Below are 52475 nucleotides of genomic sequence, written 5' to 3' on the forward strand. Positions count from 1 at the left end.
TTGCACCTGCAGCACATGGCCGCTGCTGGCTTCGGCGTGATACTCGCGCCCGAGCACATGCCGCGCCTTCCGACGCTCAAGACCATTCCGCTCGAAGGCGACCCACTTTCGCGCGAGGTGCGGCTCCTGGCTGTCCAGGGGCGTCGCTACTCGCCGGCGCTGGACGCTTTCGTCAAGGTCACGCGGCTTCGCGACTGGTCGGTCGTCGCTCGGACGGCGTGAAATCGTGGAATGCGTCCAGCGTCCGGGCAGAGCATGCGGCGCACGCGTTCACTGCGGCCGGTTCCGCCCAAATGCGCTACGCATGAAGCGAACAATGCTGTCTTACCAAGCCTTCCCTGACCTCGACAGCCGGACACTGAAGCACCACCCTCGGACACTCGCAGTCGACGCGCCAAACTAACCCGCTTCCATGGCGTCGGGCGAGTGGAATGGAAACGATAACGACCGGGCATTTCTAATGGTTGGCGTGCCGGCGTACCCTTAGTGCTCGTCTAACCGGGTTGGCCTGTGACGGAGTGCCTGCCATCACAGGACGCGAAATCGCCCTCTTGGGTGCGTGCACTTTCCACGTCGCAAGGACCCGCTCGAGTAACCAAGCAGAGGAGTCTCCGATGTCGTTTCGCTTCATCACCAAGTCTATCCACGCCTACCTGATCGACTATCCTGTCGCGATCGTCTTGATCGCAGCTCCGTTCGTGCTGAAGCTCGGCCAAAGCGGACCACTTGCAGTGGAGCTTTCGGTTGTCGTCGGTGTGGCGGCGTTGCTCTTGGCCGCCCTGACCGACCATCCCACCGGGCTTGTCCGCATCATTCCCTACTGGCTGCACCTTTGGGTCGATCGCGCCGTCGGGGTGGTCTTTGTCATCGCACCGTTTGCCTTCAAATTCGCTGGGCTCGACGCCTGGTACTACTGGGTCCTCGCTGCGGCAGTCCTGCTCACGACGTCAGTCCTGAACGCGCCTGAGGAGCCGGTTGCGATGCGTCCGGAATTGAGCAGGCGCGCAGCTGGCTGAAAGCTGCGAAGGCGTCGTCGTGACGTCGCCAACGTTCGTCTGCAGCGGTCGGTCACTAACCGGCGCGCTTGGGCTGGGGCCGGGATCATTCTTGATAGCGCCGATGGTGGAGGGCTAATACGGCGCGAGCACTCGCCGGATCGGGCGGCTGATATTTAAGGGTTTAAGATGAACGCGTTTGCGCGGCCGCGGGACCGAAGCGCCGTGATTGGGCCACGCTTCGACTATTCGGCGCTGGCTCCGGCGGCGGCGGCCATCTGCTACCCTTTTCTACTCCGCGCCTTCCATACCGTTGTTGGCACGCAGGACGCACTGCCTTCGCCTCTCGCAATTGTCGCCGCGACCTTCATCCTGGCCGTGGCGTTCGTCGTGCCGTTTCTCGCGCTCGCGCTCGCTTGCCGGTCCGACGCCGATCCAGGGGCGCGACGGCTCGCCTATGCCGGCGTAACGACCCCAACGCTCTTCGTTTTTCTTGGCGTCGTTCAGGTCCTGATTCATAGCCCCATCCCCGACGAACTCGTGTGGTGCGTGCTTTGGCTCGCAATCGCAATCTGGTCACGGACCGCCGGCAATCCAATCGCTGCGACGCGGCCGACCGTGGGGCGCTGGCGCATTGTCCACGGAATGACAGCAGCGGTCTTGTTTCTATACGTGGCGTTCCATCTAGCCAATCATTTGTTTGGGTTGATCGGCCCCGATGCACATGCGGCCGTCATGAAGGTCGGCCGCCTTATCTACCGCTCTGATGTGGGTGAACCGCTATTGGTCGCGGCCATGGTTTTCCAGATCGGCACCGGCCTGTTTCTGGCATGGCGTTGGAGTGCCGGCCCGCAGGGCTTTCATCGGACATTTCAGGTCGGCTCGGGGGCCTACCTCTCGCTTTACATCCTCGGGCATATGAACTCCGTTTTCATCTACGCTCGTAGCTTTCTCGGTATACCGACGGACTGGAATTTCGCGATCGGAGCCCCGACCGGGCTCACTCATGACGCATGGAATATCCGGCTGTTGCCTCATTACGCGCTCGGCGTCTTCTTTGTCCTAAGCCATCTTACGTCGGGATTGCGAATGGTGCTGATAGCGCATGGCGTCAATCGACGCACCGCAAATCGTATTTGGGGCGGCGGCGTCGCAATAAGCGCGGCTATCTCGGCCGCGATCATTGCGGGTATGTGCGGGGTTCGGATCGGATAGGCGACGTCGGCAGTGTCGGTCCCGATTCATCCGACGTGGCAGGAGCCGGTGTGACACGCGCACCGTTTATTCGCTTCGTTGAGCGCGAGAGCACGTCTCGCGAAACGCTGCGACGCTGCTCTGCTAAGTCACCGATGCCGGCGAGGCGAAGATCGCCAGGGTGACCTCGGGCAACGACAATAACGATCGTCTATCGACTCTATGGCGAGAGGTCATTTCCCTCGCCGGCGTCGCAACGTCACTCTCCAAAAGAGTGGTCCGATCAATCTCAGGGTCAGGAGCCGCGATGGCGCTGCGTCAGCGACGGGGCGTTGATTGAAGGATAACTATGAAAGAAAAACGACACTGATGTCCCGGGAAGCCTATGATATCGTCATTGTTGGTGCGGGCGCGGCCGGTTGCGTTGTCGCGAGTTATCTCGCCGAACACACCGATGCGTCGATCGCGCTGATCGAAGCGGGCGACATGGACCGCGATCCGTTTATCCACATTCCGGCCGGCTTCGCCAAACTGCTGGCCCACGACCGGCATGTCTGGAAATACGAGACGGTTCCCCAGCACGGTAGAAAGCGCGCATATCGCTCAGGCAAGGTACTCGGCGGCGGATCCTCGATCAATGCGATGTGCTACGTCCGTGGTCAGATACGCGACTTCTCTGCGTGGCAGGACGCGGTCGGCGACACCGGCAAATGGTCGTATCAAGATCTGCTTCCCGTCTTCATGGCGCAGGAAGACAACGACACCTTCCACGACGAGTATCACGGCATAAATGGTGGTCTGGCGGTCCAGTTGCCCAAGGGCATCAACAAGCTGAACCAATATTGCCTCAAGGCATTCCAGGAATATGGGGTTCCCTATAATCCCGACTATAACGGTAAGAGCCAGATCGGAGTCTCGCCGGTGCAGTCGACGGTCGGAGATCAGCGCCGATGCAGCGCGGTCGACGCTTATCTGCGTCCGCACCTCACCTCGGGCCGCGTAACACTTCTCACCGGCAAGACCGTTCTTCGCATCCTGATCGAGAACAATCGGGCTGTCGGCGTTGAGTTCATGGACACGAGCCTGAAGAGGATCACGGCCGGCGAAGTTGTGCTGTCGGCCGGCGCCGTCCATAGCCCGACGATCCTCATGCACTCTGGCATCGGGCCAGCCGAGCAGCTGCGACAGCATGGTATCGCGGTGGTCGTCGATTCTCCGGAGGTGGGCGAAAATCTCCAGGACCACCCGATGGTACCGGTCCGTGTCTATGTAAAGGGCGATCTCGGCTATCAGGCTGCCGCGCAGGGCCTCGGCAGCGTGAAGGCGGGCTTGCGTTATCTCGTCACCAAGGATGGCCCGGCGTCGGGCAATGGCATCGAGACGGTGACACACTGGAATCCGTCCGATTTCACCGCCGAGCCTACGATCCAATGTTATCACGCTCCTATCGTCTTGTCCGAGCAACTCGGCCCGGCGGGCGACCGCTCGGGCATCACCTTCGAACTCGTGGTGCTTCAGCCCAAGAGCCGCGGCTGGGTGCGGTTGGCCGACAGCGACCCAACATCGATGCCCCTCATCAACCCGAACTTCATCGGCGAAGAGGAAGACTTAAGGGCTGCGGTGGAGGCAGTGCACGCGATCCGCAAGGTCATGGCCCAGGAGTCGTTGGCGCCGGTGATCGAGGAAGAGATGGATCCCGGCCCACACATCCAGTCGGATGCGGAGATCGGCGAATGGGTGAAGCGTGTCGTGACGACGATGTGGCACCCGGTCGGCACCTGCCGGATGGGCCAGGACGCGCGAGCGGTGGTCGACGCAAGGCTCAGGGTTCACGGGGTCGACGGCCTCCGGGTAGTCGATGCCTCGATCATGCCCAACATCACCAGCGGCAACACCAATGCCCCGACCCAGGCGCTTGCGCGCCATGCCGTGGCGATGCTGGTCGCGGACCTGAAGCGGAGCTCAGGAGCCCCGGCGCGGGCCAACGTGGCCCAGGTAGAGCCCTGAAGGAGGGATCAAAATGGATATAGAAGACGCGAGGAAGCGCCGCGAGGCGCCACTCGGCACGCCGAGCCATCTCGGCTCGAATGCCACCAGGGATATTTCGGCGGCGCTCACTGTGCTTCTGGCAGACGTGTTCGCGCTCTACGTCAAGACCAGGAACTTCCATTGGCACATATCAGGCCTGCATTTCCGGGATTATCACCTACTCCTTGATGTGCAGGCCGCGCAGATTTTTGCGATGACGGACGACATCGCGGAAAGAATTCGCAAGATTGGCGGCACAACGATTCGTTCGATCGGCCACATCGCCAGAGTGAAGCATATCGAGGACAATGATGCTGGCTTCCTCACGCCCGAAGACATGCTGGCCGAGCTGAAGGAAGATAATCTGGCGCTAAGCCAGCGCATGCGGCAGACCCACAACGTCTGCGACGAGCATGGCGATGTCTCCACGGCCAGCCTGATCGAAAACTGGATCGACGAGGCGGAAAGTCGCTCATGGTTCCTGTTCGAGGCGACCAGGAGAGCTTAGCCCCGAGCGCATGGCCACCCGTGAAGCTCGGGTGACTGCCTACGCTCCCGCAAAATCCCGTCGTGGGCTTTGACGTTAGGCTCGTTCGCGTGGTTTGGCCATTTTGGCGATCGCTGACTCTCAATGCGGCCCCACTCTGAACCCCGACGACGATCGAAGGGAGTGCAAATGATGGTGGATAGGTCAGAGCCAGCCTTGGAAGCGGGTCTTTTCCAGATCAAGGTTGACCGAGAGGCCGAAGACGAGCGCTTCTATCAGGCGCTTGTGCCCTTCGGCTCTTTCGATGACGTCGTGCGGCGAGATCGGTATCGCCCTCTACCTGATGACTGGATCGTCGCTGTTACGGACGTCAGCCATTCGACCGAAGCTATTGAACAAGGACGGTACCGTGAGGTGAATACGGCCGGTGCGGCGGTTCTTGCTGCCGTCAGCAATGCACTACCCGACCTACAGTTTCCGTCCACGTTCGGAGGAGATGGCGCGAGCTTCGCCGCGCCCGGCGCCTATTCGTCCATCATCAGGGATACGTTGGCAAAAACCGCCGCCTGGGCTGAAGACGCATTGGGTCTCACGTTGCGCATTGCGGTCATTCCTGTCGCGGACATTCGCGCTCAGCACTTGGACGTCCTGGTAGCTCGCTTCGCGCCATCCTCGAACGTCACCTACGCGATGTTCGACGGTGGCGGACTTGCCTGGGCAGAGCGTAAACTCAAGCAAGGCGGCTACACCTTTCCGCGCGCGCCCATGGGAGTAACAGCTGACCTCACAGGTCTTTCGTGCCGATTTGCGCCGATCAGCGCCAAGAACGGCGTCATCTTTTCTCTTATCGTCGTTCCGCGCGATGATCCTACTTCGTTTGTAGAGTTCATACAGGAGCTCCTGCGGACGCTCCGTTCGAATGACTCCGGCCTACATCCATTGCCTGCCGAAGGCCCGATTCCCGCATGGGCCGGCGACGATCTTGATCATGCCATCCAGAAAGGCAGTCGAAAGAGTCCCTTTGCGGCTGGGGCTGCGAAGCGCTTGCACGCCATTCTTGCGTGGGTGGGCACCCCACTAGGAGTTCCTGTTGGTAACTTTGATGAAACCGGGTTCCGACGAGAGCTTGTGGAGAACACAGATTACCGAAAATTCGATGACGGCCTGCGTATGACAGTGGACTGCTCATCTGAACTCGCTGACGTCGTAGACGCGCGCTTGGAAGAGGCTCAGCGACGAGGTGCATGCTTTTTTGGAACGCATCGCCAGTTGGCCGCAAATCTTACGTGCTTTGTGCCATCACCCATGCGAGCTAATCACGTGCACTTCGTTGACGGCGCGTCCGGGGGGTACGCCTTCGCCGCAGCCAACTTGAAGCGAAATGTTGCGAGCGGAGAAGCACCTGATTCTGAGCGCCGCTCTGCGTGAGGCAAAGCAGAGGGCGACGTCGCGGGCGGCAGCCCCTTCTTGCTTTGGGATCGCCGTTCTCAGTTATCCTTCTGGGCTTTACCCTCCTTGGCTATCCGCCGATAGTCGCTCGGATCCCGATTGTACGCCTTTCGAAAAGCTCGCACAAAACTTGAACGGCTCTCGTACCCCGCATTAAGAGCAACGACGTCGATCGACATCGTAGTCGTCGTCAAATCGATCGCAGCCTGGCGCATTCTCAAGTCTCGCAAGATGGCCATCGGGGATTGTCCAAAGATGTCCGAGAAACGCGCCATGAACGCCGAACGACTCAATCCTGCACTGTGTGCCAAGCTTTGAACTGAATGGGCGGCTCCCGGCCGCGCCACCATATCCGCAAAAGCACGGGTGACCTGTCTGTCGGCAAGTATCGAGAATCGTTCAGTCCACCGCTGGGATGACTTGAGGGACCGTCGCACCAACGAGACAACGATCTGCTTGAGCAGAGACGCTGTCATGGCCCCAACGCCGACCTCTTGCTGTAGCAACTCGTCCATAGCCTCGCGAAGCTTCAGATCGATCCTGTCCGCCGGCTCGAATTGCTCGATGACCGGTTCGCGGAGTTCTCCGAACAGCCTCACAGACCGACCAAAGGATGCGTTAAAAAAGCCGCATATCTGGACTATTTCGGGCTTCTCGTTCGGCACTGCGACGCGGAGGATGCCGTCTTGACGAGTCCAGCAGTCTCTCGAAATGAGCTTCGGTGGGCCACTTCCACCGTCAACCTCGATCATGAACGGAGTGTTTGGCGGCACGATGATGAGCAAATGAGGCCTCAAGGGTATCATCGGTCCGCGGTTGATCGATATGCGGCCCACGCCACTTAAGTTGTAGTGGATCCCGGGTACGTCAATCGTCCCAAATTCAACTCGATGGCCGCGCGGCACCAAAATCTCAGTCAGCGCGATGACATCAATGTCGAGCGCCTGCATCAAGTTGTTGAGGTCTGTTTTAGACAATTTGACAGTGGCGGCCGCGGGCGGCGAAACGTTCTGCCCGACGAGAGCCTGCTTTGGAACCGCTTTCGAAGTGTGCATGACTGGTGGCCCTTTACTGCCGGCTACCGCTACCGATAGTGCTCCGAAACCTGTTCTCCAAGGATTAGCGGGGCGTTGCCATGTTCGTACCACTGAACCTCGTTTCGTGCCATTAGACGAAATTTGGACCTGCGGAGAACGCGAATGTTCCAATAGTCGTTATGCTTCGGGGCTTTAGTTCCCGACTCTCATGCCGTACGCTACAACGCGCGCGGGATGACGGGCATGGACTAAGGCGACGACTTCAGGGAATTTGTATCGATCGGCAGGCTACGCACACGCTTGCCGGTCGCGGCGAAGATCGCGTTGGTTACTGCAGCACTGACAATGGCTGTCGGAGCTTCACCAACGCCACCCGGAGCCTCAGCGTTCTTGATCAAGTGTGTCTCCACCACCGGTACCTGGTCGATACGCATTGGCAGATAGCTGTCGAAATTGCTCTGCTCGACCCGTCCATCCTTGAAGGTGATTGACCCATGGAGCGCGGCGGTCAGGCCGAAAAGCGTTCCACCTTGAACCTGTGCTTCGATCGTATCTGGATTGACGTACATGCCGCAGTCAATCGCACAGACGATCCGCTTGACTTTGACAGAGCCATCGGCCGCCACTTCGACCTCGGCGACCTGCGACGTGTAACTTCCATATGCGAACTGTACCGAAATTCCGCGGCCATGCCGCGCGGGAAGGGGGGATCCCCACCCTGCTTTTTCTGCCGCGAGCGACAGAACAGCGAGCGCTCGCGGATTGTGGCCAAGCAATCCCTTGCGGTAAGCGAGGGGATCCTGTTTCGCGGCATGAGCGAGCTCATCCATGAAGCTTTCGACCACAAAAACGTTGTGAGTCGGTCCAACGCCGCGCCACCAAGACGTCCGGACACCAGGGGGCTCGATTCGGACAAAGTCGACGTGGATATTGGGCAGCGCATAGGGCGGCTCGGCCGCCGCTTCGACGGCGTCGGGGTCCAATCCGTCCTTGACGTAAGGGGGATAGTAGCGAGCCATGACTGAGGAGCCGGCGATCCGATGCGTCCAGGCAACCGGCTTGCCGGCCGCATCAAGTCCGGCCGACAGCCGATCGAGATAGTACGGCCGATACATGTCGTGCTGGATGTCTTCCTCGCGGCTCCAGATCACCTTCACCGGGCCATCGACGTGCTTGGCGATCTTGACGGCCAGCACCGTGCCGTCGGCCTCCAGCCTTCGTCCGAAGCCGCCGCCAATCAGATGATTATGAATTTTGATCGCATCCTTGGGCAGGCCGGTGAGTTCGACCACCAGAGACTGGGTGATCGTAGGCGCCTGTGTTCCGACCCAAATGTCGCAACGATCGTTCTGCAGATGAACGGTACAGTTCATCGGCTCCATCGCCGCATGGGCCAGGAAAGGCACCTGATAGACGGCGTCAACGCGTTGCGCTGCCTCCGCAAGGGCCTTCCCCGCATCGCCTTCGTTGCGGGCAACAACGCCCGGCTTTTTGGATTCCTCCTCCAATTGCTTGACGATATCGGCGTTGTTGACCTTGCCGTTCGGCCCGTCATCCCACGTGATGGCGGCAGCCTCGAGCCCCTTCTTCGCCGCACCCATGTGATCCGCGATCACGGCAACAGCTTCATCGACATTGACCACCTGCCGCACGCCCTTCACTGCCAACGCGGCGTTCTCGTTCACGGTTTTCGCTTTGCCACCGAGCACGGGCGAAATAGCAACCGTCGCAACCTTCATACCCGGTAATCGCGTATCGATACCGTAGAGCGCGCGCCCATCGACTTTTATCGATGAATCCACGCGCTTGGCGCGCGTTCCGATCAGGGTGAAATCCTTCGGATCCTTCAATCTGACGTTTGCCGCGGGCGGCACAGGCAATTTCGCCGCGGCGGTCGCAAGTTCGCCGTAGCTCAGACGCTTCGAACCTGATGCATCGAACACGACGCCATCGCTGGCGCGGCAAGTCGCCGGATCGACATTCCAGCGCTTTGCGGCTGCCGCAATCAGCAGATTACGACCCACTGCCCCTGCCTGACGGAGCGGCGTCCAGAAGGCGCGGACAGAGGCGGAACCACCTGTATTTTGAATACCTATGATCGAGTTGACGTAGAGTGCATGATTTGGCGGCGCATGCTGAACCTGAATCTGGTCAAGCTTCACTTCAAGTTCTTCAGCGAGAAGCATCGAGAGTGACGTGTAAACGCCCTGTCCCATCTCGATCATCGGAATGACCAGGGTTACGGCGCCAATCGGATTGATCCGTATAAACCCATTCGGGGCGAAAGTACCCGTGACCTCGTTTTCGGTTACTTGCGAAGCAGGCGCCGCGAACACGGGCGCCGTACGTGCACCGGCCAGAGCAAAACCGAGCAGCAAACCTGCGCCCTGAAAGAAGGTGCGCCGCGACATCGCCGTTTCACGTTCGATCCGGTTCGTTAGAATCAGCCTATCCATGGCTCAAACTCCCGCTGCTCGCTTGATCGCGGCCCGGATACGCTGGTAGGTACCGCAACGGCAGACATTTCCCGACATTGCTGAGTCGATATCCGCATCACTCGGCTTCGGAGTGTCTTTCAGCAATGCCACCGCCGACATGATCTGGCCAGATTGGCAGTAGCCGCACTGCACGACCTCCAGATCCGACCACGCCTTCTGCAAGGCCGCGCCTTGCGGCGTGCGCCCGATCGCCTCGATCGTGGTGACCGCGCCGTCGCCGATGCTATCGACCGACGTCTGGCAGGAGCGGACCGGTTGGCCGTCGATATGCACGGTGCAGGCGCCGCACAGTGCCTGGCCGCAACCAAACTTGGTCCCGGTCATGCCGAGCACATCGCGCAGCACCCACAGCAACGGGATGTCGCCGTCGACATCGATCTCATGGGGTGAGCCGTTGACCTCTAATGTGAAAGCCATGAATGCCTCTTGAGCGCGTAGGGAGTGAGCCATGAGCCAAGCAACGTCACTCATGAAATCCGCGAAAGCTCTACGCATTGTTCGCAACACGCGGCGACGGTTTCCAATAGCCGGCATGTATAGTTTCCATAGCAACGGGGAATGCTCGCAAACCGGATAGCTAAGAAGGAAATTGACGACACTCCTGCCAGAGCATATTGATCGGTAGTTGGTGGGAAGCGAACTCTTCAAACGATAACGCATCGTGCAACGACGTTGCGAGATTTGACGGCAGGATGGCCGCTCGGCACCATCCGACAGAGTTTTTGCTGAATAACCAGCGTCGCGACTTGCCGCGAAACTTTCCGGCGACATTCAAGCGCGCGACGGTGGAGGGCGCTTCATGGTCAAAAGCTCCGTCACATCATGCCGATCATCTGCGGATGAGATCGCAACGGTCAGGAATTTCCCGTCCGGGTATATTTGGGCTTCATCGTAAAGCTTGACCAACTGCGAGCGCCAGACATAACGGCGCGCCTCAAACTTGTCTCGTTCTGCTCTCCCCAAGACCACCACGGCCGAAAACCTCCTGTATTCCGGCACGAAGGTGCAAAACGCTTTTGTTCTCTTGTAGCGTAGGGACCAGCCGCGCTTCTTGCCGCCATAGAGCCATTCCGGCGCGAAGACACCGGGGTAGAAGTCCTCGATCCAGTTCTGCAGAGAGGCCCAATGCTTGAACGCGCCCGGTCCGATCCAGTCGCGGACAGTGCTATCATCGGGCGATGCTGACTTGTCAGTGATCCTGTCACCGATCTGGGGGGACTGTTCCATGCCGCTTTCCTTCAATCACAATTTTTCACGACCGGTTCGGAAGACTTGGCGGCCGACCTTGATCTTGGGCGAAAGGTGTGTCGCCACGTGCCCAAGGTTCGACTCTGTGTTGCGCAAGTGCTGTCACGGACCTCTCTCCACCATTGGGGCATAGGCGAGTTGCCCGTCAAAGCTGAAATCCGGCACGTGGATTTGCGGACACCGAATCTGGACGTCCGGTCCGTTCTTCGAGGACAGGACTGTGCTCGTTGGCTGACGTTTGAGGCTAGCAACGCCCCGGCGTTTGAGTTAACGCTCAGCGCTTGCGAAGGCGTCGGCATTTCCAGCGTAGTTCGCTTCCGGCTGGGTCTTAGTTGGCGAGCCCTGCGCTAGCTTGCTCCTACCGTGCTTCGAAGCATACCGGCGGTCCCCGGGCGCCCGAAACGCCCTCGCGCACTTCTCGAACGGCCGATACCTACTTCACGGAAATTGCGAGCGGAGGAAGTTTGTGGGAGCGCCTGCCTCCAGGATTTGAACCTATGCAGCGACCTCGAACCGGCGACATAGCGTATGAACGGCGGCTTTTGACCAGCTACAAAGGCTCCACCTTGCGAGTTAAGCTGCTCTCCAGTAGGAAAACGGCGAAATAGTGGGTCTAGCGCTGTAGCGGACCCCCGCTACCAACGATCCCCCGGACATAGCACGAGTGGGAAATAAAGCCGGATTGCCGCAGAGCGCGGCGGGGCTTCCCTTGATGTCGATCCGCACACTGCGGTCATCCTCGGCGTTGGCCTTCGACGAGGTTACTTTCAAGGCCGCGCAGCGATCAAGCTCGATCGCCGCCGCGACGCCACGCCAGTGACCGCGCAAAAGGCGCGCCCCCAAGCGAGCTTTCTCGGGGCTCTCAAATGCGGATGCTGCGGCGGCGGCATGGCCTCCATCGGCAGCGATCGGAAAGGAGTTAGGCTGCAATGTTCGGCCCACCGGGAAAGTGGCTCTTGGTGCGCTCGATTATCGTCCTGGTTGACGCCACCTCATCATAGTGTTTGCCGGCGTCGCCTCGACATCGACAATGATCGCGTGCTCGACATCAATAAGGATTGCTGAGCCCGTATCCGAACTGCACGCGCTTGTTGGCTTTTGCCGTCCACGCCGACGACGGATCGGACGGCGAGATCATCTTTGGCAGCTTGCGATCGGGCGCTGCGGTCGGCTTCCCGTTAGAACCGCCATCGCGCCTGCCCACGACTTCCTGGACCCGCGTCTCGGCCTCAAGTCCGGCAAGATACTCGGCCCACGGTACGCTTCTGACGTTGTGCGTCGGTCCAGTCCAGCTCGGTTTGCGCTTTGCTGTGATAGCTGCTGGCATTGGCTTCCATCACGCTCGCACCCCACCGCGAACCCCGCCTTGCTTCGTGACGTGAGCGCGACCCATGAAAATGAATTCACTCGCCGGCCACGAACCCAAATATCCCGAAGGCGAGCCCCCTGGGGCATTCGCCTGATATTGGCAAGCGCTGCATGAACAACAATCACTGAGGCAGACCTCGGCCGCCTGCATCGATAACGATGGCGCGCCCGACAGTCTCGCCTCCAAGCAGGCCTCCCGACACCCTACTCCTCTCAAGGTGAGGACCGGACGTAAAACTGCTTGTCCTCTGAAGGGTCAGGTTCTGCAACTCGACCGCGAAGCGGAGGGGGAGCTGCGCCATTTAGAGTTCTATAAGCAGCCACGCTAGAGTCAGCCGGCGGTTAAGCGTTGCGACATCCGCTCTTGAAGGGAACGTCGATACCGAGCGCGTGATTCGCGACTTCCGTGTTTGGACCCTGAGCTGACCTCGTCACAATTCGGAAAGCCGCGGCGCGTTTGGGTGAACGATTTCGGGTTCACGGAAGAGACGGCTCTGCCCCTGGGGCTAGGGAACGATGCGCCGGCAGGCCCCCGCGATGTTTGCAAACGACCTCGGGCCATCGGGCTGGCCGGCCTCGTAGGCATCGCGCACGGCGGCGTCGGTGCGCGCTCGCTCCGCAGCGTCGAGCGCTGCCACATACTTCCCGAGCGGCCCTTCGCCAGCGGCAATCGGCGCCCAATAGTCGGCAAAGCTTTTGTAGTCCATGCGGATCATCAGCTCCATTTCCGCAATGTCCACGAGACCCTGTTCGGCAAACGTCCGTCTCAGTTCGCCGGGCTGCATCATCGCTTGAAAGCAATAGCGACTGCGCAGCTGGCGCCCGCTTTCACCGAGTGCCGCCACCGTATCGACCATCATGCGCATGCCGGGCATGCCGCCGAGATGATCCCACACCGCTGCCGCGACCACGCCGCCCGACCGAACGGCGCGGCGCATCTCGGCTACTGCCTTGCCGGCTTCGGGAACGAAGTGGAGCACGAAAAGCGCCAAAGCGCGGTCGAACGTGCCGCCCTCGAAGGGCAGGGCGCAGGCATCCGCCTGTCGGACTTTTATTCGCGGGTTTGTGTCGCGCCGGATCACCTCCTCGACAAAGACTGGTGAATAGTCGACCGCGGCAATCTCTGCGAGATCGGCTGCTTTGGCTAGCGCGAATGTCAAGCTCCCGGTGCCGCAGCCGACGTCGAGAACCCTTTCGCCGTCGGCAACTCCTGTGAAGTCGATGAATGGCCGCGCCGGTCTCCGGCTCCAGCGGCCCATGAGCTACTCATAGCCCGCGGCGTTGTGAACGCTGAATTCCGAGGTCATTGAAGTCTCCGTGCGCTTCCCAGATTTTTAGACCTCCTCTGCATGGCTACCAAGCCGCTAAAGCAATCGCATTGCAATCGCGGCGAATACGCCGTGTGGCTCCTCTATGATATGTATGAGAAGATCTGCCACGGCGAGCTCCTTTCGACGGCTACCATGCCTCATCGAGGCCGAGATGCTCGAACACCTCGCGACGAAGCTCAACAAAGTGCGGATCGCCCCGGTGGCGAGGATAGGGTTGGCTGTTGACGACTTCGGCCTTGATCCGTGCCGGTCGCTCGCTCAGCACGATGATACGGCCGGCGAGCAAGAGCGCCTCCTCGACATCGTGCGTGACCAGCAGCGCCGTGAAGTTCGAGCGCTGCCAAAGTGATACGAGTTCCGCCTGCATCGCGATGCGAGTCAGCGAGTCGAGCTGGCCCAAAGGTTCGTCGAGAATGAGCAGCTTCGGGTCGTTGACAAGCGCACGCGCCAGAGCCGCGCGTTGCGCCATGCCGCCGGAAAGCTGGTGCGGGTAGGCATTGGCGAAGCCCGTGAGCCCCACCAGGCGCAACGCGTCCTCGATACGTCCGCGATGGGTGCGCAGCAGCCCGCGGGCTTCCAGACCGAGCGCAACGTTGCTCCACACCGTCCGCCATGGATAAAGCGTGGGGTCTTGAAAAACGACGACGCGCGACGGATCGGGTGCTTCGATCTCGCTTCCCTCCGTTAGCAGGGAGCCGGCTGTTGGAGTGTCGAGCCCCGCGACCAGCCGCAGCAGGGTCGATTTTCCGCACCCACTCGGTCCCAGGAGAGCGACGAATTCGCCGCGGCGGACCTGCATGCTGATGCGGTCCAATACCCGCAAGGACTGCCCTTCGAGATCGAAGCTATGGCTAACTTCGCGGAGCGTTAGGGTCGATCCACGGACCGCGCAATCGCTTGCGATTGCCGCTACCATCGCACGACACCTTTCTGCCAGGATAGCAGGCGGTCCCGCAAGCGGAACAGCAGCGTGATCAGCCCGGAGCACAAGAACGCCATGAGCAGCAGCGCGGCGTACATATTGGCGTAGGCCGCCCAACCCTGCGCCCATTGCAGATACCAGCCGAGCCCGGCCTTCACGCCCAGCATCTCGGCTACGACAAGAACCGCAAACGAGTTGCCGAGACCCATGAACAGGCCAACAAAGACATGCGGCATTGCCGCCGGAATGGCAACCTTGAGCACGAGGAAGCGCTGGGTTGCTCCCAATGTCCGCGCAATGTCGTAATAGGCGCTCTTCACGCAGGCGACGCCCGACCAGGTGAGCACGGTGACCGGAAACCCGGTGGCGAGCGCGATCAGGAAAATGCTGGCGCTGAAGCTCGACGGGAAAATGAAAAATGCGAGCGGCAGCCAAGCTGTCGCGGGCAGCGGCCCAATGAACCGCAAAACTGGGTGGATCCAATAACCGGCGAGCCGCGACCAGCCGATCGCGACACCGGTTACGAACCCCACCGCCGCACCGAGAAAATAACCGGTCGCGAGCAGACGCGCTGAGGCGAAGATACCTTCAGCCAGCCGCCCCCAATCATCGATTGCGACTTCGACAATGGCCTGCGGCGGCGGAAAAAACGGCAACGGCAGCAATCCAAGCTTTGCTGTGACGGCCTCCCATGCAGCCAAAAACAGCGCGAGGGCGAGCAGCCACGGAGAAAGCCGCTGGAGACGCTGAAACGCAACGAAACGAACGCCGGCAAAGGCCGCCAAGGCAAGGGCAAGGGCCAATGCGCCGCAGGCAAGGGCGAAGCCCCCCGTATACGCCCAATCGCTCTCGGGCTTATCTGGCCAGAACGCAGTGAGCGCGGCGACCGTCAACCATGCGACGGCAACAGCCAGTCCGCCGATCAACAACCGAGTGGTCGAACTTTCAAAAAAGCCGAAACCCGATTTCGCTGATGGCCTCGGCACTTCATCGATGACCGAGCTCACTGCGGATCTTCCCAATCGGCTCAGCTTAGAACGTCAAGATAAATCCGGTCGGCGAACTTGGCCGGGTCAGTGCTTCGCTTGATGACGTTCACTGCCCTGAGTTCATCAGTGTAGAGTAGAAGTTGTTTCTTGAGCTCCGCCCCGACGGGATGCCTGTGGTGTGTATGGCTACGATACATAGTGGCGAGATCCTCTACGGACCCTCTCCCGCCGTAGCCCGAATAGATTGCTGCGGCATCGGCGGGATCGCTGGCAACTCGATCTGCCGCTTCCAGTATCGATCGTGTCAGAGCGGCCGCCACCGGCATTTCGCTTCGGGTGAGGCTGCCACGTATCGCGAGAACGCAGCAGGTGCGGTCGGCGAATTCACCCGTCAAGTTCGTCGCGATCTCGTTAAGTTTGCCTTCCTTGAGCCAGAGGTAGGGCAGCGGATCTATCTCGGCCAGCGCCTGCACTTCGCCCTTATCGACGGCAAGCGCGAGCAGATTGGCCGGGTACTGGCGCCACTCTACTTCTTGGGCCGGATCGATGCCCTTCTTGGCGAGGTAGATCGAAAAGAAGTTCTTCGCGGGGCTCGCTTGATCGCTAATCGCGATAGCCTTGCCGCGCAGGGATTCCAGGCTGTCAATATTCGCAGCCTTGGAGCCGAGGAGCCGGATGCAGCCGCCGTGCACACCCGAGGTGATCCGAACGTCAAAACCTTGCTCCAGCGGTTTGAGCCAGCGCAGGGCCAACCCCAAACCGGCATCCGCCTTGCCAGTTGCAATCGCCTCCAACAACTGGTCGGTCGAACCGCCGAAATTGACGAAATCGACATCGAGGTTGTGCTTGGCGAAGATACCCCGTTCCTTTGCGACTGGCGCAGCGACCGTGCATGCCGCGTTCGCGTTCCAGGCGAGTTTTAGTTGACGGGGTGGGCCTTGCAGCTCTTCGCTGTTCGCTGCGGTGCGGCAAATAAGGGGCTCGCCAGGAATATAAGACAGCGATCCTGTCCCGGATGCCGTCAGCGCGCGAGCCGCTCCGAACATTCCAAACGGCGCCGCGGCGCCGAGGGTGCAAACCAACGTCAGCGCCGAGCGGCGAGAGAAGGCGCCCCGCTTCGCTTCAGTCAGACCTTTCGTTAAGCCGTTGCCAATTTCGCGCTTTTCCATGTGTCACTCCCAAACTCGCGTGTGAATGGAATAGAACCGGGCGGCGCTTTGCGGTGGCCTTAGCTCACCTCTCCGCGGGCATCATCGGAGCCCGTCTGCTACACAGGTGTGAAGACGGTCACATTAACGCAAAAAATTGGAAGGAGATAGCGGCGCGGCTATTAAGGCTCTTGTCAATCGTGTTGACCTACTCACTCGCGATTTGGTCGCGATCGGCGCGAGTAGATGATCAATATTTCGGTCGAGCGCACGCTCCAGCATGGAGCTTGCGTTGCGCGAATTGAGCGACGCCTACATCGAGATCATGCAGGATAAGGCTGAACCTCTAGCGCGAAGTCCAGCATGCTATGGAATAGTTGGCTTGTTGCAGCACAACGGAAGCTACTGGTTGGGCTTTGCGCCTTTGACCCATGTTGGCTTCCCGCTTCACTTGCTTGATCCCGGGAGTGCCATCAATGTTGGGCCGGGGCATACCTACGTGGAGGTCGCATGATTACCGCTGTTGTACGATACAAACTGCCGCCGCAGATCGACTGCGCCGCGTGCCGCGAGCACTTCCACAAGATCGCACCCGGCTTTCGCGACGTGACGGGGCTGATCAGCAAGCACTTTATCTGGACCGAAAGCGGCTGGGCGGGCGGCGTGTACCAGTGGGAGCGCATCGAGGACGCCAAGGCGTTCTACACCGGACCGTGGCTCGAGGGCATCATCCAGCGCTACGGCATGAAGCCGGAGATCGATTTCTACGAGGTCTTTGCGGTGACCGACAACACTCACGGCAAGATTGAGCTGTTCAAGGAGACCGTTCCCTCCAAATGACCCTGAGAAGATCTCGCTCATATGCGGCCTAGGGTCCGTGCTCAATAAGGATTGAACCAATCAGCTCAGGACCGAGCTAGTCCGCATTAGAGCGCGATGACTTTTCTTCGTATCGCCATCCCGCTCTATGTTTTTGTTGGAGCATGATCCCTCGGGCGGAGCCCGAGGGCATGCTCTTCGGAAAACCGCCACACACTTTGCACTAACTCGGTCCGGATCATGCTCCGTCATCCGTGATCCGGCAGCGATTTAAGAAATTCCAAGAGCGCGGCGTTGACCTCTTCAGGCCGCTCCTGTTGGGTCCAATGGCCGCAGCCTGCCAGCATCTTGATGCCGCGCAAACCGGGAACGAGGTTTTGGAGATTGGCGAGCACCTGTTCCGTGCCGGGAAAGGAAATCACCAGGTCGTGATCGCCGGCCATAAATAACGCTGGCACCGACACCCGCAGGCCCGCCATCGCGCCAAGCAGCTCCCAATTTCGATCGATGTTGCGATAATAGTTCAGGCCTCCGCGGAAGCCGGTTCGCCTGAATTCCTCTCCATAAAAGTCGATATCCTTTTCGGTGATCCAAGACGGCAATACTGCCGGTGCGCTGGAACCTCGCAAGGATTCACCGCCGTTCGGGACCATAGCGAAATTTTCTGACGACCCGCCGCTTGCCTGAGCGGCTCGTGCGAGCGCCACACCATGGCCCGACCCAGCAAACAGCAGGTTGCGTAAAGTGGTCCGCGGATCGCGCCCGAACTCCGCTTCGGCGAGTCCTGGCTCCTGGAAGTAAAGCATGTAGAACCGCGCGTTTTCCGTGCGCGGCATGAGCGCGGTTCGAAGCGACATGCCCCCTGGATAGAACGGGACGCTCATGGCCGCCACAGCCCTGAAGCGGTCAGGCCGCAGCAGCGCCGCCTGCCAAGCGACGATCGCCCCCCAGTCGTGACCGACAATTACCGCCTTCTCTGCCCCGAGAGCGTCGAGAACGCCGACCATATCGCCGACGAGATGAAACAGCGTGTATTTGTCGATCGCCTTGGGCGCGTCGCTCTTGCCATAGCCGCGCATATCCGGGGCTACGGCGTGGAAGCCGGCTGCGGCAAGGGCGCCCAATTGATGTCGCCACGAGTACCAGGATTCGGGCCAGCCATGGGCCAGCAATGCGACCGGTCCGTCGCCCTGCTCAGCGATATTGAGGTGGATACCATTACTTTCGATAATTCGTTGCTTCGGCTCGCTCATCTTTCTCTCTTGCTCGATTGTGACTGCAGAGGCTTCTGCCGACAGCAAGTCGAACAAGCGAAAGCCGGAACGACATCTTCAGGATAAATTAATTACGTTTTGGGCGCGCCGGAGCTGAGGATTCTCAGGCGGCCTCAATCGTGATTCAAGGTCTTCCGATTCGAGCAGGCCTTGATGCGCAAGCAACTTTACTGGTTGAGCGACGCGGAGTGGAAGCGCCTTGAGCCCCTGTTGCCGCGAGGACGGCGTGGTGCGCACCGGGTGTACGACCGACGGGTGATCAGCGGGATCGTGCATATGTTACGGCCGGGAGCGCGCTGGCGGGATTGTCCGCCGGAATACGGTCCCTACACGACGATTTACAATCGCTTCAACGGCGGGAGCCGACAGGGTCTCTGGTTCGAGTCAGTCGAGACTTTAACTGGCAAGACCGGCATCGTCGGATCGTCGCCATCGACAGTTTCCCACATCAAAGCGCACCGCTCCGCCGCCGGCGAAAAATGGGGTGCTGGAGCAGGCGACCCGCACCCGGCTGGATCAGCTCACGGAATATTTCACAGCCATGCCGTGATCGACCGCGTCGACGCCGCGCACCGCGCGTACATTCCGCTCGACCGCCCTGCACCGGCTGCTCGAGCGTTATCCCGGCAAGTCGTTCTACAACGTGCTGCATCCGGAACTTGACGGCTACTGGAAATTCTTCGGCCGCGTGGATCTCGGCACCACGTGGTTCTTCCATGCGCCCGTTCCCGCCGACACCACGCGCGACAATTTCGACTTCCGCCGCCTCCTGCACGAGGCCGCCGGTGCGGAGTTCGAGATCGAGTTCAATCATATCGGCTTTTGGGACCTACGCTTTGCGCGGGCCGACAGTTATCGCGCGGGCCGTGTCTTCATCGCAGGGGACGCCGGCGCACAGCCACCCCCTTACGGCGGCTATGGGATCAACAGCGGGCTGAAGGATGCCGTCAACCTGTCCTGGAAGCTCGCGGCCACCCTGCAGGGCTGGGAAGATGAAGGAGCTGCCGGTCAACGATTTCATGACGAAGGACGGAACCATTCGTGATGATGGGCGCGTGATCAGGAACATGTACCTTCTTGCGACCAAAGATCCTTCCGAATCCAAGGGCGAGTGGGATCCTATGAAAGTCGTTACAACAATGCCCGGCAAGGACGCGTTTCGGCCGTTGGCAGATAGCGAGTGCCCTTTGGTTCAGCGAAAACAATAGCTCGAGAGCTGTCGTGCGCTCCGCTTCGTCCCATACAACGGAACCTGTTGACTCTGAAATGCGCGTAGCACTTCGCTAGCCGAAAGGAGACGGCTTCCTGCCGGAGGATTTCTTGGAGGGCTGTGGTGTCGCTCGGCAATCGAAAATCGAAGAGATGGCGCCATACTGATGCTAGCGGCGGAGTCGCCGCGCCGTCTTCTTGGCTGCTTGAACTGCAGCCGGAGAGGCGAGGGACCTTATCAGAGACGACTTCACGCTGGCCACATGGTCTCGCATCAGCATCTCGGCGCGCCAGGGCTCGCGCCCGACGATGGCCTCGAAGATGCGATGGTGATCTTCGTGCCGGCGGCGAACGTCGACTTCTTCAAACGCCACGACATTGCGTGGCGACGAGACCGGCACTTGTTGACACAGATAGACCATGTCATTGAGGAGCCTCGAACCGGCAGACGAATGGATCGTGACGTGGAAACATGCATTGATCCGGCTGTACTCGGATCGGTGCTCGTCGGTGATATGCCCATTGCGAAGCAAATCATCGCCGTCCCGGAGCGCCTGTTGTAGGGTCGCGATCTCGCCGACGTTCAGCCCGCGCTCGGCGCTGAGCCGTGCCGCAAGCCCTTCGAGCACGGCGCGAACTTCATAGGCGCTGATCACCTCGTCGATTGAGAATTCCCGCAAGGTGTAGCCGCGATTAGGGGTGTAATCGAGCAGGCCCTCGGATGCGAGCTTCTGAAGCGCCGCGCGGACGGGTGTGCGTGACACGCCCAGCAGAGTCGTTAGCTTGATTTCATGCAGGCGTTCGCCCGGTTCGAATTCGCCGGCCAGGATGGCGGCGCGAACTGCCTCGAGCACGGATTCGAACCGCGTGGAGAATGACGTTTCTGGGGCTGGCAGGGCGGCCATGCGAAAAGGGTCCGAAACTTGTTTGTACACAATCTAGCGAAACGTCAGTGCCGTTCAAGCGCCGTCTGGCGTCACGTATGAACGTGATCTTGTGCATGGCTTGCGCATTTCCAAGCCGGATTGAATATGGATTGACCGTGCTCCGCATAGAATCCAAGCACGAAATGTATACATTATCTTTGACTCGCCGCCAGAATGTATTGCAGAGTGAGGGCAGGCGGGTTTGTCTCCTGCCCAACAATCCGGATGCCAAGGAAGCGGCACATGAATCTCGGCGTCGACCAACCCAAGGCTGCGATCATCGCGATCGATTTGCACCGCGGTCATCTGGATATGAACGTCGCGACCATGCCGACATCGCCGGAGGTTGCGCAGCGGGTGATCGCGGCCAACAAGCGCCTGTTCGATTGGGCGCGTAGCGCCAAGATCCCGGTCATCCATCTGCTTACGCAGTATCGCGATGTCGCTGAAATCGCCTCCAATCCGTTCTGGCGAACGCGCGCCGAGGATCCCAAGGCGACGCGCAAGAATGTGCTGCGGCATAATATCGCCGGGATGCCGGGTGTTGCCATCATCCCCGACCTCTATGACAGCGAACGGGACCTCGTTGTCGACACGAAGAAGCGCTACGATTGCTTCCTCGGCACCGATCTCGGTTTCACGCTGCGCGCGCACGGCGTCAACACGCTGCTGGTCACGGGCGTCAACACCAACTCCTGTGCGCTCGCGACGACGACTGCAGCCAATGTGCGCGATTATGCCGTGATTGTCGTGAAAGATTGCGTCGAGACCATGGACGGTCCGGCGCTGCATGAGGCGGGCCTGCTCTGCGTCCGCACCGCGTTTGGTTTCGTGCTAGACACCAGTGAAATCCAACAACTCAGCCTCTTCAGCCCGGTCGCCAAAAGCGCCGCTTAGGAATCCGTGATGACGTCGTCTGCGTATGCTCCGGATCTTCCAGTTCCCGTCGTCGCAGCGGCTTCGCTGACAATTGCAGGGTCGTCGCAGCGCTTTCCGGTACGCCGGATCTATTGCGTCGGACGGAATTATGTCGAGCATATCCGCGAAATGAAGGAAGGCGACGAGCGCGATCCGCCTTTCTTCTTCCAGAAGCCGGCGGACGCACTCGTTGAAGACGGAACTGTCGTGCCCTATCCGGCCGATACGGAGGATTTTCAGTTCGAGATCGAACTCGTGGTCGCGCTCGGCGCCGGCGGCTGCAACCTGTCGCGCAACAGCGCGCTGGCGAGCGTTTATGGTTACGCGGTGGGCATCGACCTCACGCGCCGCGACCGACAGCGCGAGATGCGAGCGAAGATGCTGCCATGGGAACGAGGGAAATCGTTCGACGCATCGGCTCCCTGCGGCGCCATTCACGGCGTTGCCGAGGTGGGGCATCCCGCACGCGGCGCCATTACGATCGACGTCAACGGGCGCGAACGGCAGCGCGGCGATCTTTCGCAGATGATCTGGAAAGTGCCTGAGATCATCGCCAACCTGTCGTCGTCCTATCGCCTCGCGCCTGGTGACCTCGTGATGACGGGCACCCCCGCGGGCGTCGGGCCTCTATTGCCCGGCGATCAGGTCACCGGAGCGATCGAGGGCGTCGGCAGAATTGCCATCACCATTGGAGCGCGCGAAACGTGAACATGCTGCCCACCGACCGTCTGGCCTATTCGTCAATCGCGGACCGCCCGCGGCTGGTGCTTCCGGATGCAGCGCGCGTCGCCGTCTGGGTGATCGTCAATGTGGAGGAATGGGACCCGAAAGAGACGATGCCGCGAACGGTGTTGACACCGCCGGCCGGTGGCGCGCCGATGCCCGATATCCCGAACTGGGCCTGGCACGAATACGGCAATCGCGTCGGATTCTGGCGCATGCTCGAGGTGCTGGACCGCTTCAATATCAAGGCGGCTCTCGCCATCAATGGCAAGGCGATCGGCACGTATGAGCCGATCGCAAAGGCGGCGCATGATCGGAGCTGGGAATTCATCGGTCACGGCTTCGGCCAGAAGAACATGCAGAAGGTCGCGGATGAGCGCGAGGACATCCGCAAGACGCGGGATGCGATCCGCGCCTACACGAACAAGAATCCGCGCGGTTGGCTGGGTCCCGGGCTGACCGAGACCTGGGAGACGTCGGATATCCTGGTGGAGGAAGGGTTCGACTACGTCTGCGATTGGGTGCTCGACGATGAGCCGGTGGTCCTGAAGACCCGCACGAAGCCGATCGTGAATGTGCCGTACACCCAGGAATGTAACGACGTGGCGATGATGCTGATCCAGCATCACAAGGCGTCGGAATACCGGGATCGTGCCATCGACCAGTTCGACCAGATCTATGCCGATGCCAAAACCTCATCGCGTATTATGGCACTGGTGGTTCACCCTTACATCATGGGAGCGCCGCATCGGCTCAAATATTTCGCGGCTGCAATCGAGCATATCAAGCGTCATCCCGATGCGACGTTCTGGACCGGAGAGCAGATTTACGACTGGTACCTGTCGCAACGTCCGAACGCGCTGAAGGGCCAAGCTCCGGCATGATGGGGATCAATCTCTTTCAGATCCTGAACGGCCTGACCTTCGCGGCCCTGATCTTCATCGTCGCGTCCGGCTTTACCTTGATTTTCGGCTTGCTGCGCATCGTCAATCTCGCTCACGGAGCACTCTATCTGGTCGGAGGTCTCGCCGGCTATTCGGCGGCAAAGGCCAGCGGAAGTTTCGTGGTGGGAGCGTTGGCTGCGATGGCGCTGGTCGCAGCGCTAGGGGCGGTGCTCGACCGTGGCCTGCTGAGCTTCGTGCGCGGCGTCGAATTGCGCCAAGTGCTGCTCACACTCGGCGTCGCGTTCATTCTCAACGACATCTCGCTCGTGATCTGGGGCGGAGACACGTTCTCGGTGCCGGTCCCGGAGGCCCTGAGAGGCGCCATGTGGATTGGCGGCGTGATGTATCCGAAGTATCGCGTCTTCGTTCTGGTTCTCGGCCTGCTGGTGTTTGCCGTGCTGTGGCTGCTCCTCAACAAGACGCGGCTCGGCGCGCTGATCCGCGCAGGTGTCGACGATCCCGAGATGGTCGAAGCCATGGGCATCAACATCCGTCGGGTTTTCCTGGGTACATTCATGCTCGGGGCGGCTCTGGCAGGCCTCGGCGGGGTGGTGGGTGGTGCCTTCCTGACTCTTTACCCGAGTGCCGACGCAGAGATCCTGGTGTTCTCGCTCGCAGTCGTCATCATCGGCGGACGCGGCAGCCTCGTGGGCGCCGCGCTCGGCGCGTTGCTGGTGGGCCTTTTGAACGCGATCGGGCAGGTGATGTTTCCAGAACTCGCCTATTTCGTGATCTTCGGACCGATGGCGCTGCTGCTGGCGTTCCGGCCACTCGGCCTGTTCGGGAGGGTAGCGTGAGATCGGCTCCGCTCACCCCTGTTGCATCGTCGGCGGCCCGCTCGCTCCGCCAGCCGCGCGCCGTTGGCTGGATCGCGTTGGTACTCCTGGCCCTGACCGTCCTCCCTGCTGTCTTGCCGAGTTACCAGGTGTCTGTCGTCACGCAGGTCTTGATCTTCAGCGTGCTGGCGATGTCGATCGACATTCTCGCGGGCTTCGCGGGGCGCACCTCGCTCGGTCATGGTGCAATTTTCGGCGTCTCCAGCTATGTCGCGATCTACTGGACCTCGACGCTTGGCGGCGACATCTGGATCGGCATCGCCCTCGGCATTCTGGCGGCGACGGCGCTTGCCGGCGTGTTCGCGGCGCTGGCCATCCGCACGTCTGGCGTCTATTTCCTGTTGCTGACGCTGGCGCTCGGCATGATCGTATGGGGCGTCTGCTTGCGCTGGACGACGGTCACGGGCGGCGAAAACGGGCTGCGCGGTGTCGGTCGTCCCGCCTTTATCGCAGACCATGCCAGCTTCTATTACGCCGTGCTGATCATTGTCGCGCCACTGACCTGGCTGATGTGGCGGCTCGTCCACTCGCCGTTCGGGCTCACCTTGCGCGGAATCCGCGATTCCGAAAGTCGTATGCGAAGCCTCGGCTACAACGTTCCGCTCCACCTGTTCGTGGCATTCGTGTTGTCCGGATTCTTCGCAGGCGTCGCCGGCGGCCTCTACGTCTTGTTCAACAATTTCGTCAGTCCCTCGACCGTGCAGCTGTCGCAGTCGGTCTCCGCTCTGCTGATGGCCATCACCGGCGGCGTCGGCACGCTGCTCGGTTCCTTCGTCGGAGCCGCCGGCATCATCGTCCTGGAAAACGCCGTCAGCGCCTACACCGCGCGGTGGCCGAGCGTGCTCGGGATCGCCTTCGTGCTCATCATGATCTTCGCGCCGGAAGGCGTGGTCGGCCGCGCGCGCCTTCTGCTCGCACGCCGGCGTTCCCGTTCCTCGAAACCAAATCATTCCGGAGGTTAGACGATGGACCGCAGACGCTTCCTGAAAACGACCGGCCTTACGCTCGCAGCCGGCACCGGCGTTCTATCCGCCCCCTTCCTGGCGCGGGCCCAAGCAGCGCCGATCCGTATCGGACTGATGGCGCCGCAGACCGGTGTCGTGGCAGCCGGCGGCCGCGAGATCATCGATGGCTTTTCGCTGTTCTGGGAGAGCGCAGGCAACCAGGCGGGCGGCCGCAAGGTTGAGATCATCGTCGAAGACGACGCTTCCAATCCGGACACGGCGCTGCAGAAGGCGCGACGCCTCGTCGAGCAGGCGAAGGTGGACATGCTCTTCGGCAATCTTCTGGCCAACACCGGCCTTGCCGTTGCCAACTACGTCAAGGGCAACGGGACGCCGTACTTCATTCCGGTGATCGCGGCCGACGATCTCACTCAGCGCGCCAGGATCAAGAACGTGATCCGCGCCGGCGGTTACAGCGCCAGCCAGTTCTCGCGGCCTCTTGCGGACTGGGCGCTGAAGCAGGGCTACCGCAGGGTCGCGATGATCTCCCAGGACTACACGTTTGGCCACGAGCAGTGCGGCGGCTTCGCACAGACTTTCACGGAAGGCGGCGGCACGGTGGTCGGCCAGTTCTGGCATCCGCTGAACACGTCCGATTTCAGCCCCTATCTTGGTCAGGTGGCGGGTGTGAAGGCCGACGTGGTGTTCGCGATGCAGACCGGCGCAGACGCCACGCGCTTGATCCAGCAATATGCAAGCTTCGGTCTGAAGGATCAGATACCGCTGCTGGGATCGCAGAATGCGACCGACCAGTCGGTCATCCGGACGATGGGCGCCGAGTGCGAGGGGATCGTCACCTCCGCCCATTTTGCCGAGGGCGCCGATCTGCCGGCGACCCACGCGTTCGTCAGGACTTATTCCGACAAGTTCAGCAAGATCCCCTCGCTTTACGCCTTTTCGCATTATGTCGGCGCGATGTGGGTGGCCAAGGCGATCAACGCGATCAACGGCAAGGTCGAAGACCGCGATGTCTTCCTCGACACCGTGCTCAAGACCGACCTTCCGGACAGCCCGCTCGGCAAGGCGGTTCGCTTCGACGACTACGGCAATCCCGTTTACGACGTCGTCATCCGCAAGACCATGAAGAACAAGGACGGCAAATTCTGGAATGTCCCGATCGGGGGTTATCCGCAGGTGTCGCAGTTCTGGAAGTACGACCCCGCGACTTACATGAGGCAGCCGCCCTATTCGCGGGATTTCCAGGGCATCAAGAAGACCTGAGACCATCAAAGACGGCCGGCTCGCCGGCCGCTACGTTCCGCCTGTTGACGAGAAAGCGCGTGCCGGACACTATCCTCAAGCTCGACCACGTCGGCGTCTCCTTCGATGCGTTGAAGGCGGTTGACGACGTGACCCTGCGGGTCAAACGTGGCGAGCGACGAGCCATCATCGGCCCCAATGGGGCCGGCAAGACCACGCTGTTCAACGCCATCACGGGCGTGGTACCTCCGACGTCCGGCCGCGTCGAATTCGATGGATGCGACATCACGAGGATGCCGCCTCACCGCCGAGCCGCTTGCGGCATCAGCCGCACCTTCCAGATCACCAATCTGTTTCCGAGCCTGACGGTCGAGCAAAACATGCAGCTCGCGCTTTGCGGCCTGACGCCGCGCAAGTTTTCGCTGCTCGGTTCGGGCGGGCTGACCGATACCGAACGCGGCCAGGCTGACCGCGCCCTCGGTTTATCGCGGCTCGGTCCACGTGCAAGATCGCTGGTGAGCGAATTGTCGTATGGCGAGCAGCGCCAGCTCGAGATGGCGATGGCGCTGGCGCCGAATCCCCGGCTGCTGCTGCTCGATGAGCCCGCCGCCGGCCTCTCGCCGGCCGAGCGTGTCATCGTCGCCGACGTCATCCGCAGTCTGCCGGCGGAGATCACCATCGTCCTGATCGAGCACGATATGGACCTGGTGCTCTCCCTGGTGGACTGGGTGACCTGCCTCAACAACGGCCGGTTCCTGGCCGAGGGGGCACCGGCAGAGATTCGCGGTAACGTTGACATCCAGGACGTCTATCTCGGCAAGGCGCACCGTCATGCTTGAGATCCGCGATCTTCATAGTTTCTATGGCGAGGCCCATGTGGTGCAGGGGGCTTCGCTCACGGTGCGTGACCGCGAGGTGGTCGCGCTGCTCGGCCGTAACGGCATGGGCAAGACCAGCCTGATCCGCTCGGTGATGGGCTTGTCGGCGCCCCAGGTGCGCCAGGGCAGCGTGGCGTGGAAGGGCGAAGTCCTGACCGGTATGACGTCGCACGAGATCGCCGGGCGCAAGATCGCGCTGGTGCCGCAAGGGCGGCGGTTGTTCCCCTCGCTCACCGTTACCGAACATCTCACCATGATCAAGTCCGTCCGCGCTCGCGACGGCTGGACCGTCGATCGCGTCATGGAGCTGTTCCCGCGGCTGGCGGAGCGGCGCCAGCACCGCGGCAACCAGCTCTCGGGCGGCGAGCGACAGATGCTCGCCGTGGCGCGCGCGCTGATGATCGACCCTGAACTCATCCTGATGGATGAGCCCTCGGAAGGACTGGCGCCGGTCATGGTCCAGCATCTGGAAGGGATCATCGCGCGGCTGAAGGAGGCGGGTCTGGCGATTCTGCTGGTCGAGCAGAACCTCTACAGCGCGCTTGCGGTCGCAGACCGCGTCTACGTCATCGAGACCGGAAAGATCGTCCACGAGGCGGATGCGTCGGCTCTGGTCGATAATCCCCAATCGCTGATACGCTTCCTCGGCGTGCATTGAGGCCCGACTGCATGAAGATCGACATCCATAGCCACGTCATTCCCGATCGCATCGTCAGCGCCATCGCCGCCGATCCCAAGCGCTTCCGTGCGCGTGTCGAAGGCGAAGGTGCTGCGCGCAAGATCATTCATGACCAGGGCTACGTCTATCCCTTGTTCGAGGAATTTCGTCAGACAGGGGCCAAGCTCGCCGCCATGGACTGCAAGGGCATCGAGATCTCCGTGATCTCGCCGGCGCCGCCAATGTTCTATTACTGGGCCGATGCCGATCTGGCGCTTGAAGTCGCCGGCCTCGTCAATGATGGCGTGGCAGACATGGTCGGCGTCCAGCCGGCCCGATTGCGCGGCATGGCGACTGTGCCGATGCAGCATCCGGATGCCGCCGTCGCCGAACTCGAGCGCGTCGTTCGCGCCTACGGGTTCAGGGCCGTGGAGATCGGCACCTCGATCGAAGGCGCGCAGCTCGCCGAGGAGCGCTTTCGTCCGTTGCTGCGCCGCGCCAGCGAGCTCAACGTCTTCGTCTTCGCGCATCCTTATTATGTCGGGGCCAAGAGCGGGCTCGAAAACTACTATCTCACCAATCTCATCGGCAATCCGCTGGACACGACGGTAATGCTGGCCAATCTCATGTTCTCCGGCCGGCTCGATGAACTGCCCGACCTGAAGCTCGTCCTGGCGCATGGTGGCGGCTTTGCGCCCTACCAGATCGGACGGCTCGTCCACGGACACGCGGTGCGCAGCGAAGCCAACGGCATCAGCAAGTCCTCCCCGAAGGAGCTGCTCAAGCGGATCTATTTCGACAGCCTCGTTTTCGAGCCGCAGGCGCTGCGTTACCTCATCGACCTTGTCGGCGCCGATCACATCTGCATCGGAACCGATGCGCCCTTCGATATGGCCGATGCTGATCCCGGTGCGACGATAGACGCGGTTCCCGCGATCGCACCGCAGGAACGTCAATGCATCTGCTGCGGCACGGCGCTGAAGCTGCTGTGCGAAGGTTGAAAGAGAGGAAGAGATGTCCGAGCCCGTCGGCAATAGTCTTCGCAACCGGCTGTCCTACAGCCCGATCCACCGTAGACCGGCGCTCAAGCTCCCTAACGATGCGCGGGTGGCGGTGTGGACCATCGTCAATGTGGAGAACTGGAGTCCTAACGGTGCGATGCCGCGCGCCGTGCTGCCGCCGCCGATGGGGCAGCCGCTGCTGCCTGACGTTCCCAACTGGGCCTGGCACGAATACGGCATGCGTGTCGGTTTCTGGCGATTCATGGAAGCGCTGGGCAGCCGGAATCTGAAGGCGACGTTCGCGCTCAACGGCTCCGTCTGCGAGGTTTATTCCGAAGCATGCGAGGCGGCGCGGGACGCGGGATGGGATTTCATGGGGCACGGCTTCGTGCAGAAGCCGATGCACAAGGTCGAGGACCAGAAGTCGGCGATCGCCGACACGATCGCTGCGATCACGAAATTCACCGGCAGGCCGCCCCGCGGCTGGGAAAGCCCGGGCCTCACCGAGACCGACGAGACGCTGGACCTGCTCGCTGAAGCCGGCATCGAATATGTCGCCGATTGGGTGCTCGACGAGCAGCCGATTCCCCTGAAGACGCGCCACGGCGACATCATCTCCGTTCCCTACACGGTCGAAATCAATGACGTCGTCATCAGCGCGGTACAGCAGCAGCCCTCAGACGAAATCCTGCGCCGCGGCCGTGATCAATTCGATCGGCTCTATTTCGATGGCGCCAAGGCGCCGCGCGTGATGGCCATTTCCATCCACCCTTATCTGACGGGTGTGCCGCACCGGATCAAATATCTCGAGATGCTTTACGACTACATTCTCGGCCACGACGGCGTCGTGATGTGGACCGGGGCCGAGATCCTCGATTGGTACCGCTCACAGGTGCCGGGATAGGACGGCGCCGGTGCGGGCCTGTCATGACAGGAAATCTTCGATCGACCGAATGAAGGCCTCCGGCTGCTCGAGGGGCGGACAGTGCCCGCATCCCGGCAGTTCACGATAGGACGCGCCAGGGATCTTGTCGGCCAGCAACCGGCAGAGGGGAGGCGGGGTGGCGGCATCGAGCTCACCGCACACGACGCGCGTGGGTTTGCGGATCGCGCCGAGCTGCGGCGTCAGGTCCGCCGTCATCAAGCTGCGACAGGCCGCGATGAAGCCGTGGGGATCGATGCCGAGCAATACGCGTCGCCGCTCGTCGACGGCACCGGGATGCGCGGCGAGATAAGACTCGTGGAAGACGCGGCTGGCCGAAATCGTCGCGACCGAACCGATACCCTCGTTCGCCACCTTGGCGGCCATCAGTTCAAAGGCTTTGCGGCCTTCCGGCGGAAAACCGGCAGCTACGTCGGAAAGGACGAGCTTGCCGAACTTCGCGCCGTGCCGCAGCGCCATCGCGACTGCAACCGTGCCGCCGAACCCGTTGCCGATCACCACGGTCTGTTCAGACAGGCCCTGAGGTGTGAAGAGTTGGGCGAGATGATCTGCGTAGCCCTCGATGCCCGGCGGGATGCAGGCCGAGCCGTGGAAGCCGGGCAGGTTCACGAGGGTGACGCGAAAACGCTGCGTGAGCCAGGGCAGGACGGGATTGAAGGCCGTCCGGTCCGCCAGAAGCGAATGAATGACCAGAAGATCGGGGCCCGAACCCGCCTGAACCGCCGTCAGGCGATCTGCGGCAAGGGTGACTGGTTTGAGCTCCACGTGCGACTCCTTGGAATATTATGGCAAGAAAAAATCTAGCCTATACCTATCCCGATCTAGCTTATCCGAGCGCAGACGGAAAGTATTTTCAGTGGCTTGTCAGTCACGGCAAGAAGTCTATAATATATCAGATGAACGAAATTCCCTACCAGCTGATGCGCTCTGATATCTATGGTGTTCTCCGCCGGGAGCTGTTGAGCTGCGCCATCCGCCCCGGCGCCGAGATCAGGGACGCCGAGATCGCCGAGCGTTTCGCGGTGTCCCGCTCGCCGGTCCGCGACGCGCTGCTGCGGCTGGAGGCTGAGGGGCTGGTGGTGATCAGCCCGCGCAAGGGCTATCGAGCCGCGCCGATCTCGATTGCGGACGCGCGCGATCTGTTCGAATTCCGCGCTATCCTCGAACCTGCCTGCGCGGCGAGCGTGGCATCCGAGGCGACCGATGAGGCCCTGCGTGGCCTCGATCACTTCCGCTCCATCGACGGTTTCGCTGCTGGGGTAGCGGAGGCCGAGCCGACCTTTGTGCAATACAACCGCGAATTTCATCTGGCGATCGCGGGTCTGTGCACGAACCAGCGCATGCGCGACGCGGCCATCGATCTGATCGAACAGTTCGATCGTCTCGTCATTGTGAGCATCAGCAGCAGCGAGGCCGGCGGCCAGCAGGAGGCGCTGATCGCCGAGCACTGCGAGATCATCACGGCGCTGCAGGCGCGCGATGGCAAGCGGGCGGGGCGCATTCTGGCGCGCCACGCCGGCCGCGCGCGCAAGCGTGTGTTGTCGGCGCTCTCGCGCTCGCCGATCGTGCCCTAGGGAGCCGGCGATGAAAGCGCCTCCGTTCGCCTATCACGATCCGCGCAGCCGCGATGATCTGATCGGGTTGCTCGCAGAGCTTGAGAACGCCAAGCTTTTGGCGGGTGGCCAGTCGCTGGTGCCGATGTTGAATTTCCGTGTGGTCGCGCCCGACCACCTGATCGACATCAACCGCATTCCGGATCTCGCCGGCATCCGCCTTTCCGCGGACGACGTTGTGCTTGGGGCCATGACGCGGCAGTGCGATCTGCACGCATCCGCGGAGCTCGCCGCAACGGCGCCGATCATTCGCCAGGCGCTGGCTCATGTTGGTCACTTCCAGACACGTTCACGCGGCACGATCGGAGGAAGCTGCTGCCATCTGGATCCAGCGGCGGAATTGCCGGCCCTGTGCGCGCTGCTCGACGCCGAGTTCGACGTCGCGGGGCCAAACGGCGCGCGCATCGTGAAGGGCGGCGACTGGTTCAAGGGCTATCTCGAATCTGCGCTCGAAGAACGGGAATATCTGCAGTCGATAAGGTTGCGCCGCTGGCCGGCCGGCCACGGCTACGGTTTCAGCGAATATGCGCGCAGGCGCGGCGATTTCGCCATCGCCGGCGCGGGTGCGCTGCTCGAATTTGCGGAAGATGCTCGCATCGGGCGCGCTGCGATCGTCGTGTTCGGTGTTGAGCCTGCGCCGATCAGGCTGGTTGAAGCTGAGCGGACGCTGGTGGGGCAGACATTCAGCGAGGCGCTGCTGGCCGAGGTGGCCGCCCAAGCGAGCGCGCTCGATGCGATGGCGGATGTGCATGTCTCCGCCGCTTATCGGCGGCGCCTTGCCGGCGTCGTGACCCGGCGCGCGCTCGCCGAGGCCGCCCGCCCCGCGAGGGAAGCGGTATGAGCGCCCGGAAGATCCATCTGACCGTCAACGGCGAAGCCGTCGAGGCCGAGGTCCAGGCCCGCGTCAACCTTGCCGATTTCCTGCGTCAGGCCATCGGGCTGACCGGTACGCATGTCGGCTGCGAACATGGGGTGTGCGGCGCTTGCACGATCATCGTGGACGGGCGGCCCGCGCGCGCCTGCCTGATGCTCTCCGTTCAAGCCGATGGCGCGAAGGTGGAGACTGTCGAGAGCTTGGGAACGCCAGAGTCGCTCTCGGAGCTCCAGCAGGCCTTCCGTGATCGTCACGCGCTGCAATGTGGCTTCTGCACGCCGGGCATGTTGATGACGATCGAGGCTCTTCTGCGCGTCGAAGCTTCGCCGACGCGCGAGCAGATCAGGGACGTGCTGTCGGGCAATCTCTGTCGCTGCACCGGCTATCAGGCCATTGTCGATGCGGCGCTGGATGCAGCCAAAGCGCGCAGGGGGACGCGATGAGCACGCGCTATTTCGGCGCCGCCGTTCCGCGCCTCGAAGATCCCCGTCTTCTCACGGGCAGGGGGACCTATGTCGACGACGTCGTCCTTCCCGGCATGCTGCACGCCGTCTTCCTCCGTTCGTCGGTCGCGCACGGCCGGGTCAGGAACCTCGATCCGTCGGCTGCGCTGTCGATGCCGGGCGTGCGCGCGGTCTATGCGATGGCGGATTTTGCCGGCTTCGGTTCAGGGCCGATGCCGGCGATGGCGCCTCATCCCCTGCTGAAGAGCCCGGTTACCTGCAGCCCGCTTGCCGTTGACGAGGTTCGCTATGTCGGTGAGGCGATCGCTATGGTTCTCGCCGACAGCCGCGCCGAGGCCGAGGACGCCCTGGCCGCGGTCGAACTCGACATCGAGCATCTCCCGGTGGTCGCAAACGCACGCCAAGGCGTTGCGGACGGCGCGCCGCGGGCCCATTCGGGCCGGGAGAGCAACGTGATCGCCACGCTGCGCGGGTCTCATGGCAATGTCGACGCGGTCTTCGCCGCAGCGGCGCATCGGTTCAGCGAGACGTTCGAAATCCATCGCGGGGGTTGCCATGCCATGGAATGTCGCGGCGTTGTCGCGGCGCCGGAGCCCCGATCAGGCGAATTGTCGCTCTGGACCTCGTCGCAGTCGCCCTACATGGTGCGGCGGCATCTGGCGACATATCTCGGCCGCGATGAAGCCGATATTCGCGTCACGGCGCCGGACGTCGGCGGCGGGTTCGGCCCCAAGGCCAATGTCTATCCGGAAGAATTCGCCGTCGCGCTTGCCGCGCTCGCCTGCGGCCGTCCGGTCAAGTGGATCGAAGACCGGCAGGAGCACTTCCTTGCCACCACGCAGCAGCGCGACCAGTTCTGGTCGCTGGAGGTCGCCTGCGATGCGACCGGCCGCATGTTGGGCGTACGCGGCCACTGCATTCATGACAACGGCGCCTATGCGCCTTATGGACTCATTCTGCCGGCCACGGCCCTGGCGTCCTTTCCGGGCCCTTACGCCCTTGCCGCGTTCGATCTGTCGATCGACGTCGTCCTGACCAATCTGGTGCCGACGTCGCCAGTGCGGGGCGCGGGCAGACCCAACGCCGCCTTTGTGCTGGAGCGCCTTGCCGATACCGTTGCCCGACGTTTGAATCTGCCGCGCGAGGAAGTGCGCCGCCGCAGTTTTGTCCGCGCCGAGCAGATGCCCTATGTGACGGGCGGAAAAATGCGCGACGGCTCACCGGTCGCATATGACAGCGGGGATTACGCGAAGGCGCTGTCGCTCGTGCTCGACAAGATCGGTGCCGCCGGCTTCGCGCGGCGCCGCGCCGAAGCTGCGGCTCGCGGCCGTCTGCTTGGACTCGGCTTTGCGTCCTGCGTCGAGGACACCGGGCTTGGGCCGTTCGAGGGCGCCTCGGTCCGCGTCACGCCGGCCGGCAAGGTTGTGGTCGCGACGGGCGCTGCGAGCCAGGGCCAGGGGCATGCGACGACGTTGGCCCAGATCGCCGCCGATGCGCTTGGGGTCGATCTGTCCCAGGTGACCATCAAGGCCGCCGACAGTCGCATCTTTCCGCTTGGGATCTCCACGATCGCGAGTCGCGTGGCCGTCACCGCGGGGTCTTCGGTCGAGATCGCGGCGCGCAAGGTGCGCGACAAGGCGATCAAGGTTGCCGCTCACATGCTGGAGGCGGGCGAGCACGATCTGGAGATCGAAAACGGGCAGGTTCGCGTGGTGGGCGTGCCCGACATGAACGTGCCGTTATCGACCATCGCGCGGGTTCTGTCCGGCTCCGCCGGCGTGCCCATCCCCGCCGGCGTCGAGCCGGACCTGGCGGCGACCGGCTATTTCGAAGCGAACCAGCTCGCCTTCGCCTACGGGTCTCAGGCCTGCGAAGTCGAAATCGATCCTGAAACCGGTGATACCCGGATCACCCGCTACGTGGTCGCGCATGATTGCGGAAGATTGATCAATCCGCTGATCGTCGATGGCCAGATCAGGGGAGGGGTCGTGCATGGCGTCGGCAACGCCTTGTTCGAGCATATGCGGCACGACGAGGCGGGGCAGCCGTTGACCGCGACCTATGCGGATTACCTGCTGCCAGGCGCTGCCGAGATGCCGGATATCGAGATCCATCACATCGAGACGCCGTCGCCGCGCAATCCGATCGGAGCCAAGGGCGCCGGCGAGGGTGGCACGATACCCGCGGCGGCCTGCGTGATCTCCGCCATCCAGGATGCGCTCGGACCAGAAGCGCCCTTCGTCACGATGCATCCGCTCTCACCGGAGCAGATTGTGGAATGGATCGACCAAACTAGAAAATAAAACAGGGGGAAACGATGAGTGTAGTGGCAGAGACGACGGCTTTGACGGCCGCCTCAGCAACGATGTCGGTCCAGTCGGGAGCCAGGCTCGACCGTTTGCCGATTTCAGCGTTCCACACACGAATATTCTGGCTGATCGGGGCCGGGATGTTCTTCGACGGCTACGATCTGTATGTCGGCACCAGCGTGCTGGGCGCCACACTCGCGAGCAAGTTTTCGACCCTGGCGCAGAATGCGCAATTCGTGTCGGTCACCTTCATGGGCATGACGATCGGCGCTCTAGCCGCGGGTTTTCTCGGTGACTCCTATGGACGGCGCTTCACCTACCAGTTCAATCTGCTCCTGTTCGGGATCGCTTCTCTAGGGGCCGCGTTCGCGCCGTCCATGGAATGGCTGATCGCAGCCCGACTGCTGATGGGACTCGGCCTCGGCGCCGAAATCGTCGTCGGCTACTCTTCGCTCACGGAATTCGTGCCCCCCGCGTCGCGTGGCAAGTGGCTGGCGCTGATGGCCATGATCGTGGTGAGCGGCCTGCCCGCCACGACCCTGTTGGGTTCGGCCCTAATTCCACTGGTCGGCTGGCGCGCGATGTTCCTCATCGCCGGCGCTGGCGCGCTGTTTGTCTGGTACCTCAGAAAGGCCTTGCCGGAATCGCCGCGCTGGCTCGAAACCAAGGGTCGTACCGAGGAAGCGGAAGCCATCGTCGCCGAAATCGAGAAGGAGTGTGGTGCGTCCGCCTTGCCGCCATTGCCGCCCCCCGCCGCGGTCAAGAGCTTCAGCGCGGCGGAATTGTTCGGGCCGGTCCTGCTACCCCGCTTGATCCTCGGGTCGATCGTTCTGATCGTGATCAATACCCTGATCTTCGGCTTCGTGACTTGGCTGCCGACCTTCTTCGTTCAACAGGGCATGACGCTGGCGAAGTCGTTCGCTTATACTCTTGTCATGTCGTTGGCCGCGCCGATCGGTTGCGCATTGGGGAGTGTCCTGGCGGACCGTGCCGGTCGACGGCCAACGATCGTCGGCGGATCGGTGTCCACGATCGCGTTCGGCCTGATCTATCCCATGCTTTCCGATCCCGTGGCCTTCGTCGCCATCGGGTTCTGCCTGCTACTGTCAATCTATGTCCTGGTCGCGCTGCTCTACGGCGTCTACACCCCCGAATTGTTCCCGACCGAAGTCCGGCTCCGTGCCAACGGCATTTGCAACATGCTCGGGCGCGGTGCGACTATCGTGTCTCCGTTCATCGTGCTCGGATTGTTCAGGGCCTATGGCATAGGTGGTGTGACATCCCTGATGATCGGCCTTCTGCTGATTCAGATCGTCGCGGTGATGGCTTGGGGGATAGAGCCGGCAAAACGGGGGTTGGAGGAGCTCGCCGACGGGCGCTGATTGTTTCGCTGTCCCGGCGAGGGCGCTGATCGGCCGCGCAAGCCCTGGGCGCTCGCCTTGGGGGCCTGCTTCACCTTTGGATTTTTATCGTTGGGATAAGCAACTGAAATCGCAGCAAACGTGAACGCGCTCCGAGCGCCAATAGGATGGCGTCGTCGCTATTGCACTTCTATGCATAGCGGCCGCTTCACTGGCGTCGCCGGCGCTTTCGGCCCTGCTGACTTAGATTGACCAATCTCGGCGTGGCCGTTGGCTGGGTACGCACAGCAAAACTCGGCTATTGGTCTTGGCATCAGCAATCTTCTTGGTGACAAACTGCCGACACTTCTCTTGTGCGCCGAGCGGACTGAGATGGGCGCATGACCGCCTCCGGTGTTCTAACGGCGGGAAGCCTTCAGCGCAGCTCCTTCAACGGCCGGGCGATCTGGTTCGCGCAGTTGAGTAGCACAGGTAGCAGACGTTTGCGCAGATCGTTGACTTTGACGCGGGCCGTGGCCGCACTCACACTGACGGCGGCGACAATGTCGCCGTCCGCGGCAAGCACCGGGACGGCCATTGATCTGATGCTCGGCGCCAGCTCCTCGTCGCTGATCGCATAGCCGTTCTTCGCTGCGGTCCGGATCGCAGACAGAATGTCCGGGATAGTGGTCAGCGTCCGCGGCGAGCGTGCGCTCATCGGTTGCCGGCTCAGTCGTCGCGTGATGTCGTCATCAGTATGGCCGCCGAGCAGGATGCGGCCTGTCGCCGAGCAATAGAGCGGAAGATAGGCGCCGACGCGAACGCCGGTCTGGACGTAGTGCTCGGCTTGCGCGCGCGCAATGAAGAGCGATTGATTGTCGTCCAGCACCGCCAGCGAAATCGATTCCGCGGCTTCATCGCGGGCGCGCTCCAGCAGCGGCTGTGCGATCTGCACGAGCTTATCGCGGTCGGACATCACGCCGCCGAGCCTGCGAAGACGAGGAAGAGGACGGAAGTCTCGTCCCGACAGCTCGAGGTAATTCAACTCGACCAGGGTGAGGAGGCATCGGCGCGCGGCTGCGCGTGTAGCGCCTGAAGCGCGCGCGGCGTCGGCGACGCTCATCACGGGGTGAACCGAGAATGCCTCGATGATCGCGAGGCCTTTCGCGAGCCCCGCCATCCCTTCACGTCTCTCTTGGGTTTCCGCGATCGCCATAGCTGAGCTCACCTTGACAGCCGTTTTAGAGTGGCTCAAGGTGTTCGAAATAAAGATACTTGTTCGATATTCGAACAGATCGAACGTGAAGTCAAGCGTGAGGAAGCGCCGATGAACAAGATCGTTTTGCCGCCGGAACGAGCAAATCTCGTCAACTGGCCGGAGGGGCTCACCCGCGTTCCGTATTGGGTGTTCCAGGATCAATCGGTTTACGCGGAGGAGCAGCGCAAGATCTTCCAGGGGCCGAATTGGCATTATCTCGCGCTGGAAGTTGAACTGGCGGAGCCGGGCGATTTCCTCACGGCGCACATCGGCGATACGCCCGTGATCGTAACTCGCGACACCGACAATGAAATCTACGCGTTCGAAAACCGATGCGCCCATCGTGGCGCGTTGATCTGTCTGGAAAGCCGCGGCAAGCATCGCAAGGATTTCAGCTGCGTGTATCACGCCTGGAATTACGACCCGCAGGGCAATCTGACGGGAGTCGCCTTCAAGGACGGCATCAAGGGCAAGGGGGGCATGCCCGACTCGTTCAAGATGGAGCAGCACGGTCCGCGCAAGCTGCGCATCGCGATCATTCACGGCCTGATCTTCGGTTCATTCTCTGAGGACGTGCCGTCGATCGAAGAATATCTCGGCGAAGAGATCTTGAACCGCATCGAGCGCGTGCTCGGCGGTCGCACGCCCGTGGTGCTCGGGCGCTTTACCCAGGTGCTTCCAAACAATTGGAAGCTCTATATGGAGAACGTCAAGGACTCCTATCACGCCAGCATTCTGCATCTTTTCTTCACGACATTCGATTTGAACCGGCTGTCGATGAAGGGCGGCATCATAGTCGATGAAAGCGGCGGGCACCACGTCAGCTATTCGGCGATCGATCGCGAGGCCGAAAAGGACGTGGATTACGCCAAGCAGCAGTTGCGCTCAGAGAGCGAGTACAAGCTCGCCGATCCCAGCTTGCTGGAAAGTTTCGACGAATATCGCGATGGCTGCACGCTGCAGATTTTGTCGGTGTTCCCGACCTTCGTGCTGCAGCAGATCCAGAACGCCATTGCGGTTCGCCAGATCGTGCCGCGTGCGGTCGACAGGACCGATCTGAACTGGACCTATCTCGGCTTCTCTGATGATACGCCCGAGCAGCGCCTGTCACGTATCAAGCAGGGCAACCTGGTTGGGCCGGCCGGATACATCTCGATGGAAGATGGCTGTGTCGGCGGCTTCGTGCAGCGTGGCGTTGCCGGCGCAAGCGACGATCATGCTGTCCTCGAGATGGGCGGAGCCGATGCCAATAGCAGCGAGAGCCGGGTGACCGAGGCGTCAGTGCGCGGCTTCTGGAAGGCGTATCGCGCCAACATGGGACTCTGAGGATACGCGATGACCAGCAGCGTTCTGCAATATATCATCGAAGCGCAGGCGAAGTACTCGCGCTGCATCGATGACGATCGCCTCGAGGAATGGCCGAGCCTGTTTCATGGCCCGTGCCTCTACAGGATCACGACCGCATCGAATTATCGCGAGGGGCTCGAGGCCGGCATCGTGTTTGCCAACTCCCGCGGCATGCTGATTGATCGCGTCTCGGCGCTGCGCGAAGCCAATATCTATGAGCGGCAGACTTATCGTCACATCCTCGGACAGCCGTCGATCTTGTCGGAAGACGGAGCAAAGGTGCGTAGCGAGACCCCCTTCTTGGTGGCGCGCACCCTGCAGGATGGCGACACATCGATTTACGCCACCGGTCGCTATTTCGATGTCTATGAGATCGCGGACCGGTCGGCGCAACTGCAAGAGCGGACCGTCGTATGCGACAGCTCCCGGATCGACACGCTGCTGGCGCTGCCGTTATGACCTCGAGAGCTGTTGCGCTGACCATTGGCGATCCCAATGGGATCGGCCCTGAAATCGCGGTGAAGGCTGCGGTGCTGTGTGCGGAAGCGCAGACCGGCTCATCTCCAATCCTGGTTGGCGACGAGCATGTCATCCGCTTCTACGCGGACAAATTCGCACCCGGCCTGACCCTGACGCAGGCCGGGGCATCCACTGACAAGCGGCCGTTGCTCTATCATCCTGTTGCCGCGCTTGACCCAAGAGCCTTCACGCCTGGACATGGGCGTGCGGAGGGTGGCCGCGCCACCGTCGCCTATGTCGAGGCGGGACTCGACCTAATGAAAGTGGGGCGGGCTCATAGCATCGTGGCTTGTCCGCATTCCGAAACCAATGTCAACGCTGCCGGCATCAGGTTCTCCGGCTATCCGAGCCTCCTGGCACGGCTGAAGAAGGTGCCGGAGGATGAAGTGTTCCTCATGCTGGTCGGTGCGGGGCTGCGGATCGCTCATGTGACATTGCATGAGCGGCTTGCCGATGCGCTTGACCGGCTTACGCCAACCCTGATCGAGCGCGCTATTCGCACAACGATCGATGCCTTGAAGAATCTCGGCGTTGCACGCCCCAAGCTTGGTGTGTTTGGCATCAATCCTCACGCAGGCGAGGGCGGGCTTTTTGGCGACGATGACGATCGCATCGTCAAGCCGCTGGTCGAGCGACTGAAGGCGGAAGACATCGATATCGAGGGGCCGGTGGGCGCCGATCTGATGCTTGGTCAGCAGGGCTTCGATGCGTTCGTGGCGATGTATCACGATCAGGGACACATTCCGATCAAGCTGCTGGCGGGCCGGAATTCGGCGGCGATGTCGATCGGTGCGGGCCTGATGTTTTCAAGTGTCGGCCATGGCAGCGCCTTCGACATTGCGGGGAAGGGCATTGCCGATCCCACGCCCGTCCTACGCTGCATCCAGCTCGTCGCAGGCGCCAGTCAATTCAAGGCAATCCCATGACCCACACAATCGCAGTCGAAGGCGCCGACATCAACTTCACGTGCCATGACGGCGAAACCATTCTCGTCGCAGCGGAGCGTGCGGGCTACACGATGCCCTACTCCTGCAGAAAGGGCGTCTGCGCATCCTGCGAAGGCTTTCTGAGCAAGGGCGATGTCAAACAGCGCTCGAAGGAAATGACGGGTCCGGCCGGCAAAGTCCTGTTCTGCACGGCCACGGCCAAGAGCGATCTCACCATCCGGGCGCGCCGCATTCAGCGTCATGATCCGTTGGCGCGGAAGAAAATCCAGGCGCGGGTGTTTCGCATGTCGCGCCCGGTCGATGATGTCGCCATCCTGCAGCTGCGCTTTCCGGCCAGCATTCGTGCCAAGTTCAAGGCCGGGCAGTATCTGCGCATCCGCATGCCGGATGGCGACGAGCGCAGCTTCTCCATGGCTAACGCGCCGCAGGAAAGCGACTGCGTTCAGCTCCACATCCGGCATGTGCCCGGCGGCGCGTTCTCCGAGAGAGTGCTGGCTTCCTTGGAGCTCGACGACAAGCTCGAGGTGGAGGTGCCGTTCGGCGATTTCTACCTGCGCGAGGACGATCAGGCGCGCTACGTATTCGTCGCGACCGGTACAGGCTTCGCGCCGTTGAAGTCCATGCTCGATGACATGATCAGGCGGCGGCTCAACCGCGAGGTACGTTTCTATTGGGGCGGACGCACCGCCGCCGATCTTTATCTCGCGGAGACCTGCGAAAAATGGGCGAAGCGCTATCCGTGGTTCACGTTCATTCCGGTGCTGTCTGAAGCTGACCCGAACTGGGCGGGACGTCGTGGACTGGTTCACGTCGCGGTACTCGAGGATCTTATCGATCTGTCGGACCGGCACGTCTATGCCTGCGGGAATCCGATGATGATCGAAGCCGCGCGCAATGAATTCACGACGCGCTGCGGATTGCCAAGTGATCGCTTTTACGCCGATGCGTTCATCCCGAGCGGATCATCCCACCCAACATTGGTTCAAGTCTTGCAAGCTGCCGGCTGACAATTCTGCGCGCTCTTCGTGTCGGCATAGCCGCGCCGTTTCAAGATCAAGAAACAAATTGGACCAAATCATTTGGCCAGCAAAGGTGAGGAAATGAGCAGTACGGAGGTTGCTTTTGACGTCCCATCCTTCATCAATTCGCGCCGCACCGGCGTCACGCAATACGGGATTGTGGTGTTATGCGGACTCGTCATGTTTCTCGATGGTTTTGACACGCAGGCCATTAGCTACATGGCGCCGTCGATCGCAAAAGAGTGGGGGCTCTCTCGAGAATTGCTCGGGCCGATCTTCTCGTCGGCGCTGACTGGATTGATGGTGGGCTATCTGCTGGTATCGCCGTTATCGGACCGCTTCGGCCATCGCAAGCTTGTGGTCATATCGACGTTTGCGTTCGCACTTCTGACGTTTGCCACCGTCTTTGCAACCAATGTCACTGAATTAATGGCGCTTCGTTTCGTTACCGGTACTGCGCTCGGCTCGGTGGTGCCAAGCGCCATCGCGTTGACGACCGAGTTCAGTCCTGCTCGCTTGCGCGCCACCTTCGTGCTGGCGATCTATTGCGGCTTCTCGCTAGGCTTCGTCGCAGCCGGCGCCGTCGCTGCGTGGGCTATTCCTGCATACGGCTGGCACTCGATGCTGCGGATCGGCGGCGCGGCGCCCATGCTTGTCGCGATCCTGGCGCTGATGTTCTTGCCGGAGTCGATGGATTTCCTCATTCGCACCAAAGCGAAGCCGGATACAGTCTGGCGCGTGGTGCGCCGGGTGGATGGCGCGCTGCCGGTGGAGGGACCGACGAAGTTCGTCACCGAGGTGGGCGAGCGGCGCGGCGCAGTCGGAAGCCTGTTTTCGTCCGGGCGCGCAGCAGGAACGCTGGTGATCTGGATCGTGTTCGTGCTGAACCTCGCGGAGTTCTACGCGCTGCAAAGCTGGCTGCCATCGATGCTGACGAATGTCGGCCATTCCCTCAGCACAGTGGCGCTCGCTACCACCATGACCACCGTTGGTGGCATCGTCGCCGCATTCGCGATCGGACCGGCGATGGACCGCATTGGGCCCTATGGCTCACTTGGCACTGTTTATCTGGCGGGCGTCCTGTTCGTTCTATCGTTCGGCTATTCGATCGACAAGCCAAGCTGGATCATGATCGTGGCTGCGTTCTGTGCCGGGTTTTGTGTCAGCGGCGGACAGAAGAGCGTGATCGCGCTGGCGGCGATTTATTATCCGACCGCGATCAGGTCAACCGGCGTGGGTTGGGCGCTTGGCATCGGCAGGTTAGGGGGCATTGGTGGCCCGCTGTTGATCGGCGCGTTGCTCGCGTACCACTTGAGCCCTCAACATATTCTCTATGTTGCCGGGATCCCGATGTTGCTCGCCGGATTGCTCATCTTGCTGCTTGGCCATTGGTATGGGCGGGACGCAGCCAGGGGAGAAGGTTGAGCAGACCTTCCTCAACCTCCTTGTGTCCCGGAAATCTGTCGGAATGTGCGAACGGGCGGTTGGATCAAAACCGCCCGTTGCTGGAACTGAGCCCGTTGCACCCAGAGAGGAGTCTCATGTTGATGGTGCCGAGCGTCATCGCGCCGGTGGACCACAACACGCTAATCAATCCGGCCCACCCGGAATTCCGTCACATCACCACGGCAGTGCACGAGCCGGTGTTTTGGATCGCCGGCTGTCCGCCGCCGTCATCGGGTCGTGAAAGGCGGATGGTTCGATCGCAGGCTATCGTTGGGGCGTACAGCGCAAGCGACCTCTGATCAATTCGGAGGGAGTGGCATAATCCCTTATGTATACGGGGTCGATGCGTTCGACCGAGACGGTGTGCGGGAGGCGCGGCTTGGGGAGTTTCGAGGAAACACGTCAGGTAGGTGCATGCCGGCCTTGGGCGTTCAGCGGGGCACGGAACGGGCCAGGAAAAGCGCTGCCGTCGCGGCGATCAGCGCCGGAATGGCGGCTACGGCAAACAGCGGCTGTGGTTCCATGTTACGGGCAAGCATGAGGCCGCCGATCAAAGGACCGACGATCGAGCCGATGCGGCCGATGCCTAGCGCCCAGCCCACACCGGTCGACTTGATCGCGGTCGGGTAAAACGTTGCAGTCAGCGCATTCGAGGCGATCTGCCCGCCGACGATGCAGAATCCGGCAGCAAAGATCGCGACGGTGATGAGGCTCGTCGAATGACTGCTCAAGCCGATCGCCGCTACCGCGACCGCAGCGCACAGATAGGTGAGCGCGAGCGCGCGGAACGAGAAGCGGTCGATAAAGTGGCCGAGCGCGAAGGTGCCGACCACGCCACCGACCTGCAGCATCGCGCCGATCGCCGCGGCAACCGACACCGAGACACCGAGATCATGAAGCACCGTCGGCAGCCAGTTTGAGAGAAGATAGAGATCGAGCAAGCTCATGAAGAATACGATCCAGAGCAGTAACGTGACGGCGCTCCGCTGCTCTGTGAAGAGATGGACCACCGGCAGGCCGGCCAGCTTGGGCTCCTGCACGGCGAAGCGGACGTCGCCCGCAAACGTCGCCTCCGGCGTGATGCGCCGCAACAACCCGGCGACCTCGCGATCGCGCCCGCCCGTCAATGCGAGATAGCGGATCGATTCCGGCAGCGAATGCACAAGAACTGGCACGAGCAGGAGCGGCGCGATGCCGCCGACCAGAAACACCGAGCGCCAGCCAAAAGCGGGGATCAACGCAGCCGCGAGCAAACCGCCGAGCGCCGCGCCGATGGAAAATCCGGCAAACATCGCCATCACCATGGTTGCTCGACGGCGGTGCGGGCTAAACTCGGAGGTCACTGCAACCGCGTTTGGCATCGCGCCGCCGAGGCCGAGACCGGTGAGGAAACGGAGCGCCATCAACCATGTGGCATCCTGGGCCAGCATGGTTAGCAGGCTGCCGATGCCGAATGCAGCGGTGCTGGCCACGATGATCCGCTTGCGGCCGATCCGATCGGCGAGCGGGCCGAAGATCAAGGCGCCGATCATCAGGCCGAATAATCCGGCGCTGAACACTGGTCCAAGCGCATCGCGCGGCAGCTTCCATTCTTGCGCCAGGGCGGGCGCAACGTATCCGATGGCCTGCGTGTCGAATCCGTCGATAAAGAGCACCGCCGCACAAATCAGCAGCACCTGAATTTGAAATGTGCCGACCGGCTGTCGGTCGATGTAGCTGGGGACATCGACGACCATCGGGTTGGACTCCTCGTTCACGCCGGTGGCCATGGTGCGATTTCCTCCTGGCGGATCCAAATGTCCCACCGTCTTCTATTTTGAAATCTCTTATAGTGAGATTATGTCGAAGACAATCCTGCTCCGATGTCCCATTCCCGGAAGCGCGGGACCGCGGTACAGGACGGGCGACATTGGAACGGATCGACAGGTGGAGAAGAGAAACAGCCAAGACCGGGTGCTCGCCGTGCTGGAACTGTTCAGCGAAACGCGCCCGCTCTGGACGCCGGACGAACTGATGCGCGAACTCGGCTACACGCGTCCGACGCTCTACCGCTATCTCAAGAGCCTCAGGGAAAGCGGGCTGTTGATGTCCGTCCGTGGGGGCCGCTTCGCCCTCGGGCCTAAAGTCGTCGAGATGGACTATTTGAACCGGCGCGCAGACCCGCTGGTCGCCGCCGCCGCGCCACATCTGGAGCGTCTCACCGCGGCGCATCCCTGTACCGCCCTGATTGTCCGCTGGTATGGCGACAAGATGCTCTGTGTTGCTTCGCAATCGTCGGCGCCCCATCCGGTGAGCAGCTATCCGCGGGGCCGACCGATGCCGATGGGTCGCGGCGCGATTGCCCGCTCGATCATGGCATTCCTGCCGAAACGCAGTCTGGTCCCATTGCTTGAGCGTTATGCCGATGATCTTCGCAGCGTCGGCCTCGGTGCGACGGCCGAGGAAATCGCAGTGGTGCTGAAGCGCATCCGAAGAGCGGGCGTCGCGGTCGCCTTTGGTGAAGTGACCCCCGGGGCAATCGGCATCGCCGCTCCTATCCTCGATGCAAACTATCCGGTCGCGAGTCTCTGTCTCACTATCGCTGGCCAGCATGCGAATGGTGGCCTGATTGATCGGATTAGCGGGGAAGTGCGCCAAACGGCCAACCTGATCTCTGCCGAGATCTTCGAGGAAAATGGATAGAAATCTCAAAATATGAGATTTTAGCTTGACCTGAGCCGCGATGCTCTGCATTGAATTACGGTCCCCCTGCGGCCGGCATTGATCGACTAGCAGTGCGCAAGTGAGGTCGGTGCGAATGCAGAGTCCGGGTAAAGCTGTTCCGGTGGTGATCGTCGGCGGAGGACCCGTCGGGACCGGACTTTCAATCGATCTCGGTCTGCGGGGCATCAACTGCATCGTTGTCGAACGCTACAGCGAGCCGCAGCCGATTCCGAAAGGACAGAATCTCACCCAGCGTACCCTCGAGCATTTCCATTTCTGGGGCGCTGAAGGGGAATTGCGCGCCGCCCGAACCATACCGAGTGATTACGGCATCGGCGGCATGACCAGCTACGGCACCTTGCTGAGCGGTTACCGCTACGACTGGCTACAGCGCGAACTCGTGCGGCCGTTTTATTTCTGCGACAATGAGCGCCTGCCGCAATACGCCACCGAGGCGGTGTTGCGCCGCAGGGCAGCGCAGATCCCAAACATCAATACCTTGTTTGGCTGGACCTGTGAGCGGATACATCCCGACGAAGGCGGGGTGGATGTCGAAATCACCAATCGCGACGGAAACAGGCGAAGCTTGCGCGCCGACTATGTCGTAGGTTGCGATGGGAGTCGATCGATCGTGCGCGACCAGGCGGGCATTCGCCAGACCAGGTCCGACCACGACCGCTTGATGGTGTTGCTCGTATTCCGCTCGACCGGCCTGCACCGGCTGCTCGAGCGTTATCCCGGCAAGTCGTTCTACAACGTGCTGCATCCGGAACTCGACGGCTATTGGAAATTCTTCGGCCGTGTGGATCTCGGCACCACGTGGTTCTTCCATGCGCCCGTTCCCGCCCACACCACGCGCGATAATTTCGATTTCCGACGACTCCTGCACGAGGCCGCCGGTGCGGAGTTCGAGATCGAGTTCGATCATATCGGCTTTTGGGACCTACGCTTTGCGCTGGCCGACAGCTATCGCGCGGGCCGTGTCTTCATCGCCGGGGACGCGGCGCACAGCCACCCCCCTTACGGGGGCTATGGGATCAACAGCGGGCTGGAGGATGCCGTCAACCTGTCCTGGAAGCTCGCGGCCACCCTGCAGGGCTGGGGCGGCTCCGGCCTGCTCGACAGCTATGACGCGGAGCGGCGGCCGGTATTCGCTTCGACCGCGCGCGACTTCATCGAGAAGTCGATCTTCGATGATCGCGATTTCCTGCGCCGGCATAATCCATCGGTTGACCGCGCCGACTTCGAAGCGGCCTGGCGCGAGCGACAGTCCGGCGCGCGCACTGAAGTCAACGCCTTCGAGCCGGATTATGAGGGCTCGCCGATCGTGTTCGGGCCGCCGGGTGCCGTGAGCAGTGCGATCGGTTCGCATGGCTATGCGGCCCGCGCCGGTCACCATCTCACGCCGCAGCCTTTATCCTCGGGCAAGAACATCTACGAAGAACTCGGCAGCGGCTTCACGCTGCTTGATCTGGGCGCGCCGAACGCTTTTGTGCAGGAATTCCGGCGCGCAGCCCACAGGCTGCGCCTTCCGCTCAAGGTGATCCAGGACAGCCGTGCCGACGGCCGGGAGCGTTATGACGCTTCGCTCGTGCTGGTCCGTCCCGATCAGTTCGTTGCCTGGGCGTCCAACGAGGGCACCGGCGATCCGGCCGATATCCTCCGACGGGTTGTGGGTGGGATCCGTGAAGTCGGACCGCGTCCAAGCCAGAACAAGAAACTGAAAAGCCGAAACCGGCAGGGAAACGACAGGGAACCAGAGCATGAGCTCTTACAGCGCTGCGCATTATTTCCTCGAAGGTCTCGTGGACCTCGGAGTGGACTATATCTTCGCCAATCTCGGGACCGACCACGTGTCCCTGATTGAGGAAGTCGCGCGGTGGGACAAGCAAGGCCGCAAGCGTCCGCAGATTATCCTCTGTCCACATGAGATCGTCGCCGTCCACATGGCCGGCGGTTACGCACTGGCGACGGGGAGGGGGCAGGCCGTTTTCGTGCATGTCGACGCCGGCACCGCAAATGCGTGCATGGCAATCCAGAACTTGTTTCGGTACCGTTTGCCCGTGATGCTGTTCGCCGGCTGCGCGCCCTACACCTTGCATGGTGAACTGCCAGCCTCGCGCGACACCTATGTCCATTTCGTGCAGGATCCGTTCGACATTGCGAGCATCGTTCGTCCCTATGTGAAATGGGAGTACTCGCTGCCGTCCGGCATAGTGGTCAAGGAGGCTCTGGCCCGCGCCGCCGCTTTCATGCACAGCGATCCTCCCGGACCGGTCTATATGATGCTGCCGCGCGAGACGCTGGCGGAGACATGGGACGAAACGCGGATGCCGGCCTACGACCCAGCACGGTACGGCGGCGTTCGGTCCGGCGGCATCGATCGGGCAAGAGTCGAGGCCATCGCCGACCAGCTGATGGCCGCGGACAACCCGATTGCGCTGACCGCCTATCTCGGTCGTAAGGCAGAGGCGGTTGCCGTGCTCGATCGATTGGCGCGGACCTGCGGCATCCGGGTCGCCGAATTCAATTCCATCGATCTCAATATGCCGCAGGGCTCGCCCTGCTTTGCGGGCTTCGATCCTCTGCCCCTGCTGGAGCAGGCGGATCTCGGGCTTTTGCTGGACACCGACGTCCCATTCGTTCCGCAGTACGCCAAGCGCATCGATGCGATCCGGTGGATCCAGATCGACGTCGACCCCCTGAAATCAGACTTTCCGATGTGGGGCTTTCCAACTGACATGAGAATTCAGGGCGACTGCGCGACCGTGCTGCAGCAGGTGCTCGACGTCGTCGAGGCGCGCGCCGACGATGGCTATCGCCGGCGGGTCGCTGAACGCATTGCGAGCTGGAATGGGGCGCGCGAGGCCGCAGCGAAACGCCGGGCCGCGGCTGCCGCCAACAAAGGGGTTCTGGGTGCGCTCAATCCCAGCTATCTGTTTGCTGTCCTGAACAGCAAGTTGGCGCAGGACGATATCGTTCTCAATGAGGCGATCCGCAACGGGCCGATGCTGCAGGAGCAGATTCATCGCACGCAGCCCCGAAGCTATGTCGGGCTCGCCGGCGGCGGCCTCGGCTTCAGCGGCGGCATGGCGCTGGGATTGAAGCTGGCGCAGCCGCATCGGCGCGTCGTGCAGATCATCGGCGACGGCGCTTTTCATTTTTCCTCGCCCGACTCCGTCTATGCAACTGCGCGGCAGTATGAGCTTCCGATCCTGACCGTGGTGCTGGACAACGGCGGCTGGCAGGCCGTGAAATCCGCAGTTCAGCGCGTTTATCCCACGGGTGTTGCCGCGGAAACGAACTCGTTCCAGTCCAGCTTGAGGTCGGACCGTCAGGGTGAGCAACGCCGTTTCGCCGACGTCGCACGTGCTTTCGGAGCTCATGGCGAGAGCGTGACTGAACCCGATGAGCTTGCCGGGGCGATCGATCGGTGCCTGGCGGCGGTGGACGACGGCAGGGCCGCAGTCCTGCATGTTCACGTCACGCCGCTTTAGTTCACAATGCTGGACAGTGCCGTCATCACAATAGGAAAACAGACGCGGCGATTGCGAGGAGAAACGTCACCGTGAAGGTTTTGAAAAGGCGATTCCTGGCCGGCATCTGTGTTGGATTGGTCGCATTGATTTCTCCTCGCACCACCATTGCGGAGCAGGCCACAAAATATCCGTCGCGACCCATCCACATCGTCGTCGGTTTCACGCCTGGCGGCGGCAACAATATTATCGCGCGTCTCTTCGGACAAAAATTGTCCGAGAGCCTTGGTCAACCAGTCATCATCGAAAACAGGCCGGGCGCCGGCGCGATTCTCGCCACCGATTATGTTGCGAAATCAGCACCCGACGGCTACACGCTCCTGATCGGTGCCAGCGGCGCCATGGTCATCAATCCGGCGGTTTACGCGAGATTGCCGTACGATCCTGTTCGCGATTTCATTCCAATTTCGGAACTCGGGTCGTTTCCGCTGATCCTGATCGTCAACGCCGCGTCGCCGCTCAAGTCCGTATCCGGGCTCGTTGCTTACGCAAAGCAAAATCCGAACAAGGCCAACTATTCCAGTTCGTCTGCGGCGTTTCAGCTGGCTACCGAGCTATTCAAGCAGAAGACCGGCGCGCCGATACAGATGATCCCGTACAAGGGCGCCAATGATTCCGTGGTCGCGGTGATCGCGGGCGAGGTGACAACGACGATTGCCGATGCCGGTTCGGTCTGGAGCCAGATCACGGGCGGCCAGGCGCGCGCGCTCGCCGTTGCGGCGCCGAAGCGCATGGAGGAACTGCCTGACGTTCCAACCATGAAGGAAGCAGGTGCAGACGTCGATGCTGTGTTGTGGAGCGGCATTCTTGCGCCCAAAGGGACGCCGCCAGATGTCGTAAGGAAACTGCAGGACGAATTCATGCGGATCGCCAAACTTCCAGACGTGGTTTCGCGATTGAAGCTACTCAACATCGACTCGGTCGGCAGTTCGTCGGACGAATTTTCCCGAATTATCGCATCGGATATCGCGCGCTGGACCGAGATAGCACGGATCGGCAACGTCAAGATCGAGCCGTGAACGGCTCAGGCGGAGAGTGGTGCGATGGCTGGGATGCTTGATGCGGACGTCGTGGTTGTCGGCGCCGGGCCGGTTGGGCTCACGCTTGCCATGGACCTGGCTTGGCGCGGCAGACGCGTGATCGTTCTGGAGACGCGCAGACGTGACGAGCCGCCCAGCGTCAAATCCAATCACGTCTCGGCGCGCTCGATGGAAATCTTCCGGCGGCTTGGCGTCGCTCTAAAGGTGCGCAACGCCGGACTGCCGCCAGACTATCCGAACGATGTCGCCTATCGAACGTCGTTCCTTGGCCGTGAACTGACCAGGATCAAGATTCCCTGCCGCGCGGAGCGATATACGTCCAAGGACGGCCCGGATACGTGGTGGCCGACGCCGGAGCCGCCGCATCGGATCAACCAGATCTATCTCGAGCCGGTCCTGTTCGATCATTTGTCGTCGATGCCCGGCGTGCGCATCCTGAGCGGAACATCGCTCGTCGATTTTCGGCAGAGTCCGGAGGGTGTCATCGCATCCGCGCGGGAGCGCGATACCGCGGAGGAAATCGCAGCATCCTGCCGGTTTCTGGTCGGCTGCGATGGCGGGCGCTCTCTGGTCCGCAACACGATCGGTGGGCGGCTGAGCGGCGATCCTGTTCTGCAACGCGTGCAGTCGAGCTTCATTCGAGCCCCAAAACTGCTCGAGATGTTGAGACAACGCGGCGGGACGCCGGCGTGGGCTTCCTTTGCACTGAACCCGCGTCAATCCGGCAACGTATACGCGATCGATGGCAAAGAGACCTGGCTCGTGCATGTTTATCTGAATGCCGACGTGACGGAATTCGATGCCGTCGATCGCGACGGTGCAATCCGAACAGTGCTCGGCGTGGACGGGGATTTTCAGTACGAGCTGATTGCCAAGGAAGACTGGATCGGGCGGCGTCTGATCACGGACAAGGTTCGTGACGGCCGCGTCTTCATATGCGGAGACGCTTGCCACCTGTGGGTCCCTTATGCTGGCTATGGCATGAATGCGGGCATTGCGGACGCGGCAAACCTGGCGTGGTTGCTTGCGGCCCATCTGGAGGGTTGGGCCGATGAGCGAATTCTGAACGCCTACGAGGCCGAGCGGCTTCCGATCACGGAGCAGGTGTCACATTTCGCCATGGACCACGCCCACGCCATGGCGAAAGCGCGGAAGTCCATTCCACCCGACATCGAAGTGGAGGGGCCGGAAGGTGACGCCGTTCGAGGCTTGATTGGACAATCGGCCTATGACCTCAATGTTCAGCAATATTGCTGCGCGGGGCTCAATTTTGGCTACTATTATCGAGGTTCCCCGATCATCGCTTATGATGAAGAGATTCCGCCGCCTTATACGATGGGTGACTTCACGCCATCGACCGCTCCCGGCGCGCGCGTCCCGCACTTTTGGCTCGCCGATGGCCGCTCCTTGTACGACGCGATGGGACCTTACTACACACTGCTTCGCAGCGATCCAGGCGTCGATGCGTACGGCTTGACGACCGCTGCTTCGGCGGTCGGCATGCCTTTGACAGTTCTCGACATTGCCGCAACGGAGTTGCCCGCCGTCTATCAGCACCCTCTCATACTGGCTCGTCCGGATCAGCATGTCGCTTGGCGTGGCGATCGGCTGCCGAACAATCCCGCAGCGCTGATGAACATTCTTCGCGGCAGCCAAGGCGTCTAACACAGACAAACATGACCATTGACCAACGCCCGGCTCGCCTGCGGTCACCGCGGATGCTTCCTCCAAGCGCGACGGCTTGGGCTTCGGTGTCTCCCTGACCGGACCTCGCTCGTCGGGCTGGTTCTCTTGAAGCCCGTAAGCCGGAAAAAGTAGGCGCGTCGCCGCGCCATCTTGCGTTTGCTCAAGGCTGTCCTAGCCTGCGGGTCTCTCCTAACAGCTAACGGAGGAGAACACGCGCACCCTCAGAATGGCATTGATAGGTGGATTCACCGGAGCCTTGATGGCTGGCAACGTCGCGACGCTCCATGCGGCTCCTTTGCCGACCAACGTGGCAAGCATGAAATCCATGATCGCTGACAGTTCGATCC

General features: G+C 61.5%; 49 protein-coding genes and 2 pseudogenes. 37 read left to right on the forward strand and 14 right to left on the reverse strand.

Translation table 11 applies throughout. The annotated features are described in order from the left end of the window. The 6 genes from AC5ZGW_RS33540 to AC5ZGW_RS33565 form a co-directional block, all read left to right on the forward strand. Nucleotides 1-222: LysR substrate-binding domain-containing protein (locus AC5ZGW_RS33540; RefSeq protein WP_496114026.1), on the forward strand; the 222-nt coding region annotated here is incomplete at its 5' end. Nucleotides 223-614: 392 nt separating this feature from the next. Then, a complete protein-coding gene (locus AC5ZGW_RS33545; protein WP_130226038.1) occupies nucleotides 615-1016 on the forward strand; it encodes an SPW repeat domain-containing protein in 402 nt (133 codons plus the stop codon). A 357-nt stretch (nucleotides 1017-1373) separates the two neighbouring features. After that, nucleotides 1374-2210, forward strand: a complete 837-nt coding sequence (locus AC5ZGW_RS33550) for a hypothetical protein (protein WP_245474722.1) — start codon at nucleotides 1374-1376, stop codon at nucleotides 2208-2210. A gap of 348 nt (nucleotides 2211-2558) precedes the next feature. Continuing rightward, nucleotides 2559-4196 carry a GMC family oxidoreductase gene (locus AC5ZGW_RS33555; protein ID WP_130226040.1) on the forward strand — a complete coding sequence of 546 codons (1638 nt, stop codon included), beginning with the start codon at nucleotides 2559-2561 and terminating at the stop codon, nucleotides 4194-4196. Between the two features lie 13 nt (nucleotides 4197-4209). Then, a complete protein-coding gene (locus tag AC5ZGW_RS33560; protein WP_130226041.1) occupies nucleotides 4210-4725 on the forward strand; it encodes a Dps family protein in 516 nt (171 codons plus the stop codon). A 168-nt stretch (nucleotides 4726-4893) separates the two neighbouring features. Then, nucleotides 4894-6132 carry a DUF3095 domain-containing protein gene (locus AC5ZGW_RS33565; protein WP_165435220.1) on the forward strand — a complete coding sequence of 413 codons (1239 nt, stop codon included), beginning with the start codon at nucleotides 4894-4896 and terminating at the stop codon, nucleotides 6130-6132. Nucleotides 6133-6191: 59 nt separating this feature from the next. Here the strand turns inward: AC5ZGW_RS33565 and AC5ZGW_RS33570 are convergent, their stop codons facing one another. The 4 genes from AC5ZGW_RS33570 to AC5ZGW_RS33585 form a co-directional block, all read right to left on the reverse strand. Next, entirely contained in the window at nucleotides 6192-7208 is a 1017-nt protein-coding gene (locus tag AC5ZGW_RS33570; protein WP_028167150.1) for an AraC family transcriptional regulator, read from the reverse strand. A gap of 230 nt (nucleotides 7209-7438) precedes the next feature. Then, a complete protein-coding gene (locus AC5ZGW_RS33575; protein WP_130226043.1) occupies nucleotides 7439-9646 on the reverse strand; it encodes a xanthine dehydrogenase family protein molybdopterin-binding subunit in 2208 nt (735 codons plus the stop codon). Nucleotides 9647-9649: 3 nt separating this feature from the next. Beyond that, a complete protein-coding gene (locus tag AC5ZGW_RS33580) occupies nucleotides 9650-10105 on the reverse strand; it encodes a (2Fe-2S)-binding protein (RefSeq protein ID WP_130226044.1) in 456 nt (151 codons plus the stop codon). A gap of 354 nt (nucleotides 10106-10459) precedes the next feature. Then, nucleotides 10460-10915: a DUF3788 domain-containing protein gene (locus tag AC5ZGW_RS33585; protein WP_130226045.1), complete on the reverse strand. Its 456-nt coding sequence runs from the start codon at nucleotides 10913-10915 to the stop codon at nucleotides 10460-10462. 685 nt (nucleotides 10916-11600) lie between these two features. Between AC5ZGW_RS33585 and AC5ZGW_RS33590 the strand changes: the two genes are divergently transcribed. Both AC5ZGW_RS33590 and AC5ZGW_RS33595 read left to right on the forward strand, forming a co-directional pair. Further along, complete coding sequence (locus tag AC5ZGW_RS33590; RefSeq protein ID WP_165435221.1) at nucleotides 11601-11756, forward strand: hypothetical protein; 156 nt, start codon at nucleotides 11601-11603, stop codon at nucleotides 11754-11756. Between the two features lie 68 nt (nucleotides 11757-11824). Continuing rightward, the gene (locus tag AC5ZGW_RS33595; protein WP_130226047.1) at nucleotides 11825-12001 is read left to right on the forward strand and encodes a hypothetical protein; all 177 of its coding nucleotides are present in this window, start codon (nucleotides 11825-11827) and stop codon (nucleotides 11999-12001) included. Here the strand turns inward: AC5ZGW_RS33595 and AC5ZGW_RS33600 are convergent. The 5 genes from AC5ZGW_RS33600 to AC5ZGW_RS33620 form a co-directional block, all read right to left on the reverse strand. After that, entirely contained in the window at nucleotides 11985-12263 is a 279-nt protein-coding gene (locus tag AC5ZGW_RS33600) for a hypothetical protein (protein WP_130226048.1), read from the reverse strand. The two genes, AC5ZGW_RS33595 and AC5ZGW_RS33600, sit on opposite strands and share 17 nt — an antisense overlap. Before the next feature lie 547 nt (nucleotides 12264-12810). Beyond that, the gene (locus tag AC5ZGW_RS33605; protein ID WP_165435222.1) at nucleotides 12811-13563 is read right to left on the reverse strand and encodes a class I SAM-dependent methyltransferase; all 753 of its coding nucleotides are present in this window, start codon (nucleotides 13561-13563) and stop codon (nucleotides 12811-12813) included. Nucleotides 13564-13762: 199 nt separating this feature from the next. Further along, nucleotides 13763-14551 carry an ABC transporter ATP-binding protein gene (locus AC5ZGW_RS33610; RefSeq protein ID WP_130226049.1) on the reverse strand — a complete coding sequence of 263 codons (789 nt, stop codon included), beginning with the start codon at nucleotides 14549-14551 and terminating at the stop codon, nucleotides 13763-13765. After that, the gene (locus AC5ZGW_RS33615) at nucleotides 14545-15486 is read right to left on the reverse strand and encodes an ABC transporter permease (protein WP_496114027.1); all 942 of its coding nucleotides are present in this window, start codon (nucleotides 15484-15486) and stop codon (nucleotides 14545-14547) included. The genes AC5ZGW_RS33610 and AC5ZGW_RS33615 overlap by 7 nt, the downstream gene beginning before the upstream one ends. 98 nt (nucleotides 15487-15584) lie before the next feature. After that, entirely contained in the window at nucleotides 15585-16715 is a 1131-nt protein-coding gene (locus tag AC5ZGW_RS33620) for an ABC transporter substrate-binding protein (protein WP_245474724.1), read from the reverse strand. 489 nt (nucleotides 16716-17204) lie between these two features. Here AC5ZGW_RS33620 and AC5ZGW_RS33625 point away from each other — a divergent pair, with 489 nt between their 5' ends. Further along, entirely contained in the window at nucleotides 17205-17534 is a 330-nt protein-coding gene (locus AC5ZGW_RS33625) for a hypothetical protein (protein WP_130226050.1), read from the forward strand. A 227-nt stretch (nucleotides 17535-17761) separates the two neighbouring features. On the opposite strand, the gene AC5ZGW_RS33630 is transcribed toward AC5ZGW_RS33625, so the two are convergent. Further along, nucleotides 17762-18766 carry an alpha/beta fold hydrolase gene (locus AC5ZGW_RS33630; RefSeq protein WP_130226051.1) on the reverse strand — a complete coding sequence of 335 codons (1005 nt, stop codon included), beginning with the start codon at nucleotides 18764-18766 and terminating at the stop codon, nucleotides 17762-17764. Between the two features lie 174 nt (nucleotides 18767-18940). On the opposite strand from AC5ZGW_RS33630, the pseudogene AC5ZGW_RS33635 reads away from it, so the two are divergent. Beyond that, nucleotides 18941-19142: pseudogene (locus tag AC5ZGW_RS33635) on the forward strand (transposase); the annotation flags it as partial. Nucleotides 19143-19370: 228 nt separating this feature from the next. After that, nucleotides 19371-19787: pseudogene (locus AC5ZGW_RS33640) on the forward strand (FAD-dependent monooxygenase); the annotation flags it as partial. 379 nt (nucleotides 19788-20166) lie between these two features. On the opposite strand, the gene AC5ZGW_RS33645 reads toward AC5ZGW_RS33640, so the two are convergent. Continuing rightward, nucleotides 20167-20901 carry a GntR family transcriptional regulator gene (locus AC5ZGW_RS33645; protein WP_130226053.1) on the reverse strand — a complete coding sequence of 245 codons (735 nt, stop codon included), beginning with the start codon at nucleotides 20899-20901 and terminating at the stop codon, nucleotides 20167-20169. 264 nt (nucleotides 20902-21165) lie between these two features. Between AC5ZGW_RS33645 and AC5ZGW_RS33650 the strand changes: the two genes are divergently transcribed. Genes AC5ZGW_RS33650 through AC5ZGW_RS33695 form a run of 10 tightly spaced genes read left to right on the forward strand, consistent with a single transcriptional unit; the run spans nucleotide 21166 to nucleotide 29988 of the window. Further along, nucleotides 21166-21819, forward strand: a complete 654-nt coding sequence (locus tag AC5ZGW_RS33650; RefSeq protein WP_165435223.1) for a cysteine hydrolase family protein — start codon at nucleotides 21166-21168, stop codon at nucleotides 21817-21819. 9 nt (nucleotides 21820-21828) lie between these two features. After that, entirely contained in the window at nucleotides 21829-22548 is a 720-nt protein-coding gene (locus AC5ZGW_RS33655) for a fumarylacetoacetate hydrolase family protein (RefSeq protein ID WP_130226055.1), read from the forward strand. A gap of 2 nt (nucleotides 22549-22550) precedes the next feature. Beyond that, a complete protein-coding gene (locus AC5ZGW_RS33660) occupies nucleotides 22551-23447 on the forward strand; it encodes a polysaccharide deacetylase family protein (protein WP_130226081.1) in 897 nt (298 codons plus the stop codon). Then, nucleotides 23444-24304: a branched-chain amino acid ABC transporter permease gene (locus AC5ZGW_RS33665; RefSeq protein WP_130226056.1), complete on the forward strand. Its 861-nt coding sequence runs from the start codon at nucleotides 23444-23446 to the stop codon at nucleotides 24302-24304. Before AC5ZGW_RS33660 ends, AC5ZGW_RS33665 begins: the two co-directional genes overlap by 4 nt. Beyond that, a complete protein-coding gene (locus AC5ZGW_RS33670; RefSeq protein WP_130226057.1) occupies nucleotides 24301-25305 on the forward strand; it encodes a branched-chain amino acid ABC transporter permease in 1005 nt (334 codons plus the stop codon). Before AC5ZGW_RS33665 ends, AC5ZGW_RS33670 begins: the two co-directional genes overlap by 4 nt. Before the next feature lie 3 nt (nucleotides 25306-25308). Next, nucleotides 25309-26568 carry an ABC transporter substrate-binding protein gene (locus AC5ZGW_RS33675; protein ID WP_130226058.1) on the forward strand — a complete coding sequence of 420 codons (1260 nt, stop codon included), beginning with the start codon at nucleotides 25309-25311 and terminating at the stop codon, nucleotides 26566-26568. 59 nt (nucleotides 26569-26627) lie between these two features. Continuing rightward, nucleotides 26628-27386: an ABC transporter ATP-binding protein gene (locus AC5ZGW_RS33680; protein ID WP_130226059.1), complete on the forward strand. Its 759-nt coding sequence runs from the start codon at nucleotides 26628-26630 to the stop codon at nucleotides 27384-27386. Further along, entirely contained in the window at nucleotides 27379-28083 is a 705-nt protein-coding gene (locus tag AC5ZGW_RS33685; protein ID WP_130226060.1) for an ABC transporter ATP-binding protein, read from the forward strand. Before AC5ZGW_RS33680 ends, AC5ZGW_RS33685 begins: the two co-directional genes overlap by 8 nt. Before the next feature lie 11 nt (nucleotides 28084-28094). Continuing rightward, a complete protein-coding gene (locus tag AC5ZGW_RS33690) occupies nucleotides 28095-29084 on the forward strand; it encodes an amidohydrolase family protein (protein ID WP_130226061.1) in 990 nt (329 codons plus the stop codon). A 13-nt stretch (nucleotides 29085-29097) separates the two neighbouring features. Further along, nucleotides 29098-29988: a polysaccharide deacetylase family protein gene (locus tag AC5ZGW_RS33695; RefSeq protein ID WP_130226062.1), complete on the forward strand. Its 891-nt coding sequence runs from the start codon at nucleotides 29098-29100 to the stop codon at nucleotides 29986-29988. Nucleotides 29989-30009: 21 nt separating this feature from the next. Here the strand turns inward: AC5ZGW_RS33695 and AC5ZGW_RS33700 are convergent, their stop codons facing one another. Next, nucleotides 30010-30792, reverse strand: coding sequence for an alpha/beta fold hydrolase (locus tag AC5ZGW_RS33700; RefSeq protein ID WP_130226063.1), 783 nt, complete (start codon nucleotides 30790-30792; stop codon nucleotides 30010-30012). A 131-nt stretch (nucleotides 30793-30923) separates the two neighbouring features. Here AC5ZGW_RS33700 and AC5ZGW_RS33705 point away from each other — a divergent pair, with 131 nt between their 5' ends. Genes AC5ZGW_RS33705 through AC5ZGW_RS33725 form a run of 5 tightly spaced genes read left to right on the forward strand, consistent with a single transcriptional unit; the run spans nucleotide 30924 to nucleotide 36669 of the window. Next, the gene (locus AC5ZGW_RS33705; protein WP_130226064.1) at nucleotides 30924-31601 is read left to right on the forward strand and encodes a GntR family transcriptional regulator; all 678 of its coding nucleotides are present in this window, start codon (nucleotides 30924-30926) and stop codon (nucleotides 31599-31601) included. Between the two features lie 10 nt (nucleotides 31602-31611). After that, nucleotides 31612-32481, forward strand: coding sequence for an FAD binding domain-containing protein (locus tag AC5ZGW_RS33710; protein WP_165435224.1), 870 nt, complete (start codon nucleotides 31612-31614; stop codon nucleotides 32479-32481). Next, nucleotides 32478-32957 carry a (2Fe-2S)-binding protein gene (locus AC5ZGW_RS33715; protein WP_130226066.1) on the forward strand — a complete coding sequence of 160 codons (480 nt, stop codon included), beginning with the start codon at nucleotides 32478-32480 and terminating at the stop codon, nucleotides 32955-32957. The genes AC5ZGW_RS33710 and AC5ZGW_RS33715 overlap by 4 nt, the downstream gene beginning before the upstream one ends. Then, complete coding sequence (locus AC5ZGW_RS33720) at nucleotides 32954-35281, forward strand: xanthine dehydrogenase family protein molybdopterin-binding subunit (protein WP_130226067.1); 2328 nt, start codon at nucleotides 32954-32956, stop codon at nucleotides 35279-35281. The genes AC5ZGW_RS33715 and AC5ZGW_RS33720 overlap by 4 nt, the downstream gene beginning before the upstream one ends. A gap of 14 nt (nucleotides 35282-35295) precedes the next feature. After that, nucleotides 35296-36669 (forward strand): MFS transporter, encoded by a 1374-nt coding sequence (locus AC5ZGW_RS33725; protein ID WP_130226068.1) that lies wholly within the window; start codon nucleotides 35296-35298, stop codon nucleotides 36667-36669. 394 nt (nucleotides 36670-37063) lie between these two features. Here the strand turns inward: AC5ZGW_RS33725 and AC5ZGW_RS33730 are convergent, their stop codons facing one another. Beyond that, a complete protein-coding gene (locus AC5ZGW_RS33730; protein WP_474418542.1) occupies nucleotides 37064-38047 on the reverse strand; it encodes an IclR family transcriptional regulator domain-containing protein in 984 nt (327 codons plus the stop codon). Between AC5ZGW_RS33730 and AC5ZGW_RS33735 the strand changes: the two genes are divergently transcribed. The 6 genes from AC5ZGW_RS33735 to AC5ZGW_RS33760 all read left to right on the forward strand — a co-directional run bounded on the left by AC5ZGW_RS33735 (nucleotide 37955) and on the right by AC5ZGW_RS33760 (nucleotide 43462). Then, a complete protein-coding gene (locus tag AC5ZGW_RS33735; RefSeq protein ID WP_130226070.1) occupies nucleotides 37955-39211 on the forward strand; it encodes an aromatic ring-hydroxylating dioxygenase subunit alpha in 1257 nt (418 codons plus the stop codon). The genes AC5ZGW_RS33730 and AC5ZGW_RS33735 overlap by 93 nt on opposite strands. A gap of 9 nt (nucleotides 39212-39220) precedes the next feature. After that, a complete protein-coding gene (locus AC5ZGW_RS33740; protein WP_130226071.1) occupies nucleotides 39221-39691 on the forward strand; it encodes an aromatic-ring-hydroxylating dioxygenase subunit beta in 471 nt (156 codons plus the stop codon). Next, the gene (locus AC5ZGW_RS33745; protein WP_130226072.1) at nucleotides 39688-40677 is read left to right on the forward strand and encodes a PdxA family dehydrogenase; all 990 of its coding nucleotides are present in this window, start codon (nucleotides 39688-39690) and stop codon (nucleotides 40675-40677) included. Before AC5ZGW_RS33740 ends, AC5ZGW_RS33745 begins: the two co-directional genes overlap by 4 nt. Continuing rightward, entirely contained in the window at nucleotides 40674-41705 is a 1032-nt protein-coding gene (locus AC5ZGW_RS33750) for a 2Fe-2S iron-sulfur cluster-binding protein (RefSeq protein ID WP_130226073.1), read from the forward strand. The genes AC5ZGW_RS33745 and AC5ZGW_RS33750 overlap by 4 nt, the downstream gene beginning before the upstream one ends. Nucleotides 41706-41798: 93 nt before the next feature. After that, a complete protein-coding gene (locus tag AC5ZGW_RS33755) occupies nucleotides 41799-43142 on the forward strand; it encodes an MFS transporter (protein WP_130226074.1) in 1344 nt (447 codons plus the stop codon). Nucleotides 43143-43258: 116 nt separating this feature from the next. Then, nucleotides 43259-43462 carry an RES family NAD+ phosphorylase gene (locus AC5ZGW_RS33760; protein ID WP_165435218.1) on the forward strand — a complete coding sequence of 68 codons (204 nt, stop codon included), beginning with the start codon at nucleotides 43259-43261 and terminating at the stop codon, nucleotides 43460-43462. Between the two features lie 132 nt (nucleotides 43463-43594). On the opposite strand, the gene AC5ZGW_RS33765 is transcribed toward AC5ZGW_RS33760, so the two are convergent. Continuing rightward, nucleotides 43595-44932, reverse strand: a complete 1338-nt coding sequence (locus AC5ZGW_RS33765; protein WP_130226075.1) for an MFS transporter — start codon at nucleotides 44930-44932, stop codon at nucleotides 43595-43597. Between the two features lie 157 nt (nucleotides 44933-45089). On the opposite strand from AC5ZGW_RS33765, the gene AC5ZGW_RS33770 reads away from it, so the two are divergent. From AC5ZGW_RS33770 to AC5ZGW_RS33790, 5 genes are all read left to right on the forward strand, one after another. Further along, nucleotides 45090-45845, forward strand: coding sequence for an IclR family transcriptional regulator (locus AC5ZGW_RS33770; protein WP_028168260.1), 756 nt, complete (start codon nucleotides 45090-45092; stop codon nucleotides 45843-45845). 115 nt (nucleotides 45846-45960) lie between these two features. Then, nucleotides 45961-47733, forward strand: a complete 1773-nt coding sequence (locus AC5ZGW_RS33775; RefSeq protein WP_245474726.1) for an FAD-dependent monooxygenase — start codon at nucleotides 45961-45963, stop codon at nucleotides 47731-47733. After that, nucleotides 47630-49363: a thiamine pyrophosphate-requiring protein gene (locus AC5ZGW_RS33780; RefSeq protein ID WP_130226076.1), complete on the forward strand. Its 1734-nt coding sequence runs from the start codon at nucleotides 47630-47632 to the stop codon at nucleotides 49361-49363. Before AC5ZGW_RS33775 ends, AC5ZGW_RS33780 begins: the two co-directional genes overlap by 104 nt. A gap of 71 nt (nucleotides 49364-49434) precedes the next feature. Then, complete coding sequence (locus AC5ZGW_RS33785) at nucleotides 49435-50421, forward strand: Bug family tripartite tricarboxylate transporter substrate binding protein (protein ID WP_165435225.1); 987 nt, start codon at nucleotides 49435-49437, stop codon at nucleotides 50419-50421. 33 nt (nucleotides 50422-50454) lie between these two features. Next, nucleotides 50455-52107, forward strand: coding sequence for an FAD-dependent oxidoreductase (locus tag AC5ZGW_RS33790; protein WP_207231030.1), 1653 nt, complete (start codon nucleotides 50455-50457; stop codon nucleotides 52105-52107). Nucleotides 52108-52475: the final 368 nt, after the last annotated feature.

It is taken from the genome of Bradyrhizobium sp. Crot121, assembly GCF_059512385.1.

Bases quoted from the DNA above. Each gene is read 5' to 3' on its own strand.
- AC5ZGW_RS33650 (WP_165435223.1), top strand. From the start codon at position 21,166: ATGAATCTCGGCGTCGACCAACCCAAGGCTGCGATCATCGCGATCGAT.
- AC5ZGW_RS33555 (WP_130226040.1), top strand. From the start codon at position 2,559: ATGTCCCGGGAAGCCTATGATATCGTCATTGTTGGTGCGGGCGCGGCC.
- AC5ZGW_RS33610 (WP_130226049.1), bottom strand. From the start codon at position 14,551: ATGGTAGCGGCAATCGCAAGCGATTGCGCGGTCCGTGGATCGACCCTA.
- AC5ZGW_RS33685 (WP_130226060.1), top strand. From the start codon at position 27,379: ATGCTTGAGATCCGCGATCTTCATAGTTTCTATGGCGAGGCCCATGTG.
- AC5ZGW_RS33790 (WP_207231030.1), top strand. From the start codon at position 50,455: ATGCTTGATGCGGACGTCGTGGTTGTCGGCGCCGGGCCGGTTGGGCTC.
- AC5ZGW_RS33720 (WP_130226067.1), top strand. From the start codon at position 32,954: ATGAGCACGCGCTATTTCGGCGCCGCCGTTCCGCGCCTCGAAGATCCC.
- AC5ZGW_RS33575 (WP_130226043.1), bottom strand. From the start codon at position 9,646: ATGGATAGGCTGATTCTAACGAACCGGATCGAACGTGAAACGGCGATG.
- AC5ZGW_RS33765 (WP_130226075.1), bottom strand. From the start codon at position 44,932: ATGGCCACCGGCGTGAACGAGGAGTCCAACCCGATGGTCGTCGATGTC.
- AC5ZGW_RS33755 (WP_130226074.1), top strand. From the start codon at position 41,799: ATGAGCAGTACGGAGGTTGCTTTTGACGTCCCATCCTTCATCAATTCG.
- AC5ZGW_RS33570 (WP_028167150.1), bottom strand. From the start codon at position 7,208: ATGCACACTTCGAAAGCGGTTCCAAAGCAGGCTCTCGTCGGGCAGAAC.
- AC5ZGW_RS33740 (WP_130226071.1), top strand. From the start codon at position 39,221: ATGACCAGCAGCGTTCTGCAATATATCATCGAAGCGCAGGCGAAGTAC.
- AC5ZGW_RS33750 (WP_130226073.1), top strand. From the start codon at position 40,674: ATGACCCACACAATCGCAGTCGAAGGCGCCGACATCAACTTCACGTGC.
- AC5ZGW_RS33595 (WP_130226047.1), top strand. From the start codon at position 11,825: ATGGCCTCCATCGGCAGCGATCGGAAAGGAGTTAGGCTGCAATGTTCG.
- AC5ZGW_RS33775 (WP_245474726.1), top strand. From the start codon at position 45,961: ATGCAGAGTCCGGGTAAAGCTGTTCCGGTGGTGATCGTCGGCGGAGGA.
- AC5ZGW_RS33715 (WP_130226066.1), top strand. From the start codon at position 32,478: ATGAGCGCCCGGAAGATCCATCTGACCGTCAACGGCGAAGCCGTCGAG.
- AC5ZGW_RS33745 (WP_130226072.1), top strand. From the start codon at position 39,688: ATGACCTCGAGAGCTGTTGCGCTGACCATTGGCGATCCCAATGGGATC.
- AC5ZGW_RS33545 (WP_130226038.1), top strand. From the start codon at position 615: ATGTCGTTTCGCTTCATCACCAAGTCTATCCACGCCTACCTGATCGAC.
- AC5ZGW_RS33675 (WP_130226058.1), top strand. From the start codon at position 25,309: ATGGACCGCAGACGCTTCCTGAAAACGACCGGCCTTACGCTCGCAGCC.
- AC5ZGW_RS33660 (WP_130226081.1), top strand. From the start codon at position 22,551: ATGCTGCCCACCGACCGTCTGGCCTATTCGTCAATCGCGGACCGCCCG.
- AC5ZGW_RS33585 (WP_130226045.1), bottom strand. From the start codon at position 10,915: ATGGAACAGTCCCCCCAGATCGGTGACAGGATCACTGACAAGTCAGCA.
- AC5ZGW_RS33605 (WP_165435222.1), bottom strand. From the start codon at position 13,563: ATGGGCCGCTGGAGCCGGAGACCGGCGCGGCCATTCATCGACTTCACA.
- AC5ZGW_RS33580 (WP_130226044.1), bottom strand. From the start codon at position 10,105: ATGGCTTTCACATTAGAGGTCAACGGCTCACCCCATGAGATCGATGTC.
- AC5ZGW_RS33780 (WP_130226076.1), top strand. From the start codon at position 47,630: ATGAGCTCTTACAGCGCTGCGCATTATTTCCTCGAAGGTCTCGTGGAC.
- AC5ZGW_RS33655 (WP_130226055.1), top strand. From the start codon at position 21,829: ATGACGTCGTCTGCGTATGCTCCGGATCTTCCAGTTCCCGTCGTCGCA.
- AC5ZGW_RS33710 (WP_165435224.1), top strand. From the start codon at position 31,612: ATGAAAGCGCCTCCGTTCGCCTATCACGATCCGCGCAGCCGCGATGAT.
- AC5ZGW_RS33665 (WP_130226056.1), top strand. From the start codon at position 23,444: ATGATGGGGATCAATCTCTTTCAGATCCTGAACGGCCTGACCTTCGCG.
- AC5ZGW_RS33760 (WP_165435218.1), top strand. From the start codon at position 43,259: ATGTTGATGGTGCCGAGCGTCATCGCGCCGGTGGACCACAACACGCTA.
- AC5ZGW_RS33705 (WP_130226064.1), top strand. From the start codon at position 30,924: ATGAACGAAATTCCCTACCAGCTGATGCGCTCTGATATCTATGGTGTT.
- AC5ZGW_RS33620 (WP_245474724.1), bottom strand. From the start codon at position 16,715: ATGGAAAAGCGCGAAATTGGCAACGGCTTAACGAAAGGTCTGACTGAA.
- AC5ZGW_RS33725 (WP_130226068.1), top strand. From the start codon at position 35,296: ATGAGTGTAGTGGCAGAGACGACGGCTTTGACGGCCGCCTCAGCAACG.
- AC5ZGW_RS33735 (WP_130226070.1), top strand. From the start codon at position 37,955: ATGAACAAGATCGTTTTGCCGCCGGAACGAGCAAATCTCGTCAACTGG.
- AC5ZGW_RS33645 (WP_130226053.1), bottom strand. From the start codon at position 20,901: ATGGCCGCCCTGCCAGCCCCAGAAACGTCATTCTCCACGCGGTTCGAA.
- AC5ZGW_RS33625 (WP_130226050.1), top strand. From the start codon at position 17,205: ATGATTACCGCTGTTGTACGATACAAACTGCCGCCGCAGATCGACTGC.
- AC5ZGW_RS33690 (WP_130226061.1), top strand. From the start codon at position 28,095: ATGAAGATCGACATCCATAGCCACGTCATTCCCGATCGCATCGTCAGC.
- AC5ZGW_RS33695 (WP_130226062.1), top strand. From the start codon at position 29,098: ATGTCCGAGCCCGTCGGCAATAGTCTTCGCAACCGGCTGTCCTACAGC.
- AC5ZGW_RS33560 (WP_130226041.1), top strand. From the start codon at position 4,210: ATGGATATAGAAGACGCGAGGAAGCGCCGCGAGGCGCCACTCGGCACG.
- AC5ZGW_RS33630 (WP_130226051.1), bottom strand. From the start codon at position 18,766: ATGAGCGAGCCGAAGCAACGAATTATCGAAAGTAATGGTATCCACCTC.
- AC5ZGW_RS33565 (WP_165435220.1), top strand. From the start codon at position 4,894: ATGATGGTGGATAGGTCAGAGCCAGCCTTGGAAGCGGGTCTTTTCCAG.
- AC5ZGW_RS33600 (WP_130226048.1), bottom strand. From the start codon at position 12,263: ATGCCAGCAGCTATCACAGCAAAGCGCAAACCGAGCTGGACTGGACCG.